Source organism: Asanoa ferruginea, from assembly GCF_003387075.1.
GTDB classification, from domain to species: domain Bacteria; phylum Actinomycetota; class Actinomycetes; order Mycobacteriales; family Micromonosporaceae; genus Asanoa; species Asanoa ferruginea.
This window is the reverse complement of sequence record NZ_QUMQ01000001.1, coordinates 6,802,833-6,859,426: the sequence shown is the minus strand read 5'-3', so window position 1 is coordinate 6,859,426 and position 56,594 is coordinate 6,802,833. Positions and strand designations below refer to the sequence as shown.

General features: G+C 71.6%; 51 protein-coding genes and 1 pseudogene (2 of these 52 cut by a window edge). 27 read left to right on the top strand and 25 right to left on the bottom strand.

Going from position 1 to position 56,594, the window contains the following annotated elements; genetic code table 11:
- From malQ to DFJ67_RS31985, 3 genes are all read left to right on the top strand, one after another.
- Positions 1-1,872, top strand: the 3' portion of a protein-coding gene (gene malQ / locus DFJ67_RS31995; protein ID WP_116071907.1) for a 4-alpha-glucanotransferase. The gene continues 42 nt to the left of window position 1, outside the view; only the last 1,872 of its 1,914 coding nucleotides appear in the window; its start codon lies beyond the left edge, outside the window; its stop codon occupies positions 1,870-1,872.
- A 132-nt stretch (positions 1,873-2,004) separates the two neighbouring features.
- Positions 2,005-3,459: an NADP-dependent phosphogluconate dehydrogenase gene (gndA, locus tag DFJ67_RS31990; RefSeq protein ID WP_116071905.1), complete on the top strand. Its 1,455-nt coding sequence runs from the start codon at positions 2,005-2,007 to the stop codon at positions 3,457-3,459.
- Positions 3,460-3,525: 66 nt separating this feature from the next.
- Entirely contained in the window at positions 3,526-4,059 is a 534-nt protein-coding gene (locus DFJ67_RS31985; protein WP_147315679.1) for a DUF302 domain-containing protein, read from the top strand.
- Here DFJ67_RS31985 and DFJ67_RS31980 read toward each other — a convergent pair.
- Positions 4,056-6,026 carry an elongation factor G gene (locus tag DFJ67_RS31980; RefSeq protein WP_116071901.1) on the bottom strand — a complete coding sequence of 657 codons (1,971 nt, stop codon included), beginning with the start codon at positions 6,024-6,026 and terminating at the stop codon, positions 4,056-4,058. The genes DFJ67_RS31985 and DFJ67_RS31980 overlap by 4 nt on opposite strands.
- Positions 6,027-6,231: 205 nt before the next feature.
- Here DFJ67_RS31980 and DFJ67_RS31975 point away from each other — a divergent pair, with 205 nt between their 5' ends.
- From DFJ67_RS31975 to DFJ67_RS31960, 5 genes are read left to right on the top strand one after another with little or no spacing between them, the layout of a single operon-like run.
- On the top strand, positions 6,232-6,738 hold the full coding sequence (locus DFJ67_RS31975) for a SigE family RNA polymerase sigma factor (RefSeq protein WP_116071899.1): 507 nt from the start codon (positions 6,232-6,234) through the stop codon (positions 6,736-6,738).
- Positions 6,731-7,636: a hypothetical protein gene (locus DFJ67_RS31970; protein WP_116071897.1), complete on the top strand. Its 906-nt coding sequence runs from the start codon at positions 6,731-6,733 to the stop codon at positions 7,634-7,636. The genes DFJ67_RS31975 and DFJ67_RS31970 overlap by 8 nt, the downstream gene beginning before the upstream one ends.
- Positions 7,637-7,649: 13 nt before the next feature.
- Positions 7,650-8,009 (top strand): sigma factor, encoded by a 360-nt coding sequence (locus tag DFJ67_RS31965; RefSeq protein ID WP_409362986.1) that lies wholly within the window; start codon positions 7,650-7,652, stop codon positions 8,007-8,009.
- Positions 8,010-8,018: 9 nt separating this feature from the next.
- On the top strand, positions 8,019-8,153 hold the full coding sequence (locus DFJ67_RS44785) for a sigma factor-like helix-turn-helix DNA-binding protein (RefSeq protein ID WP_409362985.1): 135 nt from the start codon (positions 8,019-8,021) through the stop codon (positions 8,151-8,153).
- Positions 8,146-9,030 carry a hypothetical protein gene (locus tag DFJ67_RS31960; protein ID WP_116071895.1) on the top strand — a complete coding sequence of 295 codons (885 nt, stop codon included), beginning with the start codon at positions 8,146-8,148 and terminating at the stop codon, positions 9,028-9,030. Before DFJ67_RS44785 ends, DFJ67_RS31960 begins: the two co-directional genes overlap by 8 nt.
- Positions 9,031-9,034: 4 nt before the next feature.
- Here DFJ67_RS31960 and DFJ67_RS31955 read toward each other — a convergent pair whose 3' ends face one another.
- Complete coding sequence (locus DFJ67_RS31955) at positions 9,035-9,367, bottom strand: thioredoxin family protein (protein WP_116071893.1); 333 nt, start codon at positions 9,365-9,367, stop codon at positions 9,035-9,037.
- Positions 9,346-9,729 (bottom strand): MerR family transcriptional regulator, encoded by a 384-nt coding sequence (locus DFJ67_RS31950; RefSeq protein WP_116071891.1) that lies wholly within the window; start codon positions 9,727-9,729, stop codon positions 9,346-9,348. Before DFJ67_RS31950 ends, DFJ67_RS31955 begins: the two co-directional genes overlap by 22 nt.
- Before the next feature lie 123 nt (positions 9,730-9,852).
- Here DFJ67_RS31950 and DFJ67_RS31945 point away from each other — a divergent pair, with 123 nt between their 5' ends.
- Genes DFJ67_RS31945 through DFJ67_RS44450 form a run of 3 tightly spaced genes read left to right on the top strand, consistent with a single transcriptional unit; the run spans position 9,853 to position 14,853 of the window.
- Entirely contained in the window at positions 9,853-10,170 is a 318-nt protein-coding gene (locus tag DFJ67_RS31945; protein WP_147315678.1) for a CU044_2847 family protein, read from the top strand.
- Positions 10,167-12,053 carry a S1 family peptidase gene (locus DFJ67_RS31940; protein WP_147315677.1) on the top strand — a complete coding sequence of 629 codons (1,887 nt, stop codon included), beginning with the start codon at positions 10,167-10,169 and terminating at the stop codon, positions 12,051-12,053. The genes DFJ67_RS31945 and DFJ67_RS31940 overlap by 4 nt, the downstream gene beginning before the upstream one ends.
- Positions 12,037-14,853 carry a hypothetical protein gene (locus DFJ67_RS44450; protein ID WP_170216077.1) on the top strand — a complete coding sequence of 939 codons (2,817 nt, stop codon included), beginning with the start codon at positions 12,037-12,039 and terminating at the stop codon, positions 14,851-14,853. Before DFJ67_RS31940 ends, DFJ67_RS44450 begins: the two co-directional genes overlap by 17 nt.
- Here DFJ67_RS44450 and araA read toward each other — a convergent pair.
- The 7 genes from araA to chvE all read right to left on the bottom strand — a co-directional run bounded on the left by araA (position 14,841) and on the right by chvE (position 23,799).
- The gene (gene araA / locus DFJ67_RS31930; protein WP_116076879.1) at positions 14,841-16,349 is read right to left on the bottom strand and encodes an L-arabinose isomerase; all 1,509 of its coding nucleotides are present in this window, start codon (positions 16,347-16,349) and stop codon (positions 14,841-14,843) included. The genes DFJ67_RS44450 and araA overlap by 13 nt on opposite strands.
- A 14-nt stretch (positions 16,350-16,363) precedes the next feature.
- Positions 16,364-17,053: an L-ribulose-5-phosphate 4-epimerase gene (locus DFJ67_RS31925; protein ID WP_116071885.1), complete on the bottom strand. Its 690-nt coding sequence runs from the start codon at positions 17,051-17,053 to the stop codon at positions 16,364-16,366.
- On the bottom strand, positions 17,050-18,717 hold the full coding sequence (gene araB, locus DFJ67_RS31920) for a ribulokinase (RefSeq protein WP_116071883.1): 1,668 nt from the start codon (positions 18,715-18,717) through the stop codon (positions 17,050-17,052). The genes DFJ67_RS31925 and araB overlap by 4 nt, the downstream gene beginning before the upstream one ends.
- An 8-nt stretch (positions 18,718-18,725) precedes the next feature.
- Positions 18,726-19,784: a LacI family DNA-binding transcriptional regulator gene (locus tag DFJ67_RS31915; protein ID WP_116071881.1), complete on the bottom strand. Its 1,059-nt coding sequence runs from the start codon at positions 19,782-19,784 to the stop codon at positions 18,726-18,728.
- A gap of 8 nt (positions 19,785-19,792) precedes the next feature.
- Entirely contained in the window at positions 19,793-21,034 is a 1,242-nt protein-coding gene (gene mmsB / locus DFJ67_RS31910) for a multiple monosaccharide ABC transporter permease (protein WP_116071880.1), read from the bottom strand.
- Positions 21,031-22,596, bottom strand: coding sequence for a multiple monosaccharide ABC transporter ATP-binding protein (mmsA, locus tag DFJ67_RS31905; RefSeq protein ID WP_116071879.1), 1,566 nt, complete (start codon positions 22,594-22,596; stop codon positions 21,031-21,033). The genes mmsB and mmsA overlap by 4 nt, the downstream gene beginning before the upstream one ends.
- A gap of 72 nt (positions 22,597-22,668) precedes the next feature.
- Positions 22,669-23,799 carry a multiple monosaccharide ABC transporter substrate-binding protein gene (gene chvE, locus DFJ67_RS31900; RefSeq protein ID WP_116071877.1) on the bottom strand — a complete coding sequence of 377 codons (1,131 nt, stop codon included), beginning with the start codon at positions 23,797-23,799 and terminating at the stop codon, positions 22,669-22,671.
- Between the two features lie 302 nt (positions 23,800-24,101).
- Here chvE and DFJ67_RS31895 point away from each other — a divergent pair, with 302 nt between their 5' ends.
- The gene (locus DFJ67_RS31895; protein ID WP_116071875.1) at positions 24,102-25,046 is read left to right on the top strand and encodes a serine hydrolase domain-containing protein; all 945 of its coding nucleotides are present in this window, start codon (positions 24,102-24,104) and stop codon (positions 25,044-25,046) included.
- A 139-nt stretch (positions 25,047-25,185) separates the two neighbouring features.
- Positions 25,186-26,529: a diacylglycerol/lipid kinase family protein gene (locus DFJ67_RS31890; RefSeq protein ID WP_116071873.1), complete on the top strand. Its 1,344-nt coding sequence runs from the start codon at positions 25,186-25,188 to the stop codon at positions 26,527-26,529.
- Here the strand turns inward: DFJ67_RS31890 and DFJ67_RS31885 are convergent.
- A complete protein-coding gene (locus DFJ67_RS31885) occupies positions 26,510-26,974 on the bottom strand; it encodes a hypothetical protein (RefSeq protein WP_116071871.1) in 465 nt (154 codons plus the stop codon). The genes DFJ67_RS31890 and DFJ67_RS31885 overlap by 20 nt on opposite strands.
- Positions 26,975-27,199: 225 nt before the next feature.
- Here DFJ67_RS31885 and DFJ67_RS31880 point away from each other — a divergent pair, with 225 nt between their 5' ends.
- Complete coding sequence (locus tag DFJ67_RS31880) at positions 27,200-27,946, top strand: phosphotransferase family protein (RefSeq protein WP_116071870.1); 747 nt, start codon at positions 27,200-27,202, stop codon at positions 27,944-27,946.
- A 771-nt stretch (positions 27,947-28,717) separates the two neighbouring features.
- Here the strand turns inward: DFJ67_RS31880 and DFJ67_RS31870 are convergent.
- Entirely contained in the window at positions 28,718-29,230 is a 513-nt protein-coding gene (locus tag DFJ67_RS31870) for a hypothetical protein (protein ID WP_116071869.1), read from the bottom strand.
- An 83-nt stretch (positions 29,231-29,313) separates the two neighbouring features.
- Positions 29,314-29,649, bottom strand: a complete 336-nt coding sequence (locus tag DFJ67_RS31865; protein ID WP_116071868.1) for a YbjQ family protein — start codon at positions 29,647-29,649, stop codon at positions 29,314-29,316.
- 100 nt (positions 29,650-29,749) lie between these two features.
- Between DFJ67_RS31865 and DFJ67_RS31860 the strand changes: the two genes are divergently transcribed.
- A complete protein-coding gene (locus tag DFJ67_RS31860) occupies positions 29,750-30,403 on the top strand; it encodes a muconolactone Delta-isomerase family protein (protein ID WP_116071866.1) in 654 nt (217 codons plus the stop codon).
- 169 nt (positions 30,404-30,572) lie between these two features.
- Here DFJ67_RS31860 and DFJ67_RS31855 read toward each other — a convergent pair whose 3' ends face one another.
- The 11 genes from DFJ67_RS31855 to DFJ67_RS31805 all read right to left on the bottom strand — a co-directional run bounded on the left by DFJ67_RS31855 (position 30,573) and on the right by DFJ67_RS31805 (position 41,213).
- The gene (locus tag DFJ67_RS31855; RefSeq protein ID WP_116076878.1) at positions 30,573-31,871 is read right to left on the bottom strand and encodes a peptidoglycan recognition protein family protein; all 1,299 of its coding nucleotides are present in this window, start codon (positions 31,869-31,871) and stop codon (positions 30,573-30,575) included.
- A 73-nt stretch (positions 31,872-31,944) separates the two neighbouring features.
- Positions 31,945-33,273 carry an N-acetylmuramoyl-L-alanine amidase gene (locus DFJ67_RS31850; protein WP_116071864.1) on the bottom strand — a complete coding sequence of 443 codons (1,329 nt, stop codon included), beginning with the start codon at positions 33,271-33,273 and terminating at the stop codon, positions 31,945-31,947.
- Between the two features lie 129 nt (positions 33,274-33,402).
- On the bottom strand, positions 33,403-33,705 hold the full coding sequence (locus DFJ67_RS31845; RefSeq protein ID WP_116071862.1) for a hypothetical protein: 303 nt from the start codon (positions 33,703-33,705) through the stop codon (positions 33,403-33,405).
- On the bottom strand, positions 33,702-34,067 hold the full coding sequence (locus DFJ67_RS31840) for a DUF1622 domain-containing protein (protein WP_116071860.1): 366 nt from the start codon (positions 34,065-34,067) through the stop codon (positions 33,702-33,704). The genes DFJ67_RS31845 and DFJ67_RS31840 overlap by 4 nt, the downstream gene beginning before the upstream one ends.
- A gap of 75 nt (positions 34,068-34,142) precedes the next feature.
- Positions 34,143-34,604, bottom strand: coding sequence for a DUF5666 domain-containing protein (locus DFJ67_RS31835; RefSeq protein ID WP_239097609.1), 462 nt, complete (start codon positions 34,602-34,604; stop codon positions 34,143-34,145).
- A 14-nt stretch (positions 34,605-34,618) separates the two neighbouring features.
- Positions 34,619-35,812: an ABC transporter permease gene (locus DFJ67_RS31830; RefSeq protein WP_116071856.1), complete on the bottom strand. Its 1,194-nt coding sequence runs from the start codon at positions 35,810-35,812 to the stop codon at positions 34,619-34,621.
- A complete protein-coding gene (locus tag DFJ67_RS31825; protein ID WP_116071854.1) occupies positions 35,809-36,513 on the bottom strand; it encodes an ABC transporter ATP-binding protein in 705 nt (234 codons plus the stop codon). Before DFJ67_RS31825 ends, DFJ67_RS31830 begins: the two co-directional genes overlap by 4 nt.
- Positions 36,510-37,724 (bottom strand): efflux RND transporter periplasmic adaptor subunit, encoded by a 1,215-nt coding sequence (locus tag DFJ67_RS31820; RefSeq protein ID WP_116071852.1) that lies wholly within the window; start codon positions 37,722-37,724, stop codon positions 36,510-36,512. Before DFJ67_RS31820 ends, DFJ67_RS31825 begins: the two co-directional genes overlap by 4 nt.
- Positions 37,725-37,770: 46 nt before the next feature.
- Entirely contained in the window at positions 37,771-39,294 is a 1,524-nt protein-coding gene (locus tag DFJ67_RS31815; RefSeq protein ID WP_116071850.1) for a sensor histidine kinase, read from the bottom strand.
- Entirely contained in the window at positions 39,291-39,995 is a 705-nt protein-coding gene (locus tag DFJ67_RS31810; protein WP_116071848.1) for a response regulator transcription factor, read from the bottom strand. Before DFJ67_RS31810 ends, DFJ67_RS31815 begins: the two co-directional genes overlap by 4 nt.
- 45 nt (positions 39,996-40,040) lie before the next feature.
- On the bottom strand, positions 40,041-41,213 hold the full coding sequence (locus DFJ67_RS31805; RefSeq protein ID WP_116071846.1) for an efflux RND transporter periplasmic adaptor subunit: 1,173 nt from the start codon (positions 41,211-41,213) through the stop codon (positions 40,041-40,043).
- A 194-nt stretch (positions 41,214-41,407) separates the two neighbouring features.
- On the opposite strand from DFJ67_RS31805, the gene DFJ67_RS31800 reads away from it, so the two are divergent.
- The 10 genes and pseudogenes from DFJ67_RS31800 (at position 41,408) to DFJ67_RS31755 (ending at position 53,181) form a co-directional block, all read left to right on the top strand.
- Positions 41,408-41,974, top strand: coding sequence for a hypothetical protein (locus tag DFJ67_RS31800; protein ID WP_116071844.1), 567 nt, complete (start codon positions 41,408-41,410; stop codon positions 41,972-41,974).
- Positions 41,975-42,426: 452 nt separating this feature from the next.
- Positions 42,427-43,233: pseudogene (locus tag DFJ67_RS31795) on the top strand (MIP/aquaporin family protein); the annotation flags it as partial.
- Positions 43,234-43,440: 207 nt separating this feature from the next.
- Positions 43,441-44,961, top strand: a complete 1,521-nt coding sequence (gene glpK, locus DFJ67_RS31790) for a glycerol kinase GlpK (protein WP_116071840.1) — start codon at positions 43,441-43,443, stop codon at positions 44,959-44,961.
- Between the two features lie 69 nt (positions 44,962-45,030).
- Positions 45,031-46,734 carry a glycerol-3-phosphate dehydrogenase/oxidase gene (locus DFJ67_RS31785; protein WP_203784405.1) on the top strand — a complete coding sequence of 568 codons (1,704 nt, stop codon included), beginning with the start codon at positions 45,031-45,033 and terminating at the stop codon, positions 46,732-46,734.
- Between the two features lie 37 nt (positions 46,735-46,771).
- Positions 46,772-48,472: an MFS transporter gene (locus tag DFJ67_RS31780; protein WP_116071838.1), complete on the top strand. Its 1,701-nt coding sequence runs from the start codon at positions 46,772-46,774 to the stop codon at positions 48,470-48,472.
- Positions 48,473-48,525: 53 nt separating this feature from the next.
- Positions 48,526-48,879: a VOC family protein gene (locus DFJ67_RS31775; RefSeq protein WP_116071836.1), complete on the top strand. Its 354-nt coding sequence runs from the start codon at positions 48,526-48,528 to the stop codon at positions 48,877-48,879.
- 68 nt (positions 48,880-48,947) lie between these two features.
- Positions 48,948-51,329 (top strand): ATP-binding cassette domain-containing protein, encoded by a 2,382-nt coding sequence (locus tag DFJ67_RS31770; protein ID WP_116071834.1) that lies wholly within the window; start codon positions 48,948-48,950, stop codon positions 51,327-51,329.
- Between the two features lie 37 nt (positions 51,330-51,366).
- Positions 51,367-51,783, top strand: coding sequence for a helix-turn-helix transcriptional regulator (locus DFJ67_RS31765; protein ID WP_116071832.1), 417 nt, complete (start codon positions 51,367-51,369; stop codon positions 51,781-51,783).
- Between the two features lie 5 nt (positions 51,784-51,788).
- Positions 51,789-52,202: a VOC family protein gene (locus DFJ67_RS31760; protein ID WP_116071830.1), complete on the top strand. Its 414-nt coding sequence runs from the start codon at positions 51,789-51,791 to the stop codon at positions 52,200-52,202.
- A gap of 1 nt (position 52,203) precedes the next feature.
- Entirely contained in the window at positions 52,204-53,181 is a 978-nt protein-coding gene (locus tag DFJ67_RS31755; protein ID WP_203784406.1) for a Gfo/Idh/MocA family protein, read from the top strand.
- On the opposite strand, the gene DFJ67_RS31750 is transcribed toward DFJ67_RS31755, so the two are convergent.
- Positions 53,148-53,705 carry a CGNR zinc finger domain-containing protein gene (locus tag DFJ67_RS31750; protein WP_170216076.1) on the bottom strand — a complete coding sequence of 186 codons (558 nt, stop codon included), beginning with the start codon at positions 53,703-53,705 and terminating at the stop codon, positions 53,148-53,150. The two genes, DFJ67_RS31755 and DFJ67_RS31750, sit on opposite strands and share 34 nt — an antisense overlap.
- Positions 53,706-53,724: 19 nt before the next feature.
- On the opposite strand from DFJ67_RS31750, the gene DFJ67_RS31745 reads away from it, so the two are divergent.
- Positions 53,725-55,374: an MFS transporter gene (locus tag DFJ67_RS31745; RefSeq protein ID WP_170216075.1), complete on the top strand. Its 1,650-nt coding sequence runs from the start codon at positions 53,725-53,727 to the stop codon at positions 55,372-55,374.
- Positions 55,375-55,464: 90 nt separating this feature from the next.
- Positions 55,465-56,594, top strand: partial view of a GMC family oxidoreductase gene (locus DFJ67_RS31740; protein WP_116071824.1) — the 5' portion only. The gene runs 289 nt beyond the window's last position; 1,130 of the gene's 1,419 nt are visible here — the first part of the coding sequence; its start codon is at positions 55,465-55,467; its stop codon lies off the right edge, out of view.

Genomic DNA, 56,594 nt, shown 5'->3' with positions numbered 1-56,594 from the left:
GTCACCGCCTACGACGCGGCCGACGGCCACCGGGCCCAGGTCGATCGGGACATCGTCGTACGCGTGCTCGGCCTGCTCGATGTCGACGCCACCAGCCCGGCCGCGATCAGGCACGCGCTGCAACAAGCCCCGGCGAGCGACCGGCTGCCGCCGACGATCGTGCTCCGCGAGGGCGACACGCGTCCCCTGCCCGGGCCGGGCACCGTATCGCTCGAAGACGGCAGCACCCGCGGCGTCGGGCCCGACCTGACCGGGCTGCCCCTCGGCTGGCACAAGCTGGCCTGCGGCGGCCAGGAGGTCACCGTCGTGGTCGCGCCGAGACGGCTCCGGCCACCGCCACCCGCCTGGGGCTGGATGCTCCAGCTCTACGCGCTACGCGGCGCGGCCTCCTGGGGCCTGGGCGACCTCGGCGACCTGCGCGAGTTCGCCGGCTGGGCCGCGGACACCGGCGCCGGGCTGGTGCTGCTCAACCCGCTGCACGCGATCGGGCCCAACCACCCGGTGCAGGCCTCTCCTTATTCACCGTCGAGCCGCCGGTTCGCCAACCCGCTCTACATCCGGGTCGCCGACACCGCCGCATACGGCTCGGCCGACGCCGCGCTCCGGGCCAAGGTCGACGCCCTGCGGCCCGACGACGGTGAGCTGATCGACTACGACGCGGTCTGGCAGGCCAAGCGGACCGCGCTCGAACTGCTCTATCCCCTGGCGGCCGTGCAACCCGCCAACCCCGATCTGGAGACGTTCGCCACCTACTGCGCGCTCGCCGAGCAGCACGGCACGGACTGGCGGCAGTGGCCGGCGGAGCTGCGCAGTCCCGACAGCGCGGCGACCGGGCGGGCCCGCGACGCGTACAAGGAAAGGGTCGGTTTCTTCGTCTGGTTGCAGCAGCTCTGTGACCAGCAGCTCGCCGCGGCGGCCGAAGCGGCGCGCGACATGCCGGTCGGGATCGTGCACGACCTCGCCGTCGGCGTCGACCCGGGTGGTGCCGACGGCTGGCAGCTCGGCGACGTGCTCGCGCAGGGTGTCCGGGTCGGTGCCCCGCCCGACGCGTTCAACCAGCTCGGGCAGGACTGGGGGCTCGCCGCCTGGCGGCCCGACCGGCTGGCCGCGACCGGTTACGCCGCCTACCGCGACATGCTGCGCGCCCTGCTCCGGCACGGCGGCGGGCTGCGGGTCGACCACGTGGCCGGATTGTCGCGGTTGTGGTGGATCCCGCCGGGCGCCGGCGCCGCCGAGGGCACCTACGTGCGCTACGACGCCGACGCGATGTTCGGCATCCTGGCGCTGGAGGCGCAGCGGGCCGGCGCGGTGGTGGTCGGCGAGGATCTCGGCACCGTGCAACCGTCGGTGACCAGGGCGTTGCGCGGGCGCAACATGCTCGGCTCGACCGTGTTGTGGTTCACCCGCGACGGCGAGACGTTCATCCCACCGCAGAAGTGGCCGCGTACGGCGCTGGCCTCGGTCTCCACCCACGACCTGCCGACCGCGAAGGGCTTCCTGACCGAGGAGCACGTGCGGGTGCGCGCGCGGCTCGGCCTGCTGGCGACCGGTGAGGCCGCGGAACATGAACGGGCGCAAGCCGACAAAGAGGCTCTGGTCAGCATGTTGCGGTCAGCCGGGCTGTTGTCCGAAGAGGACGATGACGCGATCATCACAGCCTTGCACGCCGCTCTGGCGGCCAGCCCGGCCCGGTTGATCGCCGCTTCGCTCTACGATGTCCTCGGCGAGACCCGCCAGCCCAACCTGCCGGGCACGACCGACCAGTACCCCAACTGGCGGCTGCCACTGCCGCTGCCGCGGGAGGAGATCCAGGACCATCCGGGAGTACGCGCCATCGCGCGCCTGCTGGCCGCCGCGCGGCCACGGGACTGACGGGATCAATTGGGTAAAAGTGGTTTGCAATCGCCCGAACGGGGCACCCGCGTCAGCACGGACGGCGGCCCACCGGGTCTTGATCACGGTTCGCGCCGCCGACCGGCGTGACAGAAGAGCACGGAGGGGTAGATGAGCACGGAAGCCCGCGCCGAGATCGGCGTGACCGGCCTGTCGGTGATGGGGCGCAACCTCGCCCGCAACCTGGCCCGCAACGGGTTCAGCGTGGCCCTGCACAACCGCAGCGTGCACCGCACCCAGAGCCTGGTGAAGGAGCACGGCGACGAGGGCGACTTCATCCCGAGCGAGTCGATGGAAGACTTCGTCGCGTCGCTGCGGCGGCCACGCGCGGTCATCATCATGGTCAAGGCCGGCGCCGCGACCGACGCGGTGATCGACGAACTCGTGCCGCTCCTGGAGAAGGACGACATCGTCATCGACGCGGGCAACGCCCACTTCGTCGACACCGCCCGCCGCGAGAAGGACCTCGCCGCCAAGGGCCTGCACTTCGTCGGCACCGGCGTGTCCGGTGGTGAAGAAGGCGCACTGCTCGGCCCGAGCATCATGCCCGGCGGCTCCGAGGAGTCCTACCGCAAGCTCGGCCCGATCTTCGAGAAGATCGCCGCCCAGGTCGACGGCACGCCGTGTTGCACGCACGTGGGTCCGGGAGCAGCCGGGCACTTCGTGAAGATGGTGCACAACGGCATCGAATACGCCGACATGCAGCTCATCGCCGAGGCCTACGATCTGCTCCGCGCGGGCCTGGGTGCCTCGCCGGCGGAGCTCGCCGAGATCTTCCGGGAGTGGAACAGCGGCGACCTCGACTCCTTCCTGATCCAGATCACCGCCGAGGTGCTCGCACACACCGACGGCAAGACCGGCAAGCCGTTCATCGACGTGGTCATGGACCGCGCCGAGCAGAAGGGCACCGGCCGCTGGACCGTGCAGAGCGCGCTCGACCTGGGCGTGCCGATCACCGGCATCGCCGAGGCGACGTTCGCCCGGTCGCTGTCCGGCCACGTCGCGCAGCGCGAGGCCGCACAGCAGACCTACGCCGGCAAGGCCGCCGACACCGACATCTCGGGCCTGGTGGAAGACCGCAAGCAGTTCATCGAAGACGTCCGCAACGCGCTCTACGCGTCGAAGATCGTCGCCTACGCGCAGGGCTTCGACCACATCCGCGCCGGCAGCGACGACAACCACTGGGGCATCGACCCGGGCGCGATGGCGACGATCTGGCGCGGCGGCTGCATCATCCGGGCCAAGTTCCTCGATCGGATCCGCGAGGTCTACGCGGAAAACCCCAACCTGGAAAGCCTCCTGGTCGCCCCCTACTTCGCCGAGGCCGTCACCAACGGCTTCGACAGCTGGCGTCGGGTGCTGGTCACCGCGATCCGCGGCGGCGTGCCGACCCCGGTCTTCTCGTCCTCGCTGGCCTACGTTGACGCACTGCGCCGCCCCCGGCTCCCCGCAGCGCTGATCCAGGGCCTGCGCGACAACTTCGGCGCGCACACCTACCAGCGCGTCGACCGCGACGGCTCCTTCCACACGATGTGGGCCGAAGACAAGCGGGAGGTTGACGCCTAGGCGCCGCCTCCCACGCCGCGGCCCCGCTATCCCGGGGCCGCGGCCAGCGGAAAGGGTGCGAGAGCCATGAGCGAGCAAGGCGTATCGGTGGTGAGCCGGCCGGTCCGGCGCTTCGTGATCAGCACGGGGCGGCCGTTCGACCAGTTCCGCAAGCAGTGGGAGCGCGCGGTCCCGGCGTGGTCGTGGGGCACGGCGACGGCCGAGGCCAAGGGCGGCGGTGGCTGGCCCGCGCTGGAGAACCTGTCCAACCGCACCGCGGGCGACGGCCTGGTCAACATCTCCACGTTCGACCCCAGCCAGGTGATGCGGCTCGCCGGCCACGAGCTCCGCGCGGTCACCTACCTGGCCGACAACCTGGTGATCGAAGAGGGCCTCTACAAGCACGACCCGGCGGTCATCGAATACCTGCCGGTCCGGCTGACCATCTCCGAGCAGCCCGACCACGACTCGACGCTGACCTTCGACAAGCCGTGCGACCTGTTCGGCGGCTACGCCATCCCCGACCTGGTCGACCACGCCATCCAGGTCGAGGAGGCCATCGCGAGCGTGCTGCGCAAGGTCGACCTGCCGGTGCCCGCGGAGCTGGAGAGGCAGGCCTAAACTCTCCGCTGCACGTGCAGGAGATACTCGCGGCGGTCGAGCGGGTTGTGGTCGGTGCGCGGACGTTGCGGCAGCGGGCGTCCCGCGGGCCGGTAGTGATCGAACGCGCTCTCCAGCACGCCCTCGCCCCGGGTCAATGACGGGAGCCGGGTCTCCAGGTCGTGCACCCGCGCGGCCGGCACGTCGCCCTCGACCACCGCGGCCGGCCCGTCGGTGACCGTGCCGGTCGGCACCGCGCCGAGCTTGGCCAGCACCGGCAACACCGCGCCGAGCAGGTCGGCCGGCAGGTCGAGGCGGAACCGGTGCACCGGCTCCTCGACGACCGTGCCGGCCCGGCGCAGCGCGGTCATCAGCACCAGCGGCGTCAGATTGCGGAAGTCGCCGGCCGTGCTCGACATGCTCTTGTCGAACGTGCCGTGCGCGTGGCTCTGCCGCGCCCAGTAGCCGGAGTGCGTCATCGTCACCAGCGCGTCGACCACCCGCCAGCCGCGCAGCCCCTCGCCGAGCACCTCGTGCACGGTCTCCTCGACCGCGGCGAAGAACGCCGGCGGCATCGAACCCAGCTCGACACCCAGCCGGAACACCACCCCGGACCCGGGCGGCCCGGGCTCGATCCGCAGGCCGACGGTGGCCAGGAACGGCCCCTCGGTGATCCGCTCCAGCGCCGCACCGGTGCCGGCGACCCGTTCCACGCAGATGGTCGTCGACTCGCGGAACGTGACCGCCAGGCCGTACTCCTCGGCCAGGGTGGCCTGGATGACCTCCTTCTGCACCTCGCCGTAGAGCGACACCGAGGTCTCGTCGCGCACGTCGTCGCGGCGCAGGTCGATCAGCGGGTCCTGCTCGGCGAGCTGGGTCAGCGCGGCGTGCAGCGCACCACCGCGGCCCGGCCGGTCGGGCACCACCACGGTTTCCAGCGACGGCGGCGCGAAATGCCGACCGCCACCGGGGCGCGGCGCACCGATGGTGTCGCCGATCCGCACCTCGGCGAGCCCGCGGAGGACCGCGATCCGGCCGGCCGGCACTGACGGCCCGGCGACCAGGGAACCGCCGTCGAACACGCCGATCCCGGTGATCTTCGCGTCGGCCGTCACGCGGCCGTTGCGCAGCGGGACCCGGTCGCGCACCGTGAGCGTGCCGTCGAACATCCGCACGTAGGCCAGCTTCTCGCCGCCCGCGCCCCGCTCGACCTTGAACACCGTGCCGGACGGCGCGGCCGCCGGGTCGCCGGACGCCGCCGGCAGCAGGTCGCGGATGCCGGCCATCAACTCGGGTATGCCGGTGCCGGTGATCGCCGACCCGGCGTACACCGGATGCACCCAGGATCTGGCGGTCTGTGCCGCGAGTTCGGCGCGGAGCCGGCCCTCGGCGACCCGGCCGTCGGCGACGAACGCCGCGAGCAGCGCGTCGGAGCGGGTGGCGAGCAGGTCGACGAGGCCGGGCGGGCTGCCGGCGCTCGGCGCGAACGTGGCGGCGCGGCTGCCGGCACCGTGGACGGTGCCCATCGGTTGCGGGCTGAGCTCGAGCCGGCGCGCGAGGTCGCCGAGCAGGGCGGCGGGCCGGGCGCCGCGGCGGTCGACCTTGTTGACGAAGACCAGCAGCGGGATGCCGAGGCGGCGCAGCGCCCGGGTCAACACCCGGGTCTGCGGCTGCACACCCTCGACGGCCGAGACGACCAGGACCGCGCCGTCGAGCACGGCGAGCACCCGCTCCACCTCGGCGATGAAGTCGGGATGGCCGGGTGTGTCGATCAGGTTGACGGTGACGTCGTCGAGCGGGAACGACACGACAGCCGATTTGATCGTGATGCCGCGCTGCCGTTCGAGGGCCAGCGAGTCGGTCTGCGTGCTGCCGTCGTCGACGCTGCCGATCTCGTCGATGATGCCGGCGGTGTGCAGGATCCGCTCGGTCAGGCTGGTCTTACCGGCGTCGACATGTGCCAAGATCCCGAGGTTGAGCGTGCGCAAGCGAGGTGTCCTCTGCGTAGGCGGTGATGGCCGACGGAACGAACACGCGAGCTGCACGCATCTCGGAGATCCCTTCTGGATGAGTCGCTACCACCCCATCAGCTCCGGCGGCGGCGTGCAAACGGTTTAGGACCCGACAGTTCGTGGGTGCAACCGCGACTGGCCCTGGGCCGTAAACGAGGCACAAGCGGGGAGGAGAGATCGAGTGCGAGACGCACCGAGTTTCGACGAGTTCTACCGCACGACGTCCGTGCGGACGTTGCGCTACGCGGTAGCTGTCGTCGGCGACCACACAGAAGCACAGGACGCGGTTCAGGAGGCGTACGCCCGAGCGTGGCGGCGCTGGGACACCGTCGCCGCGCATCCGGCGCCGGAGGCCTGGGTCCGGCTGGTGATCGGGCGGCTGGCCCGCGACCGCTGGCGCCGCCTCGGCCGGCTCAGCAATCTGTTGCGGCATGCCGGACCACCACCGAACGCGCCACCACCGAGCGAGAACACCGTCGTCCTGATCACCGCGCTGCGGGCGTTGCCGGCCAACCAGCGGCAGGTGCTGGCCCTGCACTACCTGTGCGACATGTCGGTCGAGGCGATCGCCACCGAGACCGGCGTCTCGGCCAACACCGTCAAGTCCTGGCTGGCCCGCGGCCGGCAACGACTCGCGGCCCAGTTCACCGAACCGACGACGACCAACCTGGAGGTGCGTGATGCGTGACTTCGAAAGCGGATGGGCGCAACTCGCCTCCGAAGTGGACGGAACCGGCCTCGCTCCCGCCGCCGACCTGCGTCGCGCCGCGGACAAGCGGGCCCACCAGCGGATCGCCGTCGTGACCGGCGCCGTCGTCGTTGTCCTCGCCGCGACCGGCGTGGCGGCTTTCGGACGGCCCGGCCAGACCCCGCCCGGCCCGACGACCAGACCGTCGCCCACCGTCATCGAAAGCCCCCGCCCGACAACAACGCCGACGCCGCCGACGCCGCCGCCGACCGGCACGCCGGTGCCCACCACCCCACCGGCACCGCCACCGCCGCAGTCGACGTCGTCGGGGCGACCGATCACGTCGATCCCCGACCGTGCCTTCGTCGTCTTGCCGCGCGACATGCGCGTGCCGGGCATGGGGCCCGACCTGACCGGAGCGAGCCGCGAAGCGCCGATGCTGTGCGACACCCCGCTCCGCGACGTCGCCACCCAGACCGCACGGCGGGCCCAGATCACGCCCTACCGGAGCCCGGGCGACAGTGCCAACGCCGACCCGCACAAGTGGGTCACCCAGATGATCGCCGCACAGCGCCCCGGCGGCGCGGCCAAGGTCATGCAGCAGGTCCGCGCCGACCTCGCGAGCTGCGACACACGAACGGCGGGCAATCTGCGGGTCAAGGTCCAGACCGTGAGCTCACCGTCGTACGGCGATGACGCGATCGAGGTGCTGGAGCAGGTCACCGACACCGGCAAAACGTCGGGGCGCACCACCTGGGAGCTCCGCGCTGTGATCATCCGGGTCGGCGACATCGTGACCTCGCTCATGATCGGCGACGACACGGCCGAGCGGACGGATCGGGCCGACCTGAAGCTGTTCGGCGGGCTCGCCGTCCAGGCGATCGACGACTGGCGTTGACGGGAGAGATCGAATGCGGGACGCACCGAGTTTCGACGAGTTCTACCGCAGCACCTCCGTGCGGACACTGCGCTACGCCGTCGCGGTTGTCGGCGACCACACCGAGGCACAGGACGCGGTCCAGGAGGCGTACGCCCGAGCCTGGCGGCGCTGGGAAACGGTGGCGGCGCATCCGGCACCGGAAGCCTGGGTCCGGCTGGTGATCGGCCGCCTGGCCCGCGACCGCTGGCGTCGCCTCGGCCGGCTCAGCAGCCTGCTGCGGCACGCCGGGCCACCACCGAACGCGCCACCACCGAGCGAGAACACGGTCATGCTGATCAAGGCACTCCGCGCCCTGCCGGCCAACCAGCGGCAGGTGCTGGCCCTGCACTAGCTCTGCGACATGTCGGTCGAGGCGATCGCCACCGAGACCGGCGTGCCCGCCAACACCGTCAAATCCTGGCTGGCCCGCGGGAGGCAACGACTCGCGGCCCAGTTCACCGAACCGACGACCAACCTGGAGGTGCGCGATGCGTGACTTCGACAGCGGTTGGGCACAGCTCGCCTCCGAAGTGGACGGCACCGGGCTCGCACCCGCCGCCGACCTCCGCCATGCCGCGGACAAGCGGGCACACCGGCGGATCGCCGTGGTCAGCGGCGCGGTCGTCGTCGCCCTGGTCGCGACCGGCGTCGCGGCCTTCGGGCGGCCCGGCCCGCCGCCCATCGGCCCCACCGACACACCGTCGCCGACCGTCACCGGGTCGCCGGCCCCGAGCCCGACACCGACCACCGCGCCCACCACACCGCCGGCGTCGCCAACGCCGCCGGCGTCGACCTCGGCGCAACCGTCGATCACGTCCATCCCCGATCGCGCGTTCTTCGCGCTGCCCCGCGACATGCGCCGGCCCGAGATCGGGACCGAGACCGACGTCCCGCAGGACGAGCAGGTGCCGGGACTCTGCGACGACCCGCTGGCCGCCGACCGTTCCATGACGGCACGCCGGTCGAAGAAGACCTACTACCAGGCCCAGAACGCCCCGGCCGGCTCGACTCCGGAGGGTTCCGTCACGCAGACGATCTCCGCCTATCGGGCCGGCGGGGCGGCCGAGGTCATGCGCCGCCTGCGCACGGCGTTGGCGACGTGCAAGACGGACACCAACGGCACGATCAAATACAAGGTGACGACCGACCGGAAGCCGAAATACGGCGACGACGCGGTCCACGTCGTAGAGACGATGATCATCCCGCCGGATCGGTCGAACAACGGTTCGGCGAACCATCGCATCGTGGTCATCCGCGTCGGCGAGGTGGTCACAGTGCTCACGCTTCTCCCGTGGGAGCAGTGGGAGGTCGACCGCGACGACGCCGAGTTGTTCGCCCGCCTGGCCGTGGAGGCGATCAACGACTGGCGATGACCGGCTAGAGGTGCCCGGCCAGCAGCGTGCGTAGCGCTGACTTCGGCCGGGCACCAACGGTCGCGCTGACCAGTTCGCCGCCCTTGAAGATCAGCAGGGTGGGCAGCGAGCGCACCTGGTAGGCCCGGCAGGTCGCCGGGTTCTCGTCGGCGTCGAGGGTCGCCACGGTCATCTGCCCGTCGAGCTCGACGGCCAACTCGGCCAGGCTCTTCGAGATCGCGTGGCACGGCGGGCACCACTCGGCCCAGACGTCGACGACGACCGGCAGCGGCGCGGCGAGCACCTTCGCGGCGAAGGTCTCGTCGGTGACGGTGACTAGCAGGTCTTGCTGAAGCATGCGGTCTCCCGGCTTTCGATAGCGATGGTCAGCTGATCCTGGAGCCGGTCACGCACCTCGCGCATCCGGTCGATGCCGGCGTCGACTTCGGCGATCTTGCGGCGCAGCACGGCGACCGAGTCAGGGCACACGTCGCCGGACGGATGGCCGGCCCGCAGGCAGGCCACGAACGGCTTGATGTCGTCGATCCCGAACCCGATGCCGAGCAGCGTCCGGATCTCCCGCACCACCCGCAGCTCCGCGTCGTCGTAGACGCGGTAGCCGTTGGCCGACCGCCCGGCCCGCAACAGCCCGTGGCTTTCGTAGTAGCGCAGCGCCCGGGTGCTCGTTCCGGCCGCCTCGGCCAGCTCCCCGATCAGCATGCCACCGACGCTAGACCTTGCCACCGACGTCAAGGCAAGCCGTCAAGGTCCCGACTCGGGCGTATCAGGACGGCGTGATCGCCCTCACAATGACGACAGCCCGCGCGCCAGCAGGAGGTTGTGATGGAACGAGTGGTCGCCGTGCGTCTGGAAGACGCCGACAACGTCGCCCTCGCGGTGCGGGCCGAGCAGGTCGGGCCCACCCTCGTCTCCGACGAGGCGATCATCGCCCGGCTGGCCTCGGTCACCCGGCCGATCCAGCAGGTCGGCCGGGAGTTGCTCGACGCGCTCAAGCAGGTCGGCCCCGACGCGGTGACCGTCGAGATCGGCTGCGGGCTGGCCATCGAGGCGGGCCAGTTGATCGCGCTGTTCGGCAAGGGCAAGGGCGAGGCCAGCATCAACGTGACGCTGGAGTGGCGGCGCGACCCGGAGACGCCATGAGCTCGCCGGTCATCCCGCTCGAGTCGCTCCGCGACCTGCTCAAGCGGAGCACCGCGCTGGTGCTCGTCGACGGCGCACCCCGCGGCACCGCCTTCTTCGTCGACGACCGCCGGCTGCTGACCTGCGAGCACGTCGTGCGCGGCGGGTCGTTCGCGGTGCGACCGTGGGACGGCGGTGCCGGCGACCAGGAGCCGCTGGCCGTCGTCGACATCGCCCGTGACGAGGCCCACGACCTGGCGCTGCTCACGGTCGACTCGCCCCGGGCGGCCGGGTCGCACACCGCGGTCGTGCTCGGCAGCGCCCTGCACAACGCCCGCTACTGCGTCGCCGGCTACCGGTCGCTGTCCGGCTACGCGCCGGCGCTGGAGACTCCCGACGCGGCCGGCCACCCGCGGGAAGAGGGTCCGGGCCGGCTCCAGTTGCTGGAGCTGCGCAACATCCTGATCAGCGGCGGGCTCAGCGGCGGCCCGGTGATGAACCTCGACACCGGCGCGGTCGTCGCGATCACCCGGCTCTCCCACGACACCGGCAGCGACGTCGGCGGGGCCGGGATACCCGTCGCGCAGGCGTTCGCGTCGTTCCCCGTGCTGCTCCCCTACCGCGAGCAGCCGCCGGTCGAGGCGCTGGCCTGGCGCGGCCAGCTCAAGCAGCAGAAATGGGAGGCGCTCGGGTTCACCTGGGAGATGGCCTCGACGGTCAACCTCTACGTCGCCGGCGACCTGCGGCGCTGGCGGATCGGGCTGGAACGCGAGGGCCAGTCGCCCGACGACGACATCACCGGCAACAAGCTCGGCGAGGAGGTCGCCGAGGCGCTGTTCCGCTGGGCCCAGCGCCGCCGGGTCCGCGACAAGGCCGAGGTCGCGCTGCTCGGCCGGCTGCTGGCCAGCGCGCTGTTCCCGGGCCGGGTCGGCGAGGAGCTACAGCGGCTGGCCCTCGCCGACAGCACGCTGATCCGCCTGCACGTCGAAGACGGCAGCGAGCTGGCCGACATCCCGTGGGAGCTGGCCGCGGTGCCCGGGGTCAACCAGGGCTACCTGTCGACCAACGACCGGTTCCAACTCACCCGCGCGCTGCCGCACGAGGGCGGCGACGACCGCGTCGCCGCCGGGCACAGCACCGAGCGGGTGCTGCCGGTGATCGCCCAGCCGTCGGAGTGGGCCGACTCCTACCCGACGATCTACCGCACCCGGCGCCAGATCCTCTGGCCGAAAGACGGGGTGCTGCGCACCAACCTGGAAGACTGCCTGCGCCTCAACGGCATCGACTTCCCCGGCGTCGCGATGAACCCGCGCTATTCCTGGGTCGAGGAACGGATGGGCGAGCAGGCGTACGCCGCTCTGCACTACGTCGGTTTCGGCCGGGTCGAAGACGGCGTCGCCCAGCTCACCTTCGTCGAGGAGGGCGACCCGCAGTGGGTCGACGTCGAGGAGGTGCTCACCGCGGCCGGCGAGCACGGCATCCGGCTCGTGGTGCTCGAGTTCGGGATGGCGCCCGAGCTCCAGGAGCTGCGGCCGATCTCGCCGCGCAACCTGTGCAGCCGGCTGCCCAAGGGCGTGCAGGCCGTCGTCGCGACCAGCTACCCGGTGCACCCGCGGCAATACTGGCGGTTCGACTCGGGCTTCTACGAAGCGCTGGGCCGCGACCGGAGCACCGTGGAGAGCGCGGTGCAGCGCGGCCGCCGCCTCGTCAGCAAGGACAGCCCGGTCGACGACGCGGCCGGCTTCGGCTGGTTCACCCTGCTGACCGCCGGCCGCACCGGCGTCCGGCTGCGGCCGCCGATCGCCGACCGTCAGTTCCTGGAGCAGGGCCCGCAGCAGGCGGTCAGGCGCCCCGGCGCGACCCACCACTCAGCAAGGCAGGCCGGTCATGGCTTCATTGGTTGACGCGCTCGCGGCGCTGCACGCGAGCCTGCGCGCCGAGTTCGATGTGGACCTCGGCACCGACCCGCTGGTCCGCGCGGCCCGCGAGCTGACCACGCACGAGCAGCTCAAGGGCACGAAGCGCGCGGTCAAGGAACGGCTCGTCGTTGTCGACGAGGCCCGCGCCCGGCTGGCGTCGGTGCTGCCCCGGATCGAGCAGTTGCTGCGGGTGTGGCCGTTCACCGACAGCGGCTGGCCCGAGACCCGCGCGGCGCTCGTCGACGACCTGGCCGCCAACGGGCTGCGCGGGGTCGGTCCCTGGCTCGACCACGCGTGGACCGCCCTCGCGCAGGGCCGCGCCGACGCCGTCGACCGCCTGCTGCGCGAGGTGCCACTGCCCGACGGCGCCGCCGCGCTCACCGACCTGGTCGGCGCAGCGGCGCGGGGCCTGCGCTGGCAGGTGCTCTCGCCGGCCGCGAGCTTCCTGGCCCTGGGCCGGGCCGGGGTCCGGGTCGCCGGCAAACAGGTTCCCGACCGGCAGACCCGGGCGGCCGTGGCGGCGCTTCAGGTCCGGCTGGCGGTGGTCAGCGAGCCGGCCCCGGTCGCCGAGGCGCTGCTCGACGGCCTGCCCGGGGCCGACGTCCTGCGGGCGATGCTGGGGCGGCACAGCGATGCCGGGACCGACTGGGAGCCCGAGGGGTCCGGCCTGGACATCGCCGCGGAGGCGGCGGCCCGGGCGCGTGCCGACGCCAGCCTCGAGGAGCGGATCAGCGGTGCCCGGCTGGCGATAGAAGGCCTGGCGTCGCTCGACGACATCGAGTCCGATCTGGACCGGCTCGTCGAGCCCGTGCCGGAGCTGTGGTGGGCCGTCGCCGAGCGGGCGCTGCGCGAGGGTGACCGCGACGTCGCCGCGCTGGCCGTTCACCGGGCCGAGCTACAGGCTCCGATCGGCGACAGCCCGTTGCGCGCCGAGATCCTCCAGATCCGCGCGGGTCTGGAAGACTTCCCGGCCACGACACTGACCGAAGCCGGCATCTGCTGGGTCGAGGCCGCCGAGTTGGAGCGCGCCGCCGCCGCGTACGCCCGGGCTCTGGAGGTTCTCGGTCCGGACGGGCCGCCGCGGGAGATCGGCGAACTCGAGATGCGCCGGGCCGACTGCGTGATCACGCTCGCGCAGGACAAGACCGCCGGCGTCGAGCACGAGTTGCGGGAGAGCATCGGCTGGCTCGAGCACGCCCGGGCGGCCTTCGACGGCGATCTCCCGCCGTTCGACTGGTGCTTCGTGTCCGAGGCGCTGGCCCGCCTGCAACTGGCCCGGCTGATGATCAGTGACCGGACCGCACAGCACTGGCTGGCGCTGCGCGCCTCGCTGCGGGCGGTGGCCTACGCGTTCGACGACGGCGACCGTTGGGCCCACCTCGCCGGCACCGCCGATGTGCTGGAGATGAACCAGGTGTCGCGGTGGGCCTCGGCGGTGGCGGAGGAACTCGGCGACAGCGCCGAGATCCGCTGGAGCCGGCTGCGGGTGCTCTCCAACACGGGTGCCTACCAGGAGGTGCTGGACCGGCTCGACGACGACGGCGACGTCTACACCAACGCGGTCCGGGGCTTCTGCCTACTCCGGCTGGGCCGCCCGCAGGAGGCGCTCGAGGTCTACCGGGGACTCACCATCGAGCCCGGCCTGACCTGGGCGTGGTGGCAATACCTGATGACCGCGCTGATCGCCGGCGACGTCACGACCGCCCGCGGCATCGCGACCGACCTGAGCCGCGACGTCGCGGCCCGCCCCGACGAGCGCGACGTGCTGTTCGGCGGTGCGATGGCCAGGCTCGTGCTCGGCGAGACCGACAAGGTCGAGGCCATGTTCGCCGGGATCGCGGAGTCGGCCGAGGGCGCCGACCGCGACGACGCGCTGGAGGTCATCGGCATCGCCCGGATCGTCCGCGGCGACACCGCGCGCGGGACGGCCGACCTGACGGCCGCCATGACCGCGACCCGGCGCGCCGCCGCGGTCATCGACTGGCGGTCGACCACCCGGCCGCTGATCAATGCCGTGGCCGACCTGCACGGGGTGCCCCGGCCCGACTTCACCGAGATCGAGGAGTTCTACGCCAGCGTCGAACGCGACTGGCCGACCGACCCGCTCGGTGACGCCCGGGCCCGCGCCGACAACGACGACCTGGCACCAGACGTACGCGCGGAGACGCTCGCCCTGCTCGCGGCGGTGCACGGTGCCCGGGCCGGAACGGTCGACCTGGCCGAACTGCCCGAGTCGCTGGCCGCCGAACGCGAGCAGTTGGAGACCTGGCTCCGCCCGCCGGCGCCGGCGACCGACTCTCCGCAAGAGGAGCCCGAGCCCGAACCGGCGCCGCCGCCGATCTTCCTGATGCTCCCGAGTTCGTGGTTCGACGAGCACGATGACCCGGTCGCGACCCACCCGCTGTTCCGGACCGCCCTACCGCAGGCGCGGGCCGTCGCGAGCTGGGAGGTGCCGTCGGCGACCATCCGCGCGGAAGACGAACTCGAACCCGACGGCTTCCGGCTGGAGGTGCACGGCGACCCGGTCGCGGCCGGAACGATTCCCATCGACGTGGTCTTCGTCCCGGCCGCCGCCGCCGGGTTGCTGCCGGCGGCGGTCGCCCGGGCGGCCGTGCCCTACCAGCCGGAGTGGCTCGACGTGCCGCTGCTGTGCGTGCCGCCGGCGCCGGCCGGCGACCGGCACACGCTGCTCGACCTGCTCACCTTCGACCGGTGGGCGCTGGCCGCCCGGCTGGTCACCGCCGACCTGTGTCGCCGTGCCCTCGAAGGACCTCAGATCCCCTGAGCGAGCCGGTAGTAGGCCGCGCTCCAGCGCAGCTCCTTGGCCAGCCCGCGGCGGGTGGTCTCGGCGTCGATCTGGACGAGTTCGATGCCCAGGTGGTCGGCCAGCGTGCCGATCTCGTCGGCGGTCACCGCCGTCGACAGCACCGTGTGGTGCGGGCCGCCGGCGGTGAGCCAGCCCTCGGTCGCGGTCGAGAAGTCCGGACGGGGCTCCCAGACCGCGCGGGCGACCGGCAGGTTGGGCAGGGGCTCGTCGGGCTCGACCAGGTCGATCTCGTTGGCCACCCAGCGGAACCGGTCGCCGAGGTCGGCCCAGCCGACGACCACGCCGGGGCCGGTCGCCGCCGTGAAGACCAGCCGGGCCGGGTCGTCGCGGCCGCCGATCGACAGCGGGTGCACCTCGACCCGGGGCCGGTCGCCGGCGATCGACGGGCAGACCTCGAGCATGTGCGCGCCGAGCACCTTCGGGGTGCCGGGCGCCAGGTGGTAGGTGTAGTCCTCCATGAACGAGGTGCCACCGGGCCGGCCGGCGCCGACGACCTTGAGCACCCGCAGCAGGGCGGCCGTCTTCCAGTCACCCTCGCCGCCGAAGCCGTAGCCGGCGGCCATCAGCCGCTGCACGGCCAGACCGGGCAACTGCCGCAGCCCGCCGAGATCCTCGAAGTTGGTGGTGAACGCGCCGAACGAACCCTTCGACAGGAACTCGCGCAGGCCCGCCTCGACCCGCGCCTGGTAGCGGACGCTGCCGTGCCTCGCGCCGCCCGGCCGCAAATCGGCGGCCAGGTCGTAGAGGTCGAGGTATTCGGCGACCAGCGCGTCGACGGCCGCGTCGTCGACATCGTCCACAAGCGACACCAGGTCGTTGACACCCCAGGTGCTGACCGAGACGCCGACCCGGAGCTGGGCCTCGACCTTGTCGCCCTCGGTCACCGCGACGTCGCGCATGTTGTCGCCGAACCGGGCCAGGCGCAGCGCGCCGGCCTCGGCCACGCCGGCGGCGGCCCGGGTCCACGAGCCGATCCGCGCGGCGACCGCCGGGTCGCTCACGTGCCCGGCGACGGTCGTCCGGGGCACCTTCAGCCGGGTCAGCACGAAGGCGAACTCCCGGTCGCCGTGCGCGGCCTGGTTGAGGTTCATGAAGTCCATGTCGATGGTCGCCCACGGCAGGGCGGCGTCGGCCTGGGTGTGCAGGTGCAGCAGCGGACGGCGCAGCGCGTCGAGGCCGGCGATCCACATCTTGGCCGGCGAGAACGTGTGCATCCAGGTGATCACCCCGACGCACGCGGGTGACTCGTTGGCCCGGCCGATCAGCTCGCGGATCGCGTCGGAGCTGGTCAGCACCGGCTGCCAGACCACCCGGACCGGCACCTCGCCGGACGCGTCGACAGCGGCCGCCACCCGCTGCGACTGCTCGGCGACCTGACGGAGGGTTTCCTCGCCATACAGGCCCTGGCTGCCGGTCAGGAACCACACTTCTTTGCCGGCAAAGGGGTCGTCGATCACGATGTTTCCTTTCAACGCTGCCCGTAGACGTTCTGGTACCGCTCGTAGAGGGAGTCGATCGCGGCCTGGTCGATCGGGATGGGCTCGCCGAGCTGCCGGGCCAGGTGCACGGTGCGGGCCACGTCTTCGCACATCACGGCCGCCTTCACCGCGGCCCGGGCGCTGTCGCCGATGGTGAAGACGCCGTGGTTGCGCATCAGCACGGCCGGCGAGCGCTGGCCGGCCAGCGTCTCGACGATGCCCTGGCCGATCGAGTCGTCGCCGATCAGCGCGAACGGGCCGACCGGGATCGGGCCGCCGAACTCGTCGGCCATCGCGGTGAGCACGCACGGGATCGCCTCGCCACGGGCGGACCAGGCGGTCGCGTACGGGCTGTGCGTGTGCACGACGCCGTTGACCGCCGGCAGGTGCCGGTAGACGTAGGCGTGCGCGGCGGTGTCGCTGGACGGTGCTCGCACCCCGTCGACGACGTCGCCGTGCAGGTCGCACACGGTGATGCCGTCCCAGGCCAGCCCGTCGTAGGAGACGCCGCTGCCCTTGATGACGAACAGGTCTTCGCCGGGCACCCGCTCGGAGACGTTGCCAGCGGTCCAGGTGACCAGCGCGTAGCGGACCAGTTCGGTGTGCAGCGCGGCCACGTGTGCGCGCTGGTCGCGGTGCAGGCCGCGGTCGGCCCGGGCGGCCTGGGATGGCGCGGTCATGCGACCTCCCCCTTCGAAGCCGTGCGGCGGATGGCCCGGAGCCGGTGCAGCACGTCGTTGCCGCCCCGGCCGAAGTAGTCGTGCAGCCGCTGGTATTCGGCGTAGAGGGCGTCGTAGACCGCGGCGCGCTCCTCGTCAGGCACGTAGACCGCGCGGTGCACCTTGCCCATCGCCCGCGCCGCGGCGTGGATGTCGGGATAGGCGCCCGCGGCGACCGCGGCATGGATCGCGGAGCCGAGGGCCGGGCCCTGCTCGGACCCGATCACCGAAAGCGGTCGGCGGCAGACGTCGGAGTAGAGCTGCATCAGGAACGTGTTGCGCAGCAGCCCGCCGGCGACGACCAGCTCGGTCACCCCGACGCCGTTGGTCTCGAACGCCTCGACGATGGTGCGGGTGCCGAAGGCGGTCGCCTCCAGCAGCGCGCGGTAGACGTCTTCGGCCCGGGTGGCCAGCGTGGTGCCGACCAGCACGCCGGACAGCTCGTGGTCGACCAGCACCGACCGGTTGCCGCCGTGCCAGTCGAGCGCGACCAGGCCGTGCGCCCCGACCTCCTGGGCCGCCGCCAGTTCGGTGAGGTGCTCGTGGATCCCGATGCCCCGGGCCGCCGCTGCCTCCACATAGGACGCCGGCACGAAGTTGTCGACGTGCCAGGCGAAGATGTCGCCGACGCCGCTCTGGCCGGCCTCGTAGCCGTAGAGCCCGGGCACGATGCCGCCGTCGACGACCCCGCACATGCCGGGCACCTCGCCGAGCTGGTCGCTGTTCATCACGTGGCAGGTCGAGGTGCCCATCACCATCAACATCTGGCCGGGTTCCGTTGCCTGTGCGGCCGGCGCGGTGACGTGCGCGTCCACATTGCCCACCGCGACGGCGATGCCCTCGGGCAGCCCGGTCCACCCGGCGGCCTGCGCGCTCAGCCCGCCGGCGAGCGCGCCGAGCTGGCCGATCTCGTGCTCCAGCTTGTCGGTCACGAAGCCGGCGAAATCGGGGTTGAGAGCTGCCAGATACTCCGGCGACGGGTAGCCGCCGTCCTGGTAGATGCCCTTGTAGCCGGCCGTGCAGGCGTTGCGCACGTAGCGGCCGCAGAGCTGCCAGATGATCCAGTCGGCCGCCTCGACCCAGCGGTCCATCGTCGCGTAGACCTCGGGGTCGTCCTCCAGCACCTGGAGCGCCTTGGCGAACTCCCACTCGCTGGAGATCTTCCCGCCGTAGCGGGCCAGCCACGCCTCGCCGCGCTCCGCGGCCAGCGCGTTGATCCGGTCGGCGTGCGGCTGCGCGGAGTGGTGCTTCCAGAGCTTCGGGTAGGCGTGCGGCCGGTCGTGGAGCTCCGCCAGCTCGCACAGCGGCGTGCCGTCGGCCGTGGTCGGCAGCACGGTGCAGGCAGTGAAGTCGGTGCCGATGCCGACCACGTCGGCGGGGTCGACCCCGCTGGCCGCGACCGCCTCCGGGACGGCGGTGCGCAACACGGCCACCCAGTCGGCCGGCAGCTGCAACGCCCAGTCCGGTGGCAACGGTGCGCCGGTTGCCGGCAGCCGCTGCTCGATGACGGCGTGCTCGTAGGGATGGACCGCGCTGGCCAGCTCGGCGCCGTCCGCGACCCGGACGACCACCGCCCGGCCGGAGAGGGTGCCGAAATCCACCCCCACGACGTATGCGTCTGCCATGCCTGTCATCAACCTTCCCCGCGGCCCCGGCCGCGAGCCGGCGGTGCGGTCGTCGCCCGCACCAACAACTGCGGCGCGACCGGTAGCGGCCGCGCTTGTTCACCGCCCAGCAGCCCTAGCACGAGCTGCACGCCGCGCCGCCCCAGCTCGGCGAAGTCCTGCCGGACCGTGGTCAGCGGCGGGATCGAGTAGGGCGCTTCCGGGACGTTGTCGAAGCCCACGACGCTGACGTCGTCCGGCACCCGCAGCCCGGCCTCGTGGAACGCGTTGAGCAGCCCGAAGGCCATCTGGTCGTTGGCGACGAAGACCGCCGTCATCGGCTCTCCGCCGCGCCGGCGGGCCACCAGCTCGCGGCCGGCGGCGTGCCCGGAGGCCGGTCCCCAGTCACCCCGCAGCACCGACGGAGGCGGCGCGCCGGCCGCCTCGAGCTCGGCCCGCCAGCTCCGGGCCCGGGCCGCCGCCTCGACGAAGCCGTCCGGCCCGGCCACATGATGGACGGTGCGGTGGCCGAGGTCGAGCAGGTGCCGGGTGGCCAGCGCGGCGCCGGCCTCCTGGTCGACCCATACCGCCGGATCGTGCCCTTCGGCGCCGGCCAGCACCGCGACCAGCGGCACCGCGGTGTGCACCTTCCGCAAGGCACGGACGGCCTCGTCGTGGGTGCCCAGCGCGATGATCGCATCGAGCGACTGGGTCGCCAGCCGGTCGATCGCCTCGGTCAGGGTGCGCGCGCTCGTGTCGTCGAGCACCGACACGGTGAGGAAATAGCCGGCCTCGCGGGCGGCGTGCTCGAGGCCGACCATGGTCTGCGCCGGACCGTACTGGCTGATGTTGGCGGTGGCCAGGCCGATGGTCCGGGTCGACCCGGTGGCGAGGGCGCGGGCCGCCCCGTTGGGGCGGTAGCCGAGCTCTTTGATCGCCGCCAGGACCCGTGCGCGGGTGGCCACCGCCACGTTCGGGTGGCGGTTGATCACCCGCGACACGGTCTGGTGCGACACGCCCGCACGGGCGGCGACGTCCGACATGGCCAGCGGCCGGGTCGGCGCGGCGTCCGCGGTGGGTGTGTCCATCGGTCGGATCAGCCCTTGGCGCCGACGCGGCGCTTGTTGTAGATGTCGAACGCGACGGCGAACAGCAGCACCAGGCCCTTGACCACCGACTGGATCGACTGGTCGACGCCCATGAGCTGCATGCCGTTGCTCATCACCGCCATGATCAGACCACCGACCATCGCGCCGACCACGGTGCCCACACCGCCGGCCACGGCCGCACCGCCGATGAAGGCGGCGGCGATCGCGTCGAGCTCGAACATGTTGCCGGCCGCCGGTTGGGCGCCGTTGGACCGCGACGAGTAGATGACGCCCGCGACACCGGCCAGGAAGCCCATGTTGACGAACATCCAGAAGTTGACCGTCTTGACCTTCACACCGGAGAGCTGGGCGGCCGACAGGTTGCCGCCGATGGCGTACACCTGACGCCCGAAGACCGTGCGGCGGGTGACCATGCCGTAGGCGATCACCAGGACGGCCAGGATGATCAGCACGATCGGCAGGCCCCGGGCGTGCGCGAGCTGCCAGGCGAAATACATGATGACCGCGCCGATGAGCAGGATCCGCAACACGAACAGCGGGAACGACTCGACCGACTGCTCGTAGCGGACCCGGGCCGTGCGGGTGCGATAGCCGCTGACCGCGATGCCGGCCACCGCGACCGCGCCGATGATCAAGGTGAACGCGTCGTAGCCCTGGCCGCCGAGCAGGCCGTTGAGGAAGCCGTTGGCGACCTTCTGGTAGCCGGCCGGGAACGGCGAGAGCGAGATGTTGTCGAGCACCTGGAGCGTGAGGCCGCGGAAGAGCAGCATGCCGGCCAGCGTCACGATGAACGCCGGCATGCCGATGTAGGCGACCCAGAAGCCGTGCCAGGCGCCGACCGCGAGACCGACGACGATCGCCGCGACCACGCCGACCCACCAGGGCATCCCCTGCTGGATCACCAGCACCGCGGAGACCGCCCCGGTCAGCGCCACCACCGAGCCGACCGACAGATCGATGTGGCCGCCGATGATCAGGATGACCATGCCGATGGCCAGGACCAGGATGTAGGAATATTGCAGCAGGATGTTGGTGATGTTGCCCGGGCTCAGCGAGACGCCGTCGGTGAGGATCGCGAACAGCCCGACGATGACGACGAACGCGACGTAGATGCCGCTCTGCCGCAGGTTGCGCATGATCAGCGTACGCGGGTCGCTGGTGCCCGTGTGTAGCGCGACGGCGGGTGCGCTGCCGGACTCCCGCGTCTCGGGGGGCTTGGTGCTGGTCATCCGGCGAGCTCCTTCTCCTTGGTCATGAGCGCCATGAGGTTTTCCTGGGTGGCCTCGCGCACCGGCACTTCACCGGTGATGCGGCCGGCCGAGAGGGTGTAGATGCGGTCGCACATCCCGAGCAGCTCGGGCAGCTCGGAGGAGATGACGATGACCGCCTTGCCCTGCGCCACGAGCCGGTTGATGATCGTGTAGATCTCGAACTTGGCGCCGACGTCGATGCCCCGCGTCGGCTCGTCCAGGATCAGCACGTCGGGATCGGCGAACAACCACTTGGACAGCACCACTTTTTGCTGGTTGCCGCCGGACAGCTTGCCGACGGTGGCCATCACGGTGGTCGTCTTGATGTTCATGTCGCGCCGGCTCTGCTCGGCGATCTTGATCTCTTCGTTGCCGTTGACCCAACCGCGCCGCGACAACTTGTCGAGGGCGGCGGCCGAGATGTTGCGGCACACGTCGGCGATCAGGTTGAGCCCATAGCGCTTGCGATCTTCGGTGGCGTAGGCGATGCCGTTCTTGATCGCCTCGGCGACCGTGCGGGCGCGCACCTCCTTGCCGTGCACGAAGATCCGGCCGCTGATGTCGCGGCCATAGGAGCGGCCGAACACGCTCATCGCCAGCTCGGTGCGGCCGGCGCCCATCAGGCCGGCGATGCCGACCACCTCGCCGGCGCGCACGTTGAGGTTGGCGCCGTCGACGACCTTGCGATCCTGGCTCGGGTGCCAGGCCGTCCAGTCTTCGATCCGGAGCACCTCGGCGCCGGGCGCCGACTCCCGCTCGGGATAGAAGCTCTCGATGTCGCGACCGACCATGCCGCGGATGATCCGGGCCTGGGTCGCGCTCTGCGACACGGTTTCGAGGCCCGCCTCCGACCATTTCATTTCGATGGTCTCGACGGTGCGGCCGTCGCGGATCACCGTCGTCGAGTCGGCGATCGCGGTGATCTCGTTGAGCTTGTGCGAGATCATGATGCAGGTGATGCCCCGGTCACGCAGCCGGCGCAGCAGGTCGAGCAGGTGCGCCGAGTCGATGTCGTTGAGCGCCGCCGTCGGCTCGTCGAGGATCAGCAGCTTGACCTCTTTGGACAGTGCCTTGGCGATCTCGACGAGCTGCTGCTTGCCGACACCGAGCTGGATGACCGGCGAGACCGGGTTCTCGTCGAGGCCGACGGATTTGAGCAACGACGCGGCCTCGGCGTTGGCGCGGTTCCAGTCGATCAGGCCGCCCTTCCCGCGCCGCTCGTTGCCGAGGAAGATGTTCTCGGCGATCGAGAGGTAGGGCACCAGGGCCAGCTCCTGGTGGATGATCACGATGCCTTCGGCCTCGCTGTCGCGGATGCCGTTGAAGTGCACCGGTTTGCCATCGAAAACGATCTCACCGGCGTAGGACCCGGTCGGGTAGACGCCGGAGAGCACCTTCATCAGGGTGGACTTCCCCGCGCCGTTCTCACCGCAGATCGCGTGGATCTCGCCACGCCGGACGGCGATCGACACGTCCTCGAGCGCCTTCACGCCGGGGAATGTCTTGGTGATGTCGCGCATCTCCAGCAGCATGTCGGTCATCCGTCCTCCTTCTGCGTGCGTGCGGATGGCAGGCCCGGTGACCCGCGTGGGGTCACCGGGCCTGCCGGTCGATCACTTGGCCTGGCCGGCCTTGACCTCGTCGGCTGTCCAGTAGCCTGAATCAATCAGCGACTTCTGGATGTCGTCCTTGTAGACCGTCTCGACGGGCAACAGGTATGAGGGCACGACCTTGACACCGTTGTTGTAGGTCTTGGTGTCGTTGGCCTCCGGCGTCGCCTTCTTCAGGAACGCCTCGGCCGCGTTGACAGCCTGATCGGCCAGCAGTCGGGTGTCCTTGAAGATGGTCGAGCTCTGCACGCCATCGTTGATCAGCTTGACCGACGCGATCTCCGCGTCCTGACCGGTCACGACCGGCATCTTGCCCTTGTAGCCGGCGTTCTGCAGCGCGGTGATGATGCCGCGGGAGAGCCCGTCGTAGGGCGAGAGCACACCGCTGACCTTGGCGCCGTCGTTGTAGCTGGAGGTCAGCAGGTCTTCCATCCGCTTCTGCGCGGTCTCCTGCTGCCACCGCAGAATCGCCACCTGCTCGATGGCGGTCTGCTTCGACTTCACGACGAGCGTGCCCTTGTCGATGAACGGCTTGAGCGTGTCCATCGCGCCGTCGAAGAAGAAGTGCGCGTTGTTGTCGTCGAGGGAACCGGCGAACAGTTCGACGTTGAGCGGCCCGGTCACCTTGCCCGGCGAACCGTCCTTGTTGAGCACACCCAGACCCACCAGGAGCGCCGTCGCCTGCGCGACGCCGACCTTGTAGTTGTCGAAGCTGACGTAGAAGTCGACGTTCTTGCTGTCGCGGATCAGCCGGTCGTAGGCGATGACCGGGATCTTCTTGTCGGCGGCGGCCTGAAGCTGGCCGCTGAGGGCGGTGCCGTCGATCGCCGCGATGATCAGCACGTCGGCGCCCTGGGTGATCATCTGGTCGACCTGCTGCGACTGGGTCGGGATGTCGTCGCCCGCGTATTGCAGGTCCACCTTGTAGCCCTTGGCCGTGAGCTTCTCCTTGACGGAGTTGCCGTCGGCGATCCAGCGCTCCGAGGTCTGGGTCGGCATCGAAACACCGATCGTCAGGTCGGTCGGCGCCTGGTTGGCGGTATCGGTGCCGCTGCCGGCGCCCTCACCGCTGCACGCCGCCAGGCTCAAGGCCACCGCCGCGGCGCCCAGAGCGGCCAGAAATCGTCTGTTCACAAGCTGTCTCCCCTCCGGGGGTTGGAGTCATCAACGTTCGGCAGATCACAACGAGCCACAGTGTTAGCGCTAACAACAACAGCGTCAACCCCTCCTCTCGACATCCGCCGGTCACGGTCTCGTAACAAGGACAGGCAGGTGGCACGCTCCCACGGACCATGACGATGGCCCGCAGATGCCGCATCGCCCATAGTTTTCGGGCGCCGTTTCGGTCGGAAACGTGACGCTGCGTGGCGGCTCCAGTGCGCATACCTTGTGAGCGTTAACAGCGACAAGGTCCACTCGACACCTAGAGTGACGCCATGCTGACCGCATTGACCGCCCGCTTCGTGGCCGCGGGTGCCGTCGGCGTGATCGCGCAACGACGCGACGGCGACGCGGTCGATGCGCTCGCCGCCGGTCGGGCCGCACTCGAACCGGGAGCCGGCCTGCCCGACGTAGCCGGACATTTCCGGATCGGCAGCGTGACCAAGACGTTCACCGCCACCGTCGTGCTCCAACTCCTGCACCGCGACCTCGACCGGTCGGTCACCCGGTGGCTGCCGGCCGTCGGCGACGATCGGATCACCCTGCGCCACCTGCTCACCCACCGCAGTGGACTGCACAACTACACCGACGACCTCACCGACCCCGCCGCGATCGTCGCCGGCCGGGACACCCGTTGGGCAGCGTGGGACCTGGTGGCCCCGGCGTTGCACCGGCTGCGACACTTCCCGCCCGGCGCCGACCGCGCCTATTGCAACACCGGCTACCTCCTGCTCGGCCTGGTCGTCGAGCGGGTGACCGGGCGAGGCTGGGCGGCCGAGGTCACCGACCGTCTTCTCGACCCGCTCGGCCTGCGCGACACCTCGACGGGCACGGTTCGGCTGCCGGCGCCGCATGCCCGCGGCTACCTGACGGTCGACGGGCGCGCGGTCGACGTGACGTCGTTCGACCCGAGCCAGGCGGGCGCGGCCGGTGGGCTGGTCTCCAGCCTTTCCGACGTCAACGTGTTCTACCGGGCGTTGCTGCGCGGCGACCTGTTACCGCCGGATGCGCTGGCCGCGATGCGGGCCGAGGGCCTCGGGCTCGGCCGGCACGAGACGCCGCGCGGGCCGGTGTTCGGCCACGACGGCGGCTTCTTCGGCTTCCAGACCCGGTCGTGGCACAGCGTCGACGGCCGGCGCCAGCTCACCCTTTCCGCGACCATCTTCGGCAATGGCGCGCTGCCTCCCACGGAAGAACTCGTCGCCGCGGTAGCGGGATGACCGCCCACGCACCGACCAGTTCCGCCGCAGACCAGCCGAGGTCGGTGCGACCTCCGGCGCCCGGCTGGGCCGCGCGGCCGGTTACCGGGTCACGCTAACGACCCTCGATCGCCGCCGAATCGGCGTAAAATTGGACGATATGGTCACCCAGCCGACGACCCCGACGCACTCGGGGTCGTCGCTGCTGCATCGCTGGCTGGCCCGCGCGGCGTTCCTGGCCCTGGCCGCCGCGTTCGTGGTCCCGGTGCTGGTCGCCGGCCTGCGCGGCAGCGTCTCCATGCTCGTCATCGGCGTGGTCTGCCTGATCGGCACCGTCGCCGCGATCTGGTGGTTCGTCGCGCACTCGGGCGTGCTCCGCTGGCTGGCCGCGGTGTTCCTGGTGGCCGCTCCCCTGGCCGTGCTGCTGGTGTTCGCGCTGCACCACCTGGTCTGGGTGGCCGCGGTCTCCCTCGGCCTGCTCGTGCTGGCCGGTGCCGCCGGCCGCCGCGCCCTCACCCAGGCCGCGTTGGCGCCGCACGAGGCCACCACCCCGCCGCCGGCACACCCGTTCCTGATCATGAACCCGCGCTCCGGCGGCGGCAAGGTCGGCCGCTTCGACCTGGCCGCCCGCGCCCGCGCGCTGGGCGCCGAGGTGGTCCTGCTCGACACGTCGGGCACCACCGACGTGGCGGCGCTGGCCCAGGACGCGGTCCGCCGCGGCGCCGACCTGCTCGGCGTAGCGGGCGGCGACGGCACCCAGGCCATCGTCGCCGGCGTGGCGGCCGAGCACGACCTACCGTTCCTGGTGATCTCGGCCGGCACCCGCAACCACTTCGCGCTCGACCTGGGCCTCGACCGCGACGACCCGGCAAGCTGCCTGGACGCACTCACCGACGGCGTGGAGATCCGGGTCGACCTGGGCGAGATCGGCGACCGGACATTCGTCAACAATGCTTCATTCGGGGTGTACGCGGCCATCGTGCAGAGCGACGCCTACCGGGCGGACAAGGCCCGCACGGCGCTCGAGTTGCTACCGGACCTGCTCGCACAGCAAACCGGGCCGGCGTTGTGCCTGCGGGTCGGCGACACGGTGTCCCCCGCACCGCAGGCGATCCTGGTGAGCAACAACCCGTACACCGTGGACGATTTCATGGGTCTTGGCCACCGCCCGCGGCTCGACCGCGGCCGGCTGGGCGTCATCGCACTGACTGTCGACTCGACCACCGACGCGCTCCGGTTGCTGCGCGGCCGGCGCTCGACGTCGGTCGCCGTCCTGGCGGCCCGGTCAGCGGTCATCGAGGCGGGCGGCGAGCCGGTGCCGGTGGGCGTCGACGGCGAGGCGTTGCTGCTGCCGACGCCGTTGCACTGCCGGATCCGCCCCGGTGCGCTGCGGGTGCGGGTGCCGCGCGACCGCCCGGGCGTCCGCGCCGCGCGCGCCGCGCTGGACTGGGCGCACCTGGGCAAGCTGGCGCTGTCGTTCCGGCCTACAGGCACACGTTCTTGATGGTGGTCGGAATGCCCTCGAGCGTCGGCATCGCCTGCCGCAGCGTGGTCTTACGCTTCGGGTCGTTCAGCTTCGTGATGGTCGTGGCGGCATCGGTCAGGGTCGTCTTGACGATGCTGTCGATGTCGCGGCCCGACAGCAGGGTGAGCTGATTGGCCCACCACTGCATGGTGTAGTCGACGGCCTTGTCGATCGGCGCCGCCTCGTCAGCGTTGTCGGCCCGGCTCAACTCGTCCAGCGAGTCGGCGAGTTCCTGCTGCCGGGCGTCACTGTCGGCGATCGCCTCCTTGCAGGCGTTGACGGTAGCGACCGCTTTGACGTCGACCACCCCGGCGTCAGCCCCACTGGTCGGCAACGAATCCGCCGCGTCGCCCCCCGACCCACAGGCGGCGGCACCAAGGCCGACAACCGCGAGAACGAACACCGTGGCGATACCGCGCCGCATAACCGCTCCTAAATAGTGGGACAGCCGACGGCGAAGGCTAACCGATCTTGAAGGCCGCCCACCTCCTCAGGTGGCAAATGCCACGACCCTTGACCTGCCCAAACCGCGGCTCGGATGCGGTGTGCGACGATCCGCGCCGGTGGTCGGGCGGTGCGGGGGTCTGAGCGTCCGCGCACGCGATAAACCGGGCGACGCCGGCGATCATCGCCGGGATACTGGTCGTCGATGGATGAGGTCACCGTCGTCGTCGCCCATTCCGAGCGCGCGACCCTGCGCGTCGGTGACGTGTTCCTGAAGGTCGACGCCGATCAGGCGCGCATCGACGCCGAGGTCGAGGCAATGACCCTCGCGCCGGTCCCCACGGCGGAGATCCTGTGGCGAAACCCTCCCGTCCTCGCGACCGCCGCACTACCGGGCGCGACGCTCGGGCGCCTCGGCGGCCCGTCGACCGGGTCGCCGGCGGGATGGGCCGCGGCGGGCGCCGCCATCCGCAAGCTGCACGACGCACCCCTGCCACCGTGGCCCGGCCGGGCGGGCCGGAGCATCGCCGCGCTGACGGCGGCGCTCGACGAGGAGTGCGAGTCGCTCGTGGCCAACGGCGTCCTGCCCGCCGACCTGGTCGCCCGCAACCGCGAGGTCGCCGAGGCCGCGCTGCGGCCATGGACGCCGGCGTTCACCCACGGCGACCTTCAGATCGCACACATCTTCGTCGACGGCGACGAGGTCACCGGCATCATCGACTGGTCCGAGGCGGGCCAGGGCGACGCCCTCTACGACCTGGCCACCTTCACCCTCGGGCACGAGGAGCACCTCGACGACGTGATCGCCGGCTACGGCACCGACATCGACCTCGACGTGATCCACGCGTGGTGGTCGTTACGCAGCCTGCTGGGAGTCCGCTCACTGATCGGCCAGGGCTTCGACCCCTTCGCGCCGGGCTGCGAGGTCGACGTGCTGCGATCCCGGATGTGAGGCTGCGGCGTCCTCTTCGGCCGGCATCACGACCGCGAGTCCGATCTGGGGCGCTAGATCTGTCAGGTCGATCTTTCTTCTGACAGATCTGCCGCCCCAGGTGGGTGCAGGTCGAGTCCATCGTGGGCCGCGCCGTGGTCCGGCCCAGGCTGCGCCGTGCTCTTAACAAGCGAGGTCTCGAGCCTCGGGCTCGCGCTCTGGCTCGGGCTCTGGCTCGGCCTCGGGCTCGGGCTCGGGCTCGGCCTCGGCCTCGGGCCCAGGCTCGGCCTCGGGCCCAGGCTCGGGCTCGGGCTCGGGCCCAGGCTCGGCCTCGGGCCCAGGCTCGGCCTCGGGCCCAGGCTCGGCCTCGGGCCCAGGCTCGGCCTCGGGCCCAGGCTCGGCCTCGGGCCCAGGCTCGGCCTCGGGCCCAGGCTCGGCCTCGGGCCCAGGCTCGGCCTCGGGCCCAGGCTCGGCCTCGGGCCCAGGCTCGGCCTCGGGCCCAGGCTCGGCCTCGGGCCCAGGCTCGGCCTCGGGCCCAGGCTCGGCCTCGGGCCCAGGCTCGGCCTCGGGCTCGGGCTCGGGCCCAGGCAAGGGCAAGGGCAAGGGCTCGGGCTGGGGCTCGGGCCCAGGTTCGGGCTCGGGCCCGGGCTCGGGCTCGGGCCCAGGCTCGGGCCCAGGCCCAGGCCCAGGCTCGGGCTCGGGCTCGGGCTCGGGCCCAGGCTCGGTCGCGCCAACCACCGTCACACGAGCCGCCGCGGCCGCCCACCGTCGGGGCGGCCGCTCGAACTGGCGCTACGCCGCTGGGCAGGCGGCCTTGATCTTGTCGGCGACGCCGTTCAGGGTGGTGCGGGCCGCGTCGCCCGCGGTGTCGTCGTCGGGGTCGTTGATCTTCGTGACCGTGGTGGCCGACTCGGTCAGGGCGGTCTTCACCTTGGCGTCGACGTCCTGGCCGGCCAGGGCCGTCAGCTTGTCGGACCACGTCTTCAAGCTGGCGTGCATCCTGGTTTCCAGCTCGGTGCCCTTGGCCTCGAGCTCGGCGTCGACGCTGTCCGCGGTGATGCCGAGCAGCATCTTCTGCATCTCGTCGAGCCCACTGCCGAAGTCCTTGGCACCGGCCTCGCTGGCGGCGAGGGCTTCCGTGCAGGCCGCCACGGTCGCGTCCGACGCACCGCCGGCAGCCGCCGACGACGAGGGCGCACCACCGGCCGCGTTAGCGGAACCGGCGTCGTCGCCGGACGACCCGCACGCCGCGGCGCCCAGTGCGACCACCGAAACCATGACCAACGTGGCGAAACCGCGCCGCATTCCTGCTCCTAAATATAGGGATAGGTGAACGGCTGAACCATAGCTGATCATGAAAGCATCAAGATCCCCGGCCCCGCGGGCCGCTAGGCCGAGGTGACCACCGCGGCCGTGCCGTAGGCGACGATCTCCGACAACCCGTTGCCGATGTCCGACGAGTCGAAGCGCACCCCGACCACCGCGTTGCCGCCGAGTTCGTGTGCGTGCGCGACGAGCCGCTCGAACGCCGTGTGCCGCGCCGCGTCGACCACCGACGTGTATTCGGAGACCTCGCCCTGCCGCAGCGCCTTGAGCCCCCCGGTCACTCCACGGACCACGCCCACGCTGCGCACGATGATGCCCCACGCGATGCCCAGCGTGCGCTCGACCCGATAGCCCGGCACCTCGAACGTCGTCGAGGCCAGAAACTCCGTCGTCGTCATCCACCCATCCTGGCCCGCGGCAGCCGGCGAGGTGGACGCATCAGTGCGGAAAGTCCCTTTTGGTCGGCCGGCCACACAGGCCAAAAGTAAGGTCGCAAGAGTGGAGTTTCTCGTTGACATGGTGACGACCGTGCCGGCCGGCACTACGGACGACGCGGTCGCCGAGATGCGCGCCCGCGAGGCCGCCCGGTCCGCCGAACTGGCGGCGCGCGGCAACCTCCTGCGGTTGTGGCGCCCGCCCTTGAAACCCGGTGAGTGGCGCTCCTTCGGCCTCTTCAGCGCCCCTGACGCGGATCAACTCGAAACCGTCCTCGCCTCGATGCCGCTACGCGCCTGGCGCCACGACACCGTGACCCCGCTGACGCCGCACCCGAGCGATCCGGGCCAACCGGGCACCGCCGAAGAGCGCATCCTGCGCGGCGTCCTCGACCGCTGGAAGGCCGCGGTCGACGCGCACGACCCGCCCGGCGTCGCGCAGTGCTTCACCGACGACGCCATCTTCCAGGGCCTGCACCCCTACACCGTCGGGCCCGAGGGCGTCGCCGCCTACTACGACTCACAACCAATGGGCATGACCGCGGCGTACGAGATTCGCGAGACCCGCCGCCTCAGCGAGGATCTGGTCCTGGGCTACCTGAGCGTCGACTTCGCGTTCACCGACCGCCCGGTCCTCACCGTCAACCTCAGCGTGGTCACCAGAAAAACCGACCGCGGCTGGCTGATCAGCCACTACCAGGTCTCCAAGCTCAACTGAACCCGTCCGGGGAATTCATCGTCCGGAGCCTGCGGCGGCGGCGGCCCGCGCTCGTCGTCGACGCCCGGTCGCTGGAAGAAGCCGCCAGGCTGGGCGCGTTGGCAGCCCAGCTCGCGGCCTGCTCCACGATCACCAAGGCCGGCGTCGGCCTGATCGGGGGCGAGGCCGTCTAGCAGCGCGGCACGCCCGGGATGAAGCCGCTGTGGCCGGTGCGCACGTAGGTGTCGGACACCCAGCGTCCCGTGCCGATCCGGTTCCACACGTTGCTCGTGCCGAACGTGCCCGTCACCGTCGTGCCGGTCGCCTGGCACCAGACCGTGACGGCGGCGCCGTCGGCGACCGTGCCGACCACCGCGAAGCCGGTGCCCGGTCCACCTCGGACATTCAGGTTGGTCGAGGCCGTGTCGACCGTGCCGCTGCCCGTGCCGGTGACGCCGTTGACAAGCTGCATGTAGTAGGTCCAGTTCCAGTTCGGACCCGGGTCGGTGTGGGTGGCGCCGGGCACCTCGCGGTGGCCGATGATGTGCGCCCGGTCGCGCGGAATCCCGTATTTCGTGGTCAGGTTGCGGGTCAGCGCGGCCGACGCGCGATACATCGCGTCGGTGAACCAGGCCGGGTTGTCGACGAAGCCCTCGTGCTCGATGCCGATCGAACGCGTGTTGTAGTCCCAGTTTCCGGCGTGGTAGGCGATGTCCTTCTCGCGCACCGTCTGCGTCACCGCGCCGTCCGACGACCGGAAGACGTAGTGCGCGCTGACATTCGACGCCGGGTTCTGGAACCAACTGATGCTGCCCGCGTAGGAGCCCTGGGTCACGTGGATGACGACGTAGTCGACGCTGGTGCGGCTCGCCACCGTGAAGTTGCCCGCGTTGGCCGGCGCCCACACGGCCGGGCCGTAGTCGGCGCTCAGGATGCCCACGTCGCCGCTGCCCCACGCGGGCACCGCCGCCAGCCTGCCGCGGTCGGGCGCGACCCGCCGCGCCGGCACGCTGACCGGACCGGCGAACCCGGCGGCGAGGTGCGCGTAGACCGTGTCGGCGAACAGCCGCGCGACCGCCGGGTCCGAAGCTCCGGAGAACCACGCGACCGGCCCGAACCACCGGTTGACGTCTGCTCGGGCACGGCCGTCGAGACCGTCCTGGTCGGCATAGGACCGCAGGACCGCCGCCGCGCCGGCCACGTTGTCCGCGAGCCCGGCACGCAACGAGGCCAACGACACGCCGGTCAACGCCGCTGCCGCCGGAAGCGTCACCGCGTCGGTCAGCTGCATGATCCCGTGCCCCTGCCCGCTGGCGCCCTGGTCGAGCCGGGACTGCGCATAACCGACCGACAGGAGCAGATCACGGGGTACGTCGTAACGCGCGGCCGCGGAAGCGAAAGCAGCAGCCGGTTGCGGCGGCGGCGAGACGGAAACGGCCGGAGCGGCGGCAGCGACCAACACGGCTGACAGCACCAGACGAAGCACCATCGCGAAACCGTACACGGTGATGGTTATCGATGTAAAGGATGTCCGCCGAAACCGAAGGAGCTGAATGTTTCCTTCAGCAGTGAGGCACTCGCGGGATGAAGCCCGGTTGGCTCGTGCGCAGGTAGGTCGCCGAGACCCAGCGGTTCATGCCGATCCGGTTCCAGACCGTGCTGGTGCCGAACGTCCCGGTCACCTTGCTGCCGGCGCGTTGGCAGAAGATGGTCGCCTTGGTGCCGTTGGCCACCGAGCCGACCGTCGAATAGCCGGTGCCCGGCCCGCTGCGCACGTTGAGCCGGCCCGTCGGCGTCTCCACCGTGCCCGTGCCCTTGAGGAAGTTGCCGTTGACCAACTCGAGGTAGTAGGTCCAGTTCCAGTAGGGACCGGGGTCGGTGTGGTCGGCCGTGGGCACCTCGCCGTGGCCGATGATGTGCTTGCGGTCCCGGGGAATCCCGTACTTCCGGGTCAGGATCCGGGTCAGCGCCGCCGACGACCGATACATCGCGTCGGTGAACCAGGCCGGGTTCTCGATGAAGCCCTCGTGCTCGATGCCGATCGACCGCGCGTTGTAGTCCTTGTTGGCGGCGTGCCAGCCGATGTCCTTCTCGCGCACCGACTGCGTCACCGCGCCGTCCACGGACCGGAAGGTGTAGTGGGCGCTCACTTCCGACTTCGGGTTCTGGAACCAGGCGATGCTGCCGGCGTAGGAACCCTGGGTCACGTGGATGACGACGAAGTCGATCGGGCCGCTCTTCTCCCGGTTGGCGACCTCGAAGTTGTCCTTGTGCGCCGGCGCCCAGACGGCCGGCGGGTGGTCGGCACTGCGGTCGTCGACGGTTCCCCAGGCGGGCACGTCCGCATACCGGCCGCGGTCCGGTGCGACCGGTCGCGCCTCGACCCGCAGCGGGCCGTCGAACCCGTCGGCCAACTGGTCGTAGACCGTGTCGGCGAACAGCCGCGCGATCTGGTCGCCGACCGGGCCGGCGAACGACGCGATCGGGCCATACCAGCGGTTGAGGTCGGCGCGTCCGGTGGCGTCGAGCCCTTCCTCGTCGGCGTAGGCGCGCAGCACCGCCGCGGCGCCGGCGATGTTGGCGGCCGCGTCGGAGCACAGATCGGCCCGGGCCATCCTGGTCAGCGTCGCAGCCGCCGGCAGGGTGCGCGTGGTCGAGAGCTGCATGATGCCGCAGTCGCCGTCGCGCCCGACGGCCCGCTGATCGAGCCGCGACTGGGTCCAGCCGAGTGACACCAGCAGATCCGGTGGCACGTCGTAGCGGGCGGCGGCGGCCGCGAAATCCGAGCGCGCCAGGCGGGCGGCATCGGCCGGCCCGGAAAGGGCAAAGGTCACCGCTGCGGCCGTCACAACAGCGACCACGGCACGACCGAGCAGGGCACGACCGACCATCGCGGATTCCTTCCAGGCACGCGGGGATGGCCGAACCGCACGGGTGTCCACGTAAGACAGTTCTGCCGAATGCGAGATAATCGTTTCAGATCAGGGCTGTCCGGGTCGGCGTTATGCGAAGGAAGGCGCTCAACGCGGAGATTTCCGGGTGCGGCCGAGCCAGTCCTGCACCGGCGGGGTCATCGCCCGGCCACCGGTCATCAGCGACCAGGTGATGAGGTGCCGGATCCCGAGCACGATGCCGGCCGACAGGGCACGCAGATAGCTCGGGTCGGCGGCCAGGTGCAGCAGGCCCGCCGCGGTGAGCAGGTCGAGCAGCACGGCGAGCGCCGCCAACGGGCGCCGTGACGAGACGAAGACCGCCCCGGCCGCGGCGATGCCCAGGCACGCGACGACCGCGCCGGCGATCTCGACGACGTCGCCGAACGTCACGGTTTCGCGGCCCCGCCGGCCGCCACCTGCCGGCGCTCCTCGTCGATCTCGCGGCGCAACGTGTAGTTGAGCGCCGTCCGGATCGCCGCGATCGCCGCGAGCTGGCCAATCTCACTGAACGACGGCGCGATCGCCGTGCGCAGGATGTCGGCCGCTAGCTGGAACTCAAGACCCAGCGTCAGAAAGCGGCCGAGGGTGAGGCGGACCCGGACGAACGATGTCGTGTCGCGGCCGCGAACCGCGACGACCAGCAACCGGGCGAAGGCGTAGAGGGCGCCGGCGCCGATGATCACGGCACCGCACGCCTCGACGATCGTCACGAGGACGTTGACGGCGTCGCCGATCCGCTCCTCAACGCTCACCCGTCAACCTACTCATCAGGCCCCCGCGCCCCGCCGGGATCCGGCCCACCCATCACCCGCATGGGTGATCTTCGGCTATTTGGTGCGCGTCACGCTGGTCGCGGTCACCGTGCCGGAGCCGTCGTCGGGCCCCTCGACGGTGACCGGGTCGCCTGGCTTGAGGTTCTTCAAAGCAGCGGGGGTACGCACGGCCGTGTCGCCGTTGGTCCGCACGGTCACCACGCCGTCGGCGGTCTGCACGTAGAGCGTGCCACCGTCGACCAGCTTGACGGTGCCGCTGGTCGCCGGCGCGGTGGTCGGCGCGGCGCGGCCCGGGAAGGCGGTCGGGAAGCCGCTCGGGCGAGCGCCGCCGCGACCGGCCGCGGCCGCCGGCTGCGGGCCGTAGGAGCGCTGCACCTGCACTCCCGCCACGAACCCACCGAGCAGCAGCACGAGCACGCCCAGGCCGATCGTCCACCGGTTCCACCACCGGCGGGCGCCGACCGCGGCCAGTTCGGCCAGCAGGGCCTCGTCGTCGTCGAGCACGGCGTGGGTCACCGCGGCTTCCCCTCTCACTCGTAGCGCAGCGCGTCGATCGGGCGCAGCCCCGCCGCGCGGTGTGCCGGGACGCTGCCGAAGAACAGCCCGATCGCGACGGACACGCCGAGGGCCAGGGCGATCGAGCCGGGCACCACCACCGGGCGTACGCCGGCGATGGTGAAGTGGCTGCCGATCAGCGCGACCGCCACACCGAGCCCGCCGCCGAGCACGCTGAGCATGGTTGCCTCGGCCAGGAACTGGGTCAGGATCGCGCCGCGCGGCGCGCCGAGTGCCTTGCGGATGCCGATCTCCCGGGTCCGCTCGGTGACCGTGACCAGCATGATGTTGGTGACGCCGAGCCCGCCGACCAGCAGCGAGATGCCGGCCACGGTGCCCAGCAACGTGGTGAAGGTCTGCGCGGTCTGCGACTGGGTGGCCAGCAGTTGCGCCGCGTTCTGGATCCGGTAGGACGTGCCGCCGTCGGTGCGGGCCGGCAGCCGGGCGTCGAGAATGGCGCCCACCTGGGCCTGCGCGGCGTCCACCCGGTCCGACCCGGCGGCGCGCACCAGGATCGAGGTGATCGGGCCATACCCGGTGAGCGTCTGCCGCACCGCCGTGACCGGCGCGATGGCGATGTCGTCGGCGTCAGCGAAGCCGCCCGCGGAGTTCCGCGCCGCGAGCACCCCGTTCACCGTGTAGAGGGCGCCGCCGACGGTGACCTCCTTGCCGACCGGGTCCGCGCCGGGGAAGAGTTCGTCGGCGACGGTGCGGCCGAGCACCAGCACGCGCCGGGCCCGGGTGACGTCGTCGGCGGTGAACGCCGAGCCGCTGGCGACCGGGCTGTTGGCGGCCGAGAAATAGGCCTGGTCGGTGCCGACGAACTGCGGCACGGTGTGGTCGGTGCCGTCGTAGGTGACCGTCGTCGACCCGCTCACGACCGGCGACGCCGAGACCACGTCGGGCGCGAGCACCGGATCGACCAGTGCGCCGGCGAGCGGCACCGTCAGCCCGCCGGCCGCGGCGCCGCCACCGCCCTGGACGGTCAGCGTGTTGGTGCCCAGCGCCTCGATCCGGTCGCTGACCTCCTTCGCCGACCCGGTGCCGACGGCGACCAGCAGGATCACCGCGGCCACCCCGATCAGGATGCCGAGCATGGTCAGCCCCGACCGCAGCTTGTTGGCGCCGATGCCGCGCAGCGCGAAGCGCAGCGTCTCCCGGATCGTCATGCCGCCACCCGCGCGCTCTGCCGGTCGTCGGCGACGATCGAGCCGTCGCGCAGCCGCACGAGCCGCTGGGCCCGGTCGCCGACCTCGGTCTCGTGGGTGATCACCACGATGGTGCGGCCGGCCGCGTTGAGCTCGTCGAGGATGGTCAGCACGTCGGCGGTGGCGCGGCTGTCGAGGTTGCCGGTCGGCTCGTCGGCGAGCAGCAGCGCCGGCTCGGTGACCAGCGCCCGGGCCACCGCGACCCGCTGCTGCTGGCCGCCGGAGAGCTGGTTGGGCTCGTGCCCGGCCCGGTCGGCCAGGCCCACGAGGTCGAGCGCGGCGCGGGCCCGGCGCCGGCGGGCGGCGGCGCGGACACCGGCGTACGCCAGCGGAAGTTCCACATTGGCCAGTGCGGTCATCCGCGGTATCAGGTTGAACGACTGGAAGACGAACCCGATCCGGCGGTTGCGCAGCAGCGCGAGCTGCCGGTCGCCGAGCTTGCCGACGTCGACGCCGGAGAGCAGGTAGCGCCCGCTGCTCGGCACGTCGAGGCAGCCGAGGATGTTCATCAGGGTCGACTTGCCGGAGCCCGAGGCGCCCATCACCGCGACGTAGTCGCCGCGTTCGACGGTCAGCGACACCTCGCGCAGCGCCGCCACGGCGGTCTGGCCGGTCCCGTAGACCTTGCCGACCCGGCGCACGTCGAGGACCGCGGCGGTCACCGGCCGGCCCCCTGCCGACCGCCGGTGCCGCCGCGGAACCCGCCACCGGTCGCGCCGCCGCCCGTGAACCCGCCACCGCCCGGGAAGCGGAACCCACCCCCGGGCTGGTTGCCGGTCTGCGTGCCGCCGCCGCTTCCGGTAGGAATCGTGATCACGACCTGCTCGCCCACGTCGAGGCCGGAGGTGATCTGGGTGGTCTGGCCGCCCTCCAGGCCGACCTGCACGTCGCGGGTCACGTGCTGGCCGTTCTGGTCGACCGTGACCGTGTGCCGGGCGCCGCTGCCGGTGACCGCGGCCGAGATGACGGTGACCGCGTCCTCGACCTTGCCGACGACGACGGACACCTGCACCGTCTGCCCGGCGCGTACCCCCGTCGGCAGCTTGGCCAGCGAAAGCGTGGCGCCGTAGGTGACCACGTCGCCGGAGGTGGTCGCGGTCGGGTCGACGGCGGTGAGGGTGGCGTCGCTGCGGGCGTCCGGCAGCGCGTTCCAGGTCACCGTCGCCGACTGGCCCTTGCGCAGCTTGGTCGCGTCGGCCTCGGCCACCGTCGCCGCCACCTCGAGGTGGCCGAGGTCTTCGATCGTGACGAAGCCCGAGCCGGTGGTGGTGGTAGTTGTCGACGAGGTCGAGGTGCTGGACCGGGACGTGCCACCCGAGCTCGAGGATGACCCCGAGGACGGGCCGCCCAGCGTGCCGTTGACCGCGGTCACCGTCCCGGCCATCGGCGCCTTCAGGACGGTGCCGGCCACCGCGTCCCGCGCGGCGTCGACGTCGCGCTCGGCCTGGTCGACCTGGGACTGCGCGGCGGAGGTGTCACCCTTGGCGTCGCTTGCGCGGTCCAGCGCGTCGTTGGCCGCGTCGAGGTCGTCCTCGGCGGCCGCGAGTTGGCGCTTGGCGGCCGTGTCGTCGATCGTGGCCAGCGTGGTGCCCTTCGCCACCTTGGTGCCGACGGCGACCGCGATGGTCTTCACGGTGCCGCTGGTGCCGAAGGAAGCGGTCGCGGTCGAGGCGCTGCGCACCGCGCCGGTGGCCGACACGGTCGCGGTCACCGTGCCGCGGCTGACCGCGACCGTGCGCGTGAGGCCACCGGCGGTGCCGGCGTCACTCGCGTCCGCGGGTGCGAACGAGGAGTAGACCCAGAGGCCGCCGCCGGCCAGCGCGGCGACGAGCAGCCCGTTGACCAACCAGGCCGGGCGGAGGCGGACAGGCATGCGCGCCAGCCTGGCGACCGCGCCTCGGAGCCAGCCCGACGCCAGCTCAAGATCCGCTGGGAACCCGGCCGTCTTCCGGCAACAGCACCCGGAACGTGGCGCCGCCGCCCGGCCCGCGGTGCAGCTCGACCCGCCCGCCGTGGCTGGACACGATCGCGGCCACGATGGACAGACCCAGGCCGGAGCCGCCGCTGCGCCGGTTGCGGCTCGGGTCGGCGCGGTAGAGCCGTTCGAAGATCCGCTCGGCGTGCTCGGCCGGCACGCCCGGACCGGTGTCGGTGACCTCCAGCACGGCGAGCGGCCGGTCGGCGGGGACCTCACCCACCGCGGCGGCCGGCCGGCCACCACCGGCACCCGGCAGGCGGCGGCCGACGGTGACGGTGACGGTGGCCGGCACCGAGGTGTGCTGGAGGGCGTTGGCGACCAGGTTGGTGGCGACCTGGCGCAGGCCGTGGTCGTCGCCGAGCACGGTCACCGGCTCGAACGGCGCGTCGTCGGGGCCGTCTTCGGTGGCGAGCTGCACGGGCCGGTCCGGCTGCCGGGCGTGCGCGTCGCGGATCGTGTCGGCCGCGATCGCCAGCAGGTCGACCGGCCGCCGCTCGGGGCGCCGTTGCAGGTCGAGCCGGGCCAGCAGGAGCAGGTCTTCGACCAGCAGGCCCATCCGGGCCGACTCGGCCTCGATCCGGGCCATCGTCTCGTCGAGCTGCGGGCCGGGACCGACTCCCCCGACCCGGTAGAGCTGCGCGAAACCACCGATCGAGGTCAACGGGGTACGCAGCTCGTGCGAGGCGTCCGCGACGAACTGCCGCAGCCGCCGCTCCGAGGTGGTGCGCGCCGACACCTCCGCCTCGATCCGGTCGAGCATCGCGTTGAGCGCGGCGCCGAGCCGGCCGGGCTCGGTGTGCGGGTCGGCGTCGCGGACCCGCCGGGACAGGTCGCCGCCGGTGATCGCCGCGGAGGTGCGCTCCATCCGGGTCAGCGGCCGCAGCCCCACCCGGACCACCAGGGCGGCGACGATCGCCAGGATCGCCAGCACCGCGAGCGTCACCGCCACGTCGATCGCGAGCAGCAGATCGGCCGTGGCGTCGACGGCCTTGAGCGAGATGCCGGAGACGGCGAGGCTCCCGTCGCGGCGGGTGACGACGAGGAGCCGCCACGACATGGTGCCGTCCGCCGCGTCGACGGTGAACGGCCGACCGCCGGCCCGGGCGGTCAGCTCCGGCAGCGCCGGCAGCACCGGGGGCGAGACCCCGTCGGGCAGCCGGACCAGCGGCGGGCTGCCGTCCGGCGGCACCAGCGCGATCGCGCGGTCGACGTCGAGCTGGCCGCGCGGGAACAGCGGATTGGGCGGCGGAACACTCGCCTCCCAGCCCCGGCGTTGCACGGCGGCCTGGCCCATCATGGTCAGCTGGTCGTCGACCCGGTCGGTGAGGTTGCGGCGCAGCAGCGCCAGGCCGACCGCGTTGGCGACCAGCAGGGCCAGCGCGCTCAGCACGGCGACCACGACCACCAACCGGGCGCGCAGGGTCCAGTGCCGCCAGCGCCTGATCCGCGGCGGCACGGACCTCATTCCTGGTCCCGCGGCAGGCGCAGGGCGTAGCCGACGCCCCGCACCGTGTGGATCAGCGCGGGCTCGCGCGAGTCGATCTTCTTGCGCAGGTAGTAGACGTAGGACTCGACGATCCGGCCGTCGCCGCCGAAGTCGTAGCTCCACACCCGGTCGAGGATCTGCGCCTTGCTGACCACCCGGCCGGCGTTGACCATGAGGTAGCGCAACAGCTTGAACTCCGTCGGGGACAGCTCGATCAGCCGGCCGGCCCGGCGCACCTCGTGGGCGTCCTCGACGAGCTCGAGGTCGGCGTAGCGCAGCACGCCCTGCTCGGCGGCGGCCGGGTTGCCGCGGCGCAGGATCGCGCGGATCCGCAGCACCACCTCCTCGATGCTGAACGGCTTGGTGACGTAGTCGTCGGCGCCGGCGGTCAGCCCGGAGATGCGGTCCTCGACGGCGTCCTTGGCGGTGAGGAACAGCACCGGGACGCCCGGTCCGCCGCGCGCCCGCAGCCGCCGGGCGACCTGGATGCCGTCGAGGTCGGGCAGCATCACGTCGAGGACCACGAGGTCGGGGGTGAACTCCTCGGCCGCGGTCAGCGCTTCGAAGCCGCCGGACGCGACCCGCACGTCGAAGTCGACCAGCCGGAGCGTGGCGGAGAGCAGGGCACAGATATTGGGCTCGTCGTCGACGACAAGCACCCGGGTAGGTCGCGCTGGCACACCGTATCTCTTACGGACCGTCGCTCGGAGCCGGCTGGGAGCGGGCTAGGAAGACGCTGTGACGATCTCCTGGCCGTCGATGAGTCCGGCGGTGATCTCGGTGTAGGCGTCACCGCGCAAACCCACCTCGACCTGCGTCGGATGGTCGCCGGACGGCGTGCGGACCAGCACCGAGCCGTCGGCGCGCACGGCCGTGCTGGGCACCCGCAGCGCGTCGGGTCGCGTCGCGATCGTGACCCGCACCGCGGCGGTCTGCCCGACCAGCAGGTCGGTGGGCGCCTTCGCGAACGCGAGCCGGGCGCCGAACACGACCAGCGTGCCGTCGCTGGTGCCGACCGGGTCGACCTGCACGACGGTGGCGTCCAGGGGCGTGCCGGGCCGGTCGGGCAGCGTGATGGTGGCGGCCTGCCCGACGGCGAGCCGGCCGGCGTCGGCCTCCGGGACGCTGGCCCGCACCTGCATGCCCGCCGGGTCGGCGAGCGTGACGAAGGTGCCACCGGACGTCACCGACGCGCCGACCGCGCCGGCCACCGACAGGACGGTGCCGGCCACCGGTGCCGTGATGGCGGTGCCGGCCAGCGCGTCGCGGGCCTGGTCGAGCGCGAGGTTGGCCGAGCTGACCTGTTGCTGCGCGCGCAGCACCGGGTCATCGCCGGAGGGCGCGCAATCGCCACCGCTACCGCCGCCGCGGGACGTCGGTGGCGCGGTGGTCGGTCGGGCCGGCCTGGTGGTGGGTGGCGGCGTGGCGGTGCGGGTCGGGCCAGGGCTCGCGCTCGGGCTGGTGGTCGGCGCGGGGCTGCGCAGGGCGCTCTCGACGGTGTGGCCACGCGTCGCACAGTCATTGGCCGCCGGCTTCTTCGCGGCGTCGAGCGCGTCGGCGGCCCGGTCGGCCGCGGCCTCCGCCGTGTCGACCTTCTGCTGGGCGTCGGCGTCGTCGATCCGGGCCAGCACCTGGCCCTTGGTTACCGGGTCACCCGGGTGGACGGCGAGCACGGTGACCGTGCCGGCGGTCGCGAAACCGAGCGCGTAGCTCTGCGCCGGCGTCACCGCGCCGGTCGTGGCCACCGCGAGCGAAACCGCACCGTGACCGACCGTCGCCGTGTCCGATGTGGACGCTATCGCGGCCGGACCGTGCGAGAGCGTGACCGCCGCGACCCCACCGGCCGCCAACAGCACCACGGCCCCACCCGCGACCCAGACCCACCGCCCGACACCCATGACCGCCGAGTGTCCCGGCCGGCGATCCGGGTTTCCTCAACGAAAGCTCGGAGTTGCCTCGGAGACCCGCGTTGAGGCAACTCCGAGCTTCGTCCGAGGTGACCCGGAGGTAGCGCCGGTTGCATGAGGCCCGCGTGCCGCGGGGAATCCGGCCCCGAACCCCCGCGGCACGACCAATAGCTATAGGAGGCGTCGTGACCCGCTGGCTCCGGTCGGGCTTCGTCCTGGCGGCCACCGCCGCCGTTGTGCTCACCGTCGCGGCGTGCGGCTCCGACGGCGGTTCGACACAGGCATCGGGTACGGGCGACGCCGGCTTCGCCGCCTACCGCGACTGCCTGGGCAAGCAGGGCATCACGCTGCCCTCGGCGCCGGCCGGTTTCGCCGGCCGCCCGAGCGGCCGTCCCCGCCCGTCGGGCCGCCCCACCGCCTTCCCCTCCGGTCGCCCCACCGCCTTCCCTTCCGGCCGTCCCGGTGGCGGCTTCGGCAACGGTGGTGGCTTCGGCAACATGCGCCCGCAGGGCGTCGACGAGCAGACGTGGCAGAAGGCGCAGGACGCGTGCGCGTCGGTGCGGCCCACCGGTGGACCGGGCGGCGGAACCGGCGCGCGGCGCGGTGGTGGCAACCGCGGCGCGGACACCGCCTATCGCAACTGCCTCGCCGACCACGGGGCGAAGGCGGGCGCCACGCCTGACGCTGCGGCCCTTGAGGCGTGTGCGGTGCTGCGGCCGACCGCCGGCCCGACACCGACGCCCACGTCCTGACCACACTGGACGTCCCACGCATCGCCGGCCGCACCACGTACCAACCATTGTGGATGGTGTTGGATCCGGACTCCCCGCTCTCGCCTGCGGGTTAGCCTGACATAGGTGATCCGCTGGAGCCGTCGCATGGCTCGCGGAAACCCGGTCACACCTCGCATCTACCCCAGCGTGCCCTGAAAAAAGAGCAATTCTCGGGTTTAAAGCGATTGGCCGTAGCCCTATCGGAGGTCCCGTGCTTGACTGACGGTGATAGAGGGCGAATCCGAATATTCAGACATAGCCGTTAGTTACGTGTCTATTCCCTTGTTGGGGCCTTCATCCTGATTGTGGGTCTTGAGGCGCGCTCCTGGCGGTGACTGCCAGCCAACGATTCGCCAGATCGCACTGTTGGGGGGCTAAAAGCTGTGGCTGGAATTCGAGGAATTCTCAGCAGACAGAACATCGCGGTCCAGATGATCGCTGAGTTCATGGGCACGATGATTCTGATTCTGTTCGGTATCGGCGTGGTCGCTCAGGTAGTTGCCGGTGGCTCTAGCCTCGGTGACCACGACAGCATCTCGTGGGCGTGGGGCCTCGGTGTTGTGCTCGGTGTCTACACCGCGGCACGCATCTCAGGTGCCCACCTCAACCCGGCCGTCACGATCGCGTTGGCGGCGTTCCGCGGGTTCCCGTGGAAGAAGGTGGTGCCCTACATCATCGCTCAGGTGGCGGGTGCCTTCGTCGGCGCGCTGCTGGTGCGTTGGGCCTACAACTCGGTGTTGCACAACTTCGACCCGGGCCTGACCGCCAAGTCGCAGACGATCTTCTCCACCCTGCCCGGTAACGGCTCGTTGCCGGTCAGCCTGTGGGGCGGCTTCCTGGACCAGGTCATCGGCACGGCGATCCTGGTGTTCCTGATCTTCGTGCTGACCGACCGCCTCAACGACCCGCCGCTGTCGAACCTGACACCGTTCATCGTGGGTCTGGTTGTTGTCGCGATCGGTATGGCGTGGGGCACGAACGCTGGTTACGCCATCAACCCGGCTCGTGACTTCGGGCCTCGACTGGCGTCCTACATCACCGGATACGGCACGGCGTGGCGAGATCAATACAACCAGCTCTATTGGTGGGTGCCCATTGCGGCGCCGATCATCGGTGGCCTCATCGGTGGTCTGGTCTACGTGACGCTGATCGGTCGAGTCCTGCCGTTCCTGCAGGGCACCGAGACCCCGGCCGGCCGCGGTGGCGAGGTTGAGACCCCGTACGAGGCGACCGGCGAGGCGCAGACCGACACGCCGCGCGGCCAGCGGGGCGTCATCGACCCCACGCCGGGAGGCAACGATCCGCGGATCGACCCGAACACCGGGCGGCGGATGGATCCAGGCACAGGCCGAGATCCGCGTGATCCGGGTAGCGGACCGACGGATCAGGGGCCAGGCCCCAACAGGTAGGCGATCCGGACCACTGACCCGGAAGGAACGACTGAGATGGCGGATTACGTAGGCGCTATCGACCAGGGAACGACAAGCACACGATTCATGATTTTCGATCACGAGGGGCGCGAGGTCGGCCGCCACCAGGTCGAGCACGAGCAGATCCTGCCGCAGGCCGGCTGGGTCGAGCACGACCCGCTGGAGATCTGGCAGCGCACCCAGGAGGTGATCACCACGGCGATGAGCCGGCAGAACCTGTCGGCAAGCGACCTCGCCGCGGTGGGCATCACCAACCAGCGCGAGACGACCGTGGTGTGGAACCGCCGAACCGGGCGGCCCTACTACAACGCGATCGTCTGGCAGGACACCCGTACCGACCGGATCGCGGCCGCACTCGACCGCGACGGGCGGGGCGACGTGATCCGCCGCAAGGCCGGTCTCCCGCCGGCGACCTACTTCTCCGGCGGGAAGATCCAATGGATCCTGGAGAACGTCGACGGAGTTCGGGAAGCCGCTGAGAAGGGCGACGCGATCTTCGGCAACACCGACGCCTGGGTCCTGTGGAACCTCACCGGTGGGCGTGACGGCGGTCTGCACATCACCGACGTCACGAACGCCAGCCGGACGATGCTGATGAACCTGGAGACGCTCGACTGGGATGACGAGCTGCTCTCGTTCTTCAACATTCCGCGGGCGATGCTGCCCGAGATCCGGCCGTCGTCGGACCCGAACCTCTACGGAATGACCAAGTCCGGAGGTCCGTTCCACGGCGAGGTGGCGCTTCCCGCGTCGCTCGGCGACCAGCAGGCGGCCACGGTCGGCCAGGTCTGCTTCGCCGTCGGCGAGGCGAAGAACACCTACGGCACGGGCAACTTCCTGTTGCTCAACACCGGCAACGAGGTGGTCCGGTCCAAGGCGGGTCTGATCACCACGGTCTGCTACCAGTTCGGTGACCAGGACCCGGTGTACGCGCTCGAGGGCTCGATCGCGGTGACCGGCTCGGCCGTGCAGTGGCTGCGCGACCAGTTGGGCATCATCCGCAACGCCGCGGAGAGCGAGACCCTGGCGCGCAGCGTCAAGGACAACGGGGGCGTCTACTTCGTACCCGCGTTCTCGGGTCTGTTCGCTCCTTATTGGCAGTCCGATGCTCGTGGCGCGATCCTCGGCCTGTCGCGGTTCAACACGGCCGCGCACCTGGCCCGGGCCACCCTCGAGTCGATCTGCTACCAGTCGAAGGACGTGGTGGAGGCGGCCGAGAAGGATTCCGGTGTCGCGCTCGACATCCTCAAGGTCGACGGCGGCATCACCGCCAACGACCTGGCGATGCAGATGCAGGCCGACATCCTCGGTGTGCCGGTGAGCCGGCCGGTGGTCGCGGAGACCACCGCGCTGGGTGCCGCGTACGCCGCCGGCCTGGCCGTCAAATATTGGAACTCGGTCGAGGAGTTGCGGGCGCACTGGCACGAGGATCGCCGCTGGACGCCCGAATGGAACGACTCGCAACGCGACCAGGGTTACAAGATGTGGAAGAAGGCCGTCGGCCGAACCATGAAGTGGCTCGAAGTCGACGAGTGAGAAACGCACCGGGGCGTCGCCTGCGTACGCGCACGCGGCGCCCCACCGCATGGACAGCAGGAGGTTGACGTGGAGGCCGTGGCCCTTTCCGCAGCACAACGCAACCGGGCCCTCGCCGGGATGGCCGAGCGCGAGCTGGACATCCTGGTCGTGGGTGGCGGTGTCGTCGGCGCCGGTTGCGCCCTCGACGCGGTCACCCGTGGCCTGTCGACCGGCCTGGTCGAGGCCCGCGACTGGGCGTCCGGCACGTCGAGCCGGTCCAGCAAGCTGATGCACGGCGGGTTGCGCTACCTGGAGCAGTTCGAGTTCGGCCTGGTCGCCGAATCGCTGCGGGAGCGCGGGCTGCTCCTGCAACGGATCGCGCCGCACCTGGTGCACCCCGTGCAGTTCCTCTACCCGCTCAAGCACCGGTTCTGGGAACGGCCCTACGTGGGCAGCGGCCTGATCCTCTACGACACCATGGGCCTCACCTCGGGCACCGCGCGCGGCGTGCCGCACCACCGGCACCTGACCCGCCGCGGCGCGCTGAAGGTGGCGCCCGGGCTGAAGAAGTCGGCGCTGATCGGGGCCGTTCAATATTATGACGGCCAGGTCGACGACGCCCGGCACACGATGACCGTGGTCCGCACCGCGGCCAGCTACGGCGCGCTGGTGGCCAACCGGGCCCGGGTCGTCGACTATCTGCGCGAGGGCGACCAGGTCGTCGGCGCGCTGGTCGAAGACCTGATGACCGGCAACACCCGCGAGGTGCACGCCAAGCAGGTGATCAACTCGACGGGCGTCTGGACCGACGACACGCAGCAGCTCGCCGACACCCGGGGTGAGTTCCACGTCCGGGCCTCGAAGGGCGTCCACTTCACCGTGCCGCGGGACCGGATCCAGCTCGATACAGGGCTGATCCTGCGTACGGAGAAGAGCGTTCTGTTCGTCATCCCGTGGGGCCGGCACTGGCTGATCGGCACCACCGACACCGACTGGGACCTCGACAAGGCCCGGCCTGCGGCCACCTCGACCGACATCGAGTACCTGCTCGACCACGTCAACCGGGTGCTCATCAACCCGCTGACCGAGGCCGACATCGAGGGCGTGTATGTGGGCCTGCGGCCGCTGGTGGCCGGTGACGCCCAGTCGACCAGCAAGCTGTCCCGCGACCACATGGTGGCCCGGCCGGTGCCCGGCATGGTGGTGGTGGCCGGCGGCAAATACACCACCTACCGCAAGATGGCCGAGGACACCGTCGACGAGGCGGTCCGCGGGCTCGACCAGGAGAACGTGCCGGAGTCGCCGACGAAGGACATCCCGCTGGTCGGTGCCGACGGCTACCACGCGCTGTGGAACCAGCGGCACGAGCTGGCCGAGGTCTGGGGCCTGCACGTGCACCGGATCGAGCACCTGCTCAACCGCTACGGCTCGCTGATCTTCGAGGTGCTGCGGCTGATCGCGCAGGACCGCAGCCTGGCCGACCCCTTGCCCGGTGCCGACGACTACCTGCGGGCGGAGGCGGTCTACGCGGCCAGCCACGAGGGCGCACTGCACCTCGACGACGTGCTGGCCCGGCGCACAAGGTCCTACTTCGAGACGTTCTCCCGCGGCGTCCAGGCCGCACCGGACGTGGCCCGCCTGATGGGCGCGGTGCTCGGCTGGACCGACGTCGACGTCGACCGCGAGGTCACCGCCTACGAGGCGGCCATCGAGGCCGACCGCAAGGCACAGGAGGCGCCCGACGACGCGGCCGCCGACGCGGCCCGCCTGGTCGCCGTCGACCTGGGCTGAATTGTGGGTGGCGGGCGACAAGCTGTATGTTACAGCTATGTCGTCCGCCAGCCATGCCCGTCCCACCACCAGCCCGTTCCGGCAGCCGCGTGCGGTCTGGGCGGTCGCGTTCGCCTGCGTCGTCTCGTTCATGGGCATCGGGCTGGTCGACCCGATCCTGCCAGCGCTCGCCAGCGACCTGCACGCCACGCCCAGCCAGGTGTCGCTGCTGTTCACCAGCTATCTGGTGGTGACCGCGGTCGCGATGCTGGTGGTGGGCGCGGTCTCCAGCCGGATCGGGGCCAAGCGCACCCTGGTCGTCGGCCTGGTGATCATCGTGGTGTTCGCCGCGCTGGCCGGTGCGTCCGACTCGATCGGCGGGATCGTCGGCTTCCGTGCCGGCTGGGGCCTGGGCAACGCGCTGTTCATCGCGACCAGCCTCGCGGTCATCGTGGCCTCGGCCAGCGGCGGCTTCGCGGGCGCGATCATCCTCTACGAGACGGCGCTGGGGCTGGGCATCGCGGTCGGCCCGCTGCTCGGCGGTGAACTCGGCAGCATCAGTTGGAAGGGCCCGTTCTTCGGCGTCTCGGCGCTGATGTTCATCGCCCTGGTGGCGACCATCGCGTTCGTGCCGTCGCTGCCGAAACCGGCGCAGAAGACCAGCCTGGTCGCGCCGTTGAAGGCGTTGCGGCACCGTGGGTTGCTGATCATGGGCCTGACCGCGCTGCTCTACAACTGGGGCTTCTTCACCATGCTCGGGTACGCGCCCTACCCGATGGAACTGGACGCGCACAAGCTCGGCCTGGTGTTCACCGGCTGGGGCCTGCTGGTCGCGCTGTTCAGCGTGTTCTTCGCGCCGCGGCTGCAGGCCCGGTTCGGCACCGCGAAGGTGCTCTACGCCAACCTGGCCGCGCTCGGCATCGTGATGACGGTGATCGGCGCCGGCGTCAGCACCCCGACGACGGTGATCGTGGCGGTGATCGCCAGCGGCGCGTTCATCGGCATCAACAACACGCTGACCACCCAGGCGGTCATGCTGGTCTCGCCGGTCGAGCGCCCGATCGCCTCCTCGGCGTACGGCTTCGTCCGGTTCATCGGTGGTGGCCTGGCCCCGTTCGTCGCCGGCAAGCTGGCCGAGGCGTGGTCGCTGTCGGTCCCGTTCTACCTCGGCGCCGCGGCCTTCGTGCTCGCGATCTTCGTGCTGTCCACCGGGCACCGGTTGCTCGGTGAGGCCGAACGCGGCACGGCCGACACCACCCTGCTGGAGCCGCTCGGCCCGGCCGCCGCCGGCCGCCCGGTGATCGTCGCCGTCGGCGCAACCCCCGACGCGGCCACGACCGTCGACGCCGCCGCCGACATCGCCCGCGGTCTGGGCAGCCCGCTCGAGGTCGTACACGTGCGGGAGACGGTCGTGATCGAGGAGTTGGCCATCGATCCGGAGGACGTCGCGACGGCGCGGGCCGCCCTGACCGCGCACCTCGACCGGCTGGCCGCCGCCGGCGTCGCCGCGACCGGCCAACTGCTGCACAGCGTCGGCGACCACGCCGCGGCGGCCCGGGTGCTGGCCGCGCATGCCTCCGATGTGGACGCCCGCGCGGTCGCGGTCGGCCCGTCGCCGCGCGGGCCGCTGGCCCAGTTCACCGACGGCAGCTTCACCGCGGCCCTGACCGGGGCCGCGACCAGCACGGTGCTGCTGGTCTCCCCCGGCGCCGAGCCGCGCGAGCTGACCCCGGCGGCGCTGGCCGAACTCCGGGCCTGACCGATCAGTTTCGGAGAAGCGCTGGTCACGGGGGCGGCACTAGCGTTCTCGGCATGGAGAACAACGCAACCACCCAGGGCATCAAGACCGTGCTGCACCCCGTTACCGACCTCGACGCCGCCAAGGCGGTCTACTCGGCTCTGCTCGGCGTCGCACCGGTCGCCGACGCGCCTTACTACGTCGGCTTCGAAGCCGCCGGCCAGCACATCGGGCTGGTCCCCAACGGCGCGCAGGGCCTGACCGGACCGACCGCCTACTGGCACGTGGCTGACATCGAGGCGAAGATCGCCGAGGTGGTCGCCGCGGGCGCCAAGATCAAGGACGCCGCCAAGGACGTCGGCGGCGGCCGCCTGGTGGCTACCATCACCGACCCCGACGGCAACGTCCTCGGGCTGATCCAGGACTGACTCGCCATTTGGTTAGATTCGGGGGTCCGCCGCGGCGGGCCCCCATTGACGGACGGAGCCAAGCGAGCATGCACGTTGCTGACAGCCACGACCTCATCCGGGTACGCGGCGCGCGGGTCAACAACCTCAAGGACGTCAGTGTCGAGCTGCCCAAGCGGCGGCTGACGGTGTTCACCGGCGTCTCCGGCTCGGGCAAGAGCTCGCTGGTCTTCGGCACGATCGCCGCCGAGTCGCAGCGGATGATCAACGAGACCTACAGCAGCTTCGTGCAGGGCTTCATGCCCACGCTGGCCCGGCCCGAGGTCGACGTGCTCGACGGGCTGACCACCGCGATCATCGTCGACCAGGAGCGGATGGGCACCGACCCACGCTCGACGGTCGGCACCGCGACCGACGCCAACGCGATGCTGCGCATCCTGTTCAGCCGGCTCGGCAAGCCCCACATCGGCTCGGCGCAGGCGTTCTCGTTCAACGTCGCCTCGATCAGCGGCGCTGGCGCGGTGACCCTGGAAAAAGGCGGCGTGACCACCAAGGAGCGGCGCAGCTTCAGCATCCTGGGCGGCATGTGCCCGCGCTGCGAGGGCCGGGGCTCGGTCAACGACATCGACCTGACCGCGCTCTACGACGACACCAAATCGCTCAGCGAGGGTGCCCTCACGATCCCCGGCTACAGCATGGACGGCTGGTATGGCCGGATCTTCGGCGGCAGCGGCTTCTTCGACATGGACAAGCCGATCAAGAAGTTCACCAAGCGCGAGCTCAACGATCTCCTCCACAAGGAGCCGACCAAGATCAAGGTCGACGGGATCAACCTGACGTACGAGGGCGTGATCCCGAAGATCCAGAAGTCGATGCTGTCGAAGGACGTCGACGCGCTCCAGCCACACATCCGTGCCTTCGTGGAGCGGGCCTTCACCTTCACCACCTGTCCCGACTGCGGCGGCACCCGGCTCAGCGAGCAGGCCCGGTCGTCGAAGATCGGGAAGGTCAACATCGCCGACGCCTGCGCGATGCAGATCAACGACCTGGCCGAGTGGGTCAAGGGTCTCGACGAGCCGTCCGTCGCTCCCCTGCTGGAGGCGCTGCGCGAGACGCTCGACTCGTTCGTGGAGATCGGGCTCGGCTATCTGTCCCTCGACCGGCCGTCGGGCACGCTCTCCGGTGGCGAGGCCCAGCGCACCAAGATGATCCGGCACCTCGGTTCGGCGCTCACCGACGTCACCTACGTCTTCGACGAGCCGACCATCGGCCTGCACCCGCACGACATCGCCCGGATGAACGACCTCCTGCTGCGGTTGCGCGACAAGGGCAACACCGTGCTGGTCGTCGAGCACAAGCCGGAGGCGATCGCGATCGCCGACCACGTCGTCGACCTCGGCCCGCTGGCCGGCACCGGCGGCGGCGAGGTGGTCTTCGAGGGCACCGTCGAGGGGCTGCGCGGCAGCGGCACGCTCACCGGCCGGCACCTCGACGACCGGGCCGCCCTCAAGCCGACCGTCCGCGAGCCCGCCGGCCACCTCGAGGTGCGCGGTGCCCGCACCAACAACCTGCGCGACGTCGACGTCGACATCCCGCTCGGCGTGCTGGTCGTCGTCACCGGCGTGGCGGGCTCCGGCAAGAGTTCGCTGATCCGCGGCTCGGTGTCGGGCCGCGACGGCGTGGTCTCGGTCGACCAGGGCGCGATCCGCGGTTCCCGGCGCAGCAACCCGGCCACCTACACCGGCCTGCTGGAGCCGATCCGCAAGGCGTTCGCGAAGGCCAACGGCGTCAAGCCGGCCCTGTTCAGCGCCAACTCCGAGGGCGCCTGCCCGACCTGTAACGGCAACGGCGTCATCTACACCGACCTGGCCATGATGGCCGGCGTCGCCACGGTCTGCGAGCAGTGCGAGGGCAAGCGGTTCCAGGCGGCCGTCCTCGAATACCACCTCGGCGGCCGCGACATCAGCGAGGTGCTGGCGATGTCGGTGGCCGAGGCCTTCGAGTTCTTCGGTGCCGGCGAGGCCCGCATCCCGGCCGCGCACGCGATCCTCAGCCGGCTCGCCGACGTCGGGCTCGGCTATCTGCGCCTGGGCCAGCCGCTCACCACGCTGTCCGGCGGCGAGCGGCAGCGGCTCAAGCTGGCGACCCACATGGGCAGCGACGGCGGTGTCTACATTCTCGACGAGCCGACCACCGGCCTGCACCTCGCCGACGTCGAGCACCTGCTGGCCCTGCTCGACCGCCTCGTCGACGCCGGCAAGTCGGTGATCGTCATCGAGCACCACCAGGCGGTGATGGCGCACGCCGACTGGATCATCGACCTGGGCCCCGGCGCCGGCCACGACGGCGGAAAGATCGTCTTCGAGGGCACGCCGGCCGACCTGGTCGCCGACGGCGGCACGCTCACCGGCGAGCACCTGGCGGCGTATGTCGGAACCCCGGCCCGCGCGAAACGGACGAAGAGGGCGTAACCGGGTGGCTGTCAGGGTGGCATGCGATGCTGGTGTCATGGATCGCGCTGACCTCGTGCGCCTGCGTCGCGCGCGCGACCGGATGGACCGCGAATACACCGAGCCGCTCGACGTGCCGGCGCTGGCGCGTGACGCCCTGATGTCGCCCGGCCACTTCTCGCGCAGCTTCCGGGCCGCGTTCGGCGAGACGCCCTACTCCTACCTGATGACCCGCCGGATCGAGCGCGCGACGGCCCTGCTGCGCCGCGGCGACCTGTCGGTCACCGAGGTGTGCATGGCCGTCGGGTGTTCCTCGCTCGGCTCGTTCAGCTCGCGGTTCACCGAGCTGATGGGTGAGTCGCCGAGCGCATACCGGGCCCGCGACCACGCCGGCCTGGCCGGGCTCCCGGCCTGCGTGGCGAAGATCGCCACCCGTCCCGTGCGCGCGAAGGAAGCCGGCCCTTCGGTAAGTTGACCAGCATGGACATCAAGCTGTCGCACACCTTCCTGGCGGTCGACGACCCCGACAAGGCGATCGCGTTCTACCGCGACGTGCTCGGCCTCGAGGTCCGCAACGACGTCAGCTACGGCGAGCTGCGCTGGGTTACGGTCGGCTCGCCCGCACAGCCCGAGGTCGACATCGTGCTCGAACCGCCGACGGCCAACCCCACCATGTCGGCCGACGACCGCGGTGCGGTCGCCGACCTGATGGCCAAGGGCCTCTACGGCCGCATGGTGTTCTGGACCGACGACTGCGACGAGACGTTCGCGCGGCTGTCCAAGGCCGGCGCCGACGTGGTCCAGGAACCGACCGACCAGCCCTTCGGCGTCCGCGACTGCGCGTTCCGCGACCCGGCGGGCAACGAACTGCGCTTCAACCAGCCGAAGAGCTGACGTGCGGATCGGGGTGCTCGGCGCCGCGCGGATCGCACCGGCGGCGTTGATCCGCTCGGCCCGCGTGGTCGACGGCGTCGAGGTGGCCGCCGTGGCGGCCCGCGACCGCGGCCGGGCGGCGACCTTCGCCCGCCGACACGGCGTGCCGACCGTGCACGGCTCTTACGAGGAGCTGATCGCCGACCCGACCCTCGACGCGGTCTACGTCCCGCTGCCCAACGGCCTCCACGCACAGTGGACACTCGCGGCGATCGCGGCCGGCAAGCACGTACTCTGCGAAAAGCCCTTCACCAGCAACGCCGCGCAGGCCATCGCGGTGCGCGATGCCGCCGCCGGCACGGGCCTGGTGGTGATGGAAGCGTTCCACTACCGCTACCACCCACTGGCCCGCCGGATGGCCGGCGTGGTCCGCGAGGGCGACCTCGGTGCGATCGAGCGGGTCGAGACCTCGATGTGCTTCCCGCTCCCCCGCTTCAGCGACATCCGCTACCAATACGACCTGGCCGGCGGCGCGCTGATGGACGCGGGCTGCTACGCCGTGCACTGCCTGCGGATGCTGAGCCCCGGCGAGCCGACGGTAACGGCGGCCCAGGCGATGACGCTGCGCCGCGACCCGCGGGTAGACCGGGCGATGACGGCCGACTTCACCCTGCCCGGCGGCGGCACGGGCCGCATCCAGGCGTCGATGTGGTCGTCGACGCTGCTGCGCATCCGCGCCGACGTGATCGGCACCCGCGGCACGATGGCGGTGGTCAACTACGCGAGCCCGCAGTTCCCGTCGCGCTTCACGCTGACGGTCGACGGCCGGCGCCGGCGCGAACGCATCGTCGGCGAGCCGACCTACGTGCACCAACTGCGAGCGTTCGCCCGCGCGGTGGCCGGCGAACGCACCAACCTGACCCCACCCGACGACTCGGTGGCGCAGATGTCACTGATCGACGCGATCTACTCGGCCGCGGGGTTGCCCCTGCGCCCCTGACGGTGCGCCGCGACCCGCACCCGGCTGGCACAGGTGGCCGAGCAGAACCGCCGCGGCGGCCCGGACCCGGTGCGCAACAGGGCATCGCGGCAGTCCTGCGCCGCACACCGGGTGAGCACCGTTGCCCCGTGTTCGGCGACGAGAAGGGCGAGCCCCATCGCGCCGGAGGCGGCCAGCCACTGACCCCAGCTCGACCCGGGCGCGTCGACATGCAGATGCAGGGGTACGCCGGCGTGCGACACCAACCTCGGCCGCGCCGTGCTAGCGAGCAGCGCGTTGAGCCGCTCGGCGATGGCCGCCTCGTCGCCGGCCATCTCGAAGATCCCGCTGAACGCGTCGCGGGCGGTGAGCGCGTCGGCCAGGTCTTTGGTCCCGACATCGACGGGCTCGGGCTCGTCGTGTGCGCGCAGCAGGGCGGCAAGCTCGCCGGTGGTGGTGAGCAGATCACCGTGCCGCTGGCCGGGCGCGGTGTTGGCCAGGGCCACGGCAAGGGCGGCCCAGCGCGAAAACCCGAACGCGGTCATGCCTGTTACGGTATCCCACGTGCAACCCGTTACAGCCACCACCCGCCTGATGCTCACGGCAACGGGCTCCCGGTTGGCCGACGAGGCGGCGGCGGTCGCGGTGGTCCTGCACGTCGTGGCCCGCACCGGCGACCCCCGCCTGGCCGGCCTGGTCGTCGCGGCGTTCGCGTTGCCGACATTGGTCACCGGCCCCCTGCTTGGCGCGGTGCTGGACCGCATCCGGACGCCCCGCCCCCTCTTCCTGACCAACCAGGCGGTGCTGGCCGCCGCCCTGGCGGGCATCCTGCTCCTCGCCGGCCACGCGCCCGGCTGGGTCCTGATCGCCCTCGGCCTGCTGGCGGGCGTGACCGCTCCGGTCCTGACGGGCGGCTACAGCGCCCTGGTCCCCCGCCTGCCGCGGCCCGCCATCGAACGCGGCCAGGCCTCGCTCAACACCCGCCACACCACCGAGCCCGACCACAGCGGACCGGCCCACGCCACCAACTCCGACACCGCCACACCCAACCACCGCGAACCGGCCGACGCCATCCAGCCCTACACCGGCACACCCGACCACCACGGACAGGCCCACGCCAACCAGGCCGACACCGCCACACCCAACCACCGTGAACCGGCCGACGCCATCCAGCCCGACACCGGCACACCCGACCACCACGGACAGGCCCACGCCAACCAGGCCGACACCGCCGCGCAAGACCAGCGTGCGCTAGCGCGAGTCAATGCGGTCGATGCGGCGTCCTACGACGTTGCCGGGCTTGGTGGGCCCGCGGTCGTCGCGGCCATCGCCAGCCTGGCCGGGGCCGGCTCCGCGCTGGCCGCCGCGGCGGGGCTCGCCGCCGTCGGCGTGCTGCTGGTCGCGATAGCGCCCATGCCGGGACCCACCGCGGACCTGGCAGCGAAGCGGAGCGAGCGGTCTCCGGCGGGAGCGACGGTCGCGCCCACCGCGGACCTGGCAGCGAAGCGGAGCGAGCGGTCTCCGGCGGGAGCGACGGTCGCGCCCACCGCGAACCCGGGACCGCTTCTGGGTCCGGATCTGCCCCACACAGGACCGTTCCTCAGCGAAGTCCGCGATGGGCTGGCCCTTCTCTGGCGGGTGCGGGCGCTGCGGGCGACCACGGCGGCCACCACCCTCGGCCATGCCGCGCAAGGGTTGCTGCCGGTGACCTTCCCACTGCTCGCCATCCACTTCGGACATCCGGCGGCGCACGGTGCGTGGTTCCTCACCGCGCTGAGCGCGGGCTCGCTGGCCGGCGCCCTGGCCTCCGCGCGGCTGCTGGCCCGCCGCCCGCCGGTTCCGGTGCTCGGCGCCGCCCTGGCCACCCTCGGGCTGGCGCTCGTCGGCGTCGCGGCCGCGCCCACCCTCCCGGTCGCCCTGGTCGTCGCGGTGCTGGGCGGCGTCGCGACCGGCCCGATGCTCGCCGCCACCCTGGCGGTCCGGCAGCAGTCGGTCCCTCATGGACGCTACGGGCAGGTGGTCGCCACCGCCGCCAGCATCAAGGTCGGCGCCTACGCGCTCGGCGCCGCCGCCACCGGCCCGGTCCTCACCTGGCTGCCGCCGCGCGGGGTGCTGCTGCTGGTCGGCGCCGCCCAGTTCGCCGCGGTGCCGTTGCTGCTGGGGGCCCGGCCGCGGTCGCGGCCCAGCGCGATCCTGGGCCGTGCCGAGATCTAACGTAAGCCGCCACCGTTCCGCCAATCCGTGGAAATCACCCCCGGTGCCGGCCTAGCATCGACGCTACGGGCCGATCCCGGGAGGATCGCCATGCGCTCTTTCGATTACATCGTGGTCGGCGCCGGCACCGCGGGCTGCGTGCTGGCCGCACGCCTCTCGCAGGATGCCGGCGTGCGGGTGCTGCTGCTGGAGGCCGGCACCGCGTTCCCGCCGACCACCAGCGGCGGCGCCGACGCCGACTGGCATTACGCCACCGTGCCGCAGGCCAACGCCGATCGGGAGGCCCTGCCCTACCCGCGCGGCAAGGTCCTCGGTGGTTCCAGTGGCACCAACGGCCTCATGCACATCCGGGGTGACGCCGCCAGTTATGACGCGTGGGCCGACGCGGGCGCGCTGGGCTGGACCTACGAGTCGCTGCTGCCCTTCTTCGACGGCGGCGACGACGGAAACGCAGCCCCGACGGACCCGCTCTGGGAAGCCTTCTACGCCGCATCGGTCGAGGCCGGGCATCCCCCGAATCCGGACGGCAATGGTCCGGATGTCGAGGGCACGGCATGGGACGACGCCGGGCCGGGGCACAGCGCCGCCGAGACCTACCTCGGGCCCGCCAACGAGCGGGAAAACCTCACCGTGATGACCGACGCCGACGCGGTACGGCTGGTGGTCGAAGCCGGCACCTGCCGGGGCGTCGCCTACCGGGTCGACGGGCACACCGGGGTGAGCTGGGCCGACCGCGAGGTGCTGCTGACGGCCGGCGCGATCGGGTCCCCCCAGTTGCTGATGCTCTCCGGCATCGGCCCCGGCGAGCACCTGCGCGAGCTGGGCCTGCCGGTGGTCGCCGACCTGCCGGGCGTCGGCGCCAACCTGCACGACCACCCGAAGTCGCAGGTCGCCTACGCGGCCCGGCACACCGTGCGGGACGCACCGGCCGGCCGCCGCCCGCGCGTGCTGACCCGCGCCGACCCCGCCGCACCGCCCGACCTGCACATGGTCTTCGTCGAGCTGCCGGTGCACCCGCGCTGGGCGCCGGGCACCGAGGACGGCTACTCCGTGGTGTTCGCGCTGACCCGCCCGGAGAGCCGGGGCACGGTGCGGCTGTCCGGGCCCGACCCGTTCGCGCCGCCACTGATCGACCCGGCCTTCCTCACCGACGAGCGCGACGTCGACCGGATGGTGACCGGGCTGCGGATGGCCCGCGAGATCGGCGCCGCGGCGGCGTT

What these genes read in the sequence shown, in the direction of transcription:
- gndA (WP_116071905.1), top strand. Translation starts at nt 2,005, where the DNA reads ATGAGCACGGAAGCCCGCGCCGAGATCGGCGTGACCGGCCTGTCGGTG.
- DFJ67_RS31985 (WP_147315679.1), top strand. Translation starts at nt 3,526, where the DNA reads ATGAGCGAGCAAGGCGTATCGGTGGTGAGCCGGCCGGTCCGGCGCTTC.
- DFJ67_RS31970 (WP_116071897.1), top strand. Translation starts at nt 6,731, where the DNA reads ATGCGTGACTTCGAAAGCGGATGGGCGCAACTCGCCTCCGAAGTGGAC.
- DFJ67_RS31965 (WP_409362986.1), top strand. Translation starts at nt 7,650, where the DNA reads ATGCGGGACGCACCGAGTTTCGACGAGTTCTACCGCAGCACCTCCGTG.
- DFJ67_RS44785 (WP_409362985.1), top strand. Translation starts at nt 8,019, where the DNA reads ATGTCGGTCGAGGCGATCGCCACCGAGACCGGCGTGCCCGCCAACACC.
- DFJ67_RS31960 (WP_116071895.1), top strand. Translation starts at nt 8,146, where the DNA reads ATGCGTGACTTCGACAGCGGTTGGGCACAGCTCGCCTCCGAAGTGGAC.
- DFJ67_RS31955 (WP_116071893.1), bottom strand. Translation starts at nt 9,367, where the DNA reads ATGCTTCAGCAAGACCTGCTAGTCACCGTCACCGACGAGACCTTCGCC.
- DFJ67_RS31950 (WP_116071891.1), bottom strand. Translation starts at nt 9,729, where the DNA reads ATGCTGATCGGGGAGCTGGCCGAGGCGGCCGGAACGAGCACCCGGGCG.
- DFJ67_RS31945 (WP_147315678.1), top strand. Translation starts at nt 9,853, where the DNA reads ATGGAACGAGTGGTCGCCGTGCGTCTGGAAGACGCCGACAACGTCGCC.
- DFJ67_RS31940 (WP_147315677.1), top strand. Translation starts at nt 10,167, where the DNA reads ATGAGCTCGCCGGTCATCCCGCTCGAGTCGCTCCGCGACCTGCTCAAG.
- DFJ67_RS44450 (WP_170216077.1), top strand. Translation starts at nt 12,037, where the DNA reads ATGGCTTCATTGGTTGACGCGCTCGCGGCGCTGCACGCGAGCCTGCGC.
- DFJ67_RS31925 (WP_116071885.1), bottom strand. Translation starts at nt 17,053, where the DNA reads ATGACCGCGCCATCCCAGGCCGCCCGGGCCGACCGCGGCCTGCACCGC.
- araB (WP_116071883.1), bottom strand. Translation starts at nt 18,717, where the DNA reads ATGGCAGACGCATACGTCGTGGGGGTGGATTTCGGCACCCTCTCCGGC.
- DFJ67_RS31915 (WP_116071881.1), bottom strand. Translation starts at nt 19,784, where the DNA reads ATGGACACACCCACCGCGGACGCCGCGCCGACCCGGCCGCTGGCCATG.
- mmsB (WP_116071880.1), bottom strand. Translation starts at nt 21,034, where the DNA reads ATGACCAGCACCAAGCCCCCCGAGACGCGGGAGTCCGGCAGCGCACCC.
- mmsA (WP_116071879.1), bottom strand. Translation starts at nt 22,596, where the DNA reads ATGACCGACATGCTGCTGGAGATGCGCGACATCACCAAGACATTCCCC.
- DFJ67_RS31895 (WP_116071875.1), top strand. Translation starts at nt 24,102, where the DNA reads ATGCTGACCGCATTGACCGCCCGCTTCGTGGCCGCGGGTGCCGTCGGC.
- DFJ67_RS31890 (WP_116071873.1), top strand. Translation starts at nt 25,186, where the DNA reads ATGGTCACCCAGCCGACGACCCCGACGCACTCGGGGTCGTCGCTGCTG.
- DFJ67_RS31885 (WP_116071871.1), bottom strand. Translation starts at nt 26,974, where the DNA reads ATGCGGCGCGGTATCGCCACGGTGTTCGTTCTCGCGGTTGTCGGCCTT.
- DFJ67_RS31880 (WP_116071870.1), top strand. Translation starts at nt 27,200, where the DNA reads ATGGATGAGGTCACCGTCGTCGTCGCCCATTCCGAGCGCGCGACCCTG.
- DFJ67_RS31870 (WP_116071869.1), bottom strand. Translation starts at nt 29,230, where the DNA reads ATGCGGCGCGGTTTCGCCACGTTGGTCATGGTTTCGGTGGTCGCACTG.
- DFJ67_RS31865 (WP_116071868.1), bottom strand. Translation starts at nt 29,649, where the DNA reads ATGACGACGACGGAGTTTCTGGCCTCGACGACGTTCGAGGTGCCGGGC.
- DFJ67_RS31855 (WP_116076878.1), bottom strand. Translation starts at nt 31,871, where the DNA reads ATGGTGCTTCGTCTGGTGCTGTCAGCCGTGTTGGTCGCTGCCGCCGCT.
- DFJ67_RS31850 (WP_116071864.1), bottom strand. Translation starts at nt 33,273, where the DNA reads ATGGTCGGTCGTGCCCTGCTCGGTCGTGCCGTGGTCGCTGTTGTGACG.
- DFJ67_RS31830 (WP_116071856.1), bottom strand. Translation starts at nt 35,812, where the DNA reads ATGACGATCCGGGAGACGCTGCGCTTCGCGCTGCGCGGCATCGGCGCC.
- DFJ67_RS31820 (WP_116071852.1), bottom strand. Translation starts at nt 37,724, where the DNA reads ATGCCTGTCCGCCTCCGCCCGGCCTGGTTGGTCAACGGGCTGCTCGTC.
- DFJ67_RS31815 (WP_116071850.1), bottom strand. Translation starts at nt 39,294, where the DNA reads ATGAGGTCCGTGCCGCCGCGGATCAGGCGCTGGCGGCACTGGACCCTG.
- DFJ67_RS31805 (WP_116071846.1), bottom strand. Translation starts at nt 41,213, where the DNA reads ATGGGTGTCGGGCGGTGGGTCTGGGTCGCGGGTGGGGCCGTGGTGCTG.
- glpK (WP_116071840.1), top strand. Translation starts at nt 43,441, where the DNA reads ATGGCGGATTACGTAGGCGCTATCGACCAGGGAACGACAAGCACACGA.
- DFJ67_RS31780 (WP_116071838.1), top strand. Translation starts at nt 46,772, where the DNA reads ATGTCGTCCGCCAGCCATGCCCGTCCCACCACCAGCCCGTTCCGGCAG.
- DFJ67_RS31775 (WP_116071836.1), top strand. Translation starts at nt 48,526, where the DNA reads ATGGAGAACAACGCAACCACCCAGGGCATCAAGACCGTGCTGCACCCC.
- DFJ67_RS31770 (WP_116071834.1), top strand. Translation starts at nt 48,948, where the DNA reads ATGCACGTTGCTGACAGCCACGACCTCATCCGGGTACGCGGCGCGCGG.
- DFJ67_RS31765 (WP_116071832.1), top strand. Translation starts at nt 51,367, where the DNA reads ATGGATCGCGCTGACCTCGTGCGCCTGCGTCGCGCGCGCGACCGGATG.
- DFJ67_RS31760 (WP_116071830.1), top strand. Translation starts at nt 51,789, where the DNA reads ATGGACATCAAGCTGTCGCACACCTTCCTGGCGGTCGACGACCCCGAC.
- DFJ67_RS31750 (WP_170216076.1), bottom strand. Translation starts at nt 53,705, where the DNA reads ATGACCGCGTTCGGGTTTTCGCGCTGGGCCGCCCTTGCCGTGGCCCTG.